At 47.4% G+C, this 57671-nt stretch carries 52 protein-coding genes (1 of these 52 running past the window's edge); 31 read left to right on the plus strand and 21 right to left on the minus strand.

What is annotated here, in order from left to right; all coding sequences use genetic code 11:
- Positions 1 to 421: 421 nt before the first annotated feature.
- Entirely contained in the window at positions 422 to 1429 is a 1008-nt protein-coding gene (gene glpX / locus OH458_RS11815) for a class II fructose-bisphosphatase (protein ID WP_038141173.1), read from the minus strand.
- A gap of 293 nt (positions 1430 to 1722) precedes the next feature.
- Between glpX and zapB the strand changes: the two genes are divergently transcribed.
- Complete coding sequence (gene zapB, locus OH458_RS11820) at positions 1723 to 1965, plus strand: cell division protein ZapB (protein WP_269978500.1); 243 nt, start codon at positions 1723 to 1725, stop codon at positions 1963 to 1965.
- A 68-nt stretch (positions 1966 to 2033) separates the two neighbouring features.
- On the opposite strand, the gene metF is transcribed toward zapB, so the two are convergent.
- The 3 genes from metF to OH458_RS11835 form a co-directional block, all read right to left on the minus strand.
- Complete coding sequence (gene metF / locus OH458_RS11825) at positions 2034 to 2927, minus strand: methylenetetrahydrofolate reductase (RefSeq protein WP_038141175.1); 894 nt, start codon at positions 2925 to 2927, stop codon at positions 2034 to 2036.
- A 242-nt stretch (positions 2928 to 3169) separates the two neighbouring features.
- Positions 3170 to 5581 (minus strand): bifunctional aspartate kinase/homoserine dehydrogenase II, encoded by a 2412-nt coding sequence (locus tag OH458_RS11830; protein WP_269978501.1) that lies wholly within the window; start codon positions 5579 to 5581, stop codon positions 3170 to 3172.
- The gene (locus OH458_RS11835) at positions 5581 to 6747 is read right to left on the minus strand and encodes an O-succinylhomoserine (thiol)-lyase (RefSeq protein ID WP_269978502.1); all 1167 of its coding nucleotides are present in this window, start codon (positions 6745 to 6747) and stop codon (positions 5581 to 5583) included. Before OH458_RS11835 ends, OH458_RS11830 begins: the two co-directional genes overlap by 1 nt.
- Positions 6748 to 6965: 218 nt before the next feature.
- Here OH458_RS11835 and metJ point away from each other — a divergent pair, with 218 nt between their 5' ends.
- Positions 6966 to 7286, plus strand: coding sequence for a met regulon transcriptional regulator MetJ (gene metJ / locus OH458_RS11840; RefSeq protein WP_038141179.1), 321 nt, complete (start codon positions 6966 to 6968; stop codon positions 7284 to 7286).
- Positions 7287 to 7414: 128 nt separating this feature from the next.
- Here the strand turns inward: metJ and OH458_RS11845 are convergent, their stop codons facing one another.
- Entirely contained in the window at positions 7415 to 8692 is a 1278-nt protein-coding gene (locus OH458_RS11845; protein ID WP_039627101.1) for a malic enzyme-like NAD(P)-binding protein, read from the minus strand.
- A gap of 256 nt (positions 8693 to 8948) precedes the next feature.
- A complete protein-coding gene (gene rpmE / locus OH458_RS11850) occupies positions 8949 to 9167 on the minus strand; it encodes a 50S ribosomal protein L31 (RefSeq protein WP_004743259.1) in 219 nt (72 codons plus the stop codon).
- A gap of 308 nt (positions 9168 to 9475) precedes the next feature.
- Between rpmE and priA the strand changes: the two genes are divergently transcribed.
- From priA to OH458_RS11880, 6 genes are all read left to right on the plus strand, one after another.
- Positions 9476 to 11677, plus strand: coding sequence for a primosomal protein N' (priA, locus tag OH458_RS11855; protein ID WP_269978503.1), 2202 nt, complete (start codon positions 9476 to 9478; stop codon positions 11675 to 11677).
- Positions 11678 to 12030: 353 nt separating this feature from the next.
- Positions 12031 to 13038 carry a DNA-binding transcriptional regulator CytR gene (cytR, locus tag OH458_RS11860; RefSeq protein ID WP_269978630.1) on the plus strand — a complete coding sequence of 336 codons (1008 nt, stop codon included), beginning with the start codon at positions 12031 to 12033 and terminating at the stop codon, positions 13036 to 13038.
- A 112-nt stretch (positions 13039 to 13150) separates the two neighbouring features.
- Positions 13151 to 13696, plus strand: a complete 546-nt coding sequence (ftsN, locus tag OH458_RS11865) for a cell division protein FtsN (RefSeq protein WP_038186689.1) — start codon at positions 13151 to 13153, stop codon at positions 13694 to 13696.
- Positions 13697 to 13824: 128 nt separating this feature from the next.
- Complete coding sequence (gene hslV / locus OH458_RS11870; RefSeq protein ID WP_269978504.1) at positions 13825 to 14370, plus strand: ATP-dependent protease subunit HslV; 546 nt, start codon at positions 13825 to 13827, stop codon at positions 14368 to 14370.
- Positions 14371 to 14407: 37 nt separating this feature from the next.
- The gene (gene hslU, locus OH458_RS11875; protein WP_269978505.1) at positions 14408 to 15742 is read left to right on the plus strand and encodes an HslU--HslV peptidase ATPase subunit; all 1335 of its coding nucleotides are present in this window, start codon (positions 14408 to 14410) and stop codon (positions 15740 to 15742) included.
- Between the two features lie 225 nt (positions 15743 to 15967).
- Entirely contained in the window at positions 15968 to 17371 is a 1404-nt protein-coding gene (locus tag OH458_RS11880) for an SPFH domain-containing protein (protein WP_038141186.1), read from the plus strand.
- Between the two features lie 85 nt (positions 17372 to 17456).
- On the opposite strand, the gene frdD is transcribed toward OH458_RS11880, so the two are convergent.
- From frdD to frdA, 4 genes are read right to left on the minus strand one after another with little or no spacing between them, the layout of a single operon-like run.
- The gene (frdD, locus tag OH458_RS11885; RefSeq protein ID WP_269978506.1) at positions 17457 to 17834 is read right to left on the minus strand and encodes a fumarate reductase subunit FrdD; all 378 of its coding nucleotides are present in this window, start codon (positions 17832 to 17834) and stop codon (positions 17457 to 17459) included.
- Between the two features lie 12 nt (positions 17835 to 17846).
- Complete coding sequence (gene frdC / locus OH458_RS11890) at positions 17847 to 18230, minus strand: fumarate reductase subunit FrdC (RefSeq protein WP_269978507.1); 384 nt, start codon at positions 18228 to 18230, stop codon at positions 17847 to 17849.
- Position 18231: 1 nt separating this feature from the next.
- On the minus strand, positions 18232 to 18996 hold the full coding sequence (locus OH458_RS11895; protein WP_005474233.1) for a succinate dehydrogenase/fumarate reductase iron-sulfur subunit: 765 nt from the start codon (positions 18994 to 18996) through the stop codon (positions 18232 to 18234).
- The gene (frdA, locus tag OH458_RS11900; protein ID WP_005474210.1) at positions 18996 to 20813 is read right to left on the minus strand and encodes a fumarate reductase (quinol) flavoprotein subunit; all 1818 of its coding nucleotides are present in this window, start codon (positions 20811 to 20813) and stop codon (positions 18996 to 18998) included. The genes OH458_RS11895 and frdA overlap by 1 nt, the downstream gene beginning before the upstream one ends.
- A 427-nt stretch (positions 20814 to 21240) precedes the next feature.
- Between frdA and epmA the strand changes: the two genes are divergently transcribed.
- From epmA to cysE, 5 genes are all read left to right on the plus strand, one after another.
- Complete coding sequence (gene epmA / locus OH458_RS11905) at positions 21241 to 22212, plus strand: elongation factor P--(R)-beta-lysine ligase (RefSeq protein WP_269978508.1); 972 nt, start codon at positions 21241 to 21243, stop codon at positions 22210 to 22212.
- A 146-nt stretch (positions 22213 to 22358) separates the two neighbouring features.
- Complete coding sequence (locus OH458_RS11910; RefSeq protein WP_038141193.1) at positions 22359 to 22793, plus strand: rhodanese-like domain-containing protein; 435 nt, start codon at positions 22359 to 22361, stop codon at positions 22791 to 22793.
- A gap of 157 nt (positions 22794 to 22950) precedes the next feature.
- Positions 22951 to 23418: a protein-export chaperone SecB gene (gene secB, locus OH458_RS11915; RefSeq protein ID WP_005474178.1), complete on the plus strand. Its 468-nt coding sequence runs from the start codon at positions 22951 to 22953 to the stop codon at positions 23416 to 23418.
- Between the two features lie 163 nt (positions 23419 to 23581).
- Positions 23582 to 24616: an NAD(P)H-dependent glycerol-3-phosphate dehydrogenase gene (gene gpsA, locus OH458_RS11920; protein ID WP_269978509.1), complete on the plus strand. Its 1035-nt coding sequence runs from the start codon at positions 23582 to 23584 to the stop codon at positions 24614 to 24616.
- Positions 24617 to 24679: 63 nt separating this feature from the next.
- A complete protein-coding gene (gene cysE, locus OH458_RS11925) occupies positions 24680 to 25501 on the plus strand; it encodes a serine O-acetyltransferase (protein ID WP_005474152.1) in 822 nt (273 codons plus the stop codon).
- Between the two features lie 56 nt (positions 25502 to 25557).
- Here the strand turns inward: cysE and OH458_RS11930 are convergent, their stop codons facing one another.
- The 4 genes from OH458_RS11930 to argE form a co-directional block, all read right to left on the minus strand.
- The gene (locus OH458_RS11930) at positions 25558 to 26370 is read right to left on the minus strand and encodes a C13 family peptidase (protein WP_269978510.1); all 813 of its coding nucleotides are present in this window, start codon (positions 26368 to 26370) and stop codon (positions 25558 to 25560) included.
- Positions 26371 to 26523: 153 nt separating this feature from the next.
- The gene (locus OH458_RS11935) at positions 26524 to 27063 is read right to left on the minus strand and encodes a PadR family transcriptional regulator (protein WP_038186710.1); all 540 of its coding nucleotides are present in this window, start codon (positions 27061 to 27063) and stop codon (positions 26524 to 26526) included.
- A 445-nt stretch (positions 27064 to 27508) separates the two neighbouring features.
- A complete protein-coding gene (gene ppc / locus OH458_RS11940) occupies positions 27509 to 30145 on the minus strand; it encodes a phosphoenolpyruvate carboxylase (RefSeq protein WP_269978511.1) in 2637 nt (878 codons plus the stop codon).
- Between the two features lie 219 nt (positions 30146 to 30364).
- Positions 30365 to 31504 carry an acetylornithine deacetylase gene (gene argE / locus OH458_RS11945; protein WP_269978512.1) on the minus strand — a complete coding sequence of 380 codons (1140 nt, stop codon included), beginning with the start codon at positions 31502 to 31504 and terminating at the stop codon, positions 30365 to 30367.
- A gap of 154 nt (positions 31505 to 31658) precedes the next feature.
- On the opposite strand from argE, the gene argC reads away from it, so the two are divergent.
- From argC to argH, 4 genes are all read left to right on the plus strand, one after another.
- On the plus strand, positions 31659 to 32663 hold the full coding sequence (gene argC, locus OH458_RS11950) for an N-acetyl-gamma-glutamyl-phosphate reductase (protein ID WP_269978513.1): 1005 nt from the start codon (positions 31659 to 31661) through the stop codon (positions 32661 to 32663).
- Positions 32664 to 32699: 36 nt separating this feature from the next.
- On the plus strand, positions 32700 to 33494 hold the full coding sequence (gene argB, locus OH458_RS11955) for an acetylglutamate kinase (protein WP_269978514.1): 795 nt from the start codon (positions 32700 to 32702) through the stop codon (positions 33492 to 33494).
- 108 nt (positions 33495 to 33602) lie between these two features.
- A complete protein-coding gene (locus OH458_RS11960) occupies positions 33603 to 34814 on the plus strand; it encodes an argininosuccinate synthase (protein ID WP_005474198.1) in 1212 nt (403 codons plus the stop codon).
- 234 nt (positions 34815 to 35048) lie between these two features.
- Positions 35049 to 36923: an argininosuccinate lyase gene (gene argH / locus OH458_RS11965; protein WP_038217604.1), complete on the plus strand. Its 1875-nt coding sequence runs from the start codon at positions 35049 to 35051 to the stop codon at positions 36921 to 36923.
- A gap of 173 nt (positions 36924 to 37096) precedes the next feature.
- On the opposite strand, the gene OH458_RS11970 is transcribed toward argH, so the two are convergent.
- On the minus strand, positions 37097 to 37351 hold the full coding sequence (locus OH458_RS11970) for a DUF3624 domain-containing protein (RefSeq protein WP_038186727.1): 255 nt from the start codon (positions 37349 to 37351) through the stop codon (positions 37097 to 37099).
- Positions 37352 to 37418: 67 nt separating this feature from the next.
- Between OH458_RS11970 and OH458_RS11975 the strand changes: the two genes are divergently transcribed.
- Positions 37419 to 37766 (plus strand): RidA family protein, encoded by a 348-nt coding sequence (locus OH458_RS11975; RefSeq protein ID WP_038141263.1) that lies wholly within the window; start codon positions 37419 to 37421, stop codon positions 37764 to 37766.
- Between the two features lie 60 nt (positions 37767 to 37826).
- On the opposite strand, the gene OH458_RS11980 is transcribed toward OH458_RS11975, so the two are convergent.
- Both OH458_RS11980 and OH458_RS11985 read right to left on the minus strand, forming a co-directional pair.
- On the minus strand, positions 37827 to 39284 hold the full coding sequence (locus OH458_RS11980; protein ID WP_269978515.1) for a dihydrolipoyl dehydrogenase: 1458 nt from the start codon (positions 39282 to 39284) through the stop codon (positions 37827 to 37829).
- A 167-nt stretch (positions 39285 to 39451) separates the two neighbouring features.
- Complete coding sequence (locus tag OH458_RS11985) at positions 39452 to 40180, minus strand: redoxin family protein (RefSeq protein ID WP_005474181.1); 729 nt, start codon at positions 40178 to 40180, stop codon at positions 39452 to 39454.
- A gap of 167 nt (positions 40181 to 40347) precedes the next feature.
- On the opposite strand from OH458_RS11985, the gene oxyR reads away from it, so the two are divergent.
- The gene (oxyR, locus tag OH458_RS11990) at positions 40348 to 41247 is read left to right on the plus strand and encodes a DNA-binding transcriptional regulator OxyR (protein WP_005474154.1); all 900 of its coding nucleotides are present in this window, start codon (positions 40348 to 40350) and stop codon (positions 41245 to 41247) included.
- A 113-nt stretch (positions 41248 to 41360) separates the two neighbouring features.
- On the opposite strand, the gene OH458_RS11995 is transcribed toward oxyR, so the two are convergent.
- Complete coding sequence (locus tag OH458_RS11995; protein WP_269978516.1) at positions 41361 to 43904, minus strand: penicillin-binding protein 1A; 2544 nt, start codon at positions 43902 to 43904, stop codon at positions 41361 to 41363.
- 138 nt (positions 43905 to 44042) lie between these two features.
- On the opposite strand from OH458_RS11995, the gene pilM reads away from it, so the two are divergent.
- From pilM to trpS, 12 genes are all read left to right on the plus strand, one after another.
- Positions 44043 to 45038 (plus strand): type IV pilus assembly protein PilM, encoded by a 996-nt coding sequence (pilM, locus tag OH458_RS12000; RefSeq protein WP_269978517.1) that lies wholly within the window; start codon positions 44043 to 44045, stop codon positions 45036 to 45038.
- Positions 45028 to 45615, plus strand: a complete 588-nt coding sequence (locus tag OH458_RS12005; protein WP_269978518.1) for a PilN domain-containing protein — start codon at positions 45028 to 45030, stop codon at positions 45613 to 45615. Before pilM ends, OH458_RS12005 begins: the two co-directional genes overlap by 11 nt.
- Complete coding sequence (locus tag OH458_RS12010; protein WP_269978519.1) at positions 45608 to 46198, plus strand: type 4a pilus biogenesis protein PilO; 591 nt, start codon at positions 45608 to 45610, stop codon at positions 46196 to 46198. The genes OH458_RS12005 and OH458_RS12010 overlap by 8 nt, the downstream gene beginning before the upstream one ends.
- Complete coding sequence (locus OH458_RS12015; RefSeq protein WP_269978520.1) at positions 46188 to 46700, plus strand: pilus assembly protein PilP; 513 nt, start codon at positions 46188 to 46190, stop codon at positions 46698 to 46700. The genes OH458_RS12010 and OH458_RS12015 overlap by 11 nt, the downstream gene beginning before the upstream one ends.
- Positions 46701 to 46760: 60 nt before the next feature.
- A complete protein-coding gene (locus OH458_RS12020; protein ID WP_269978631.1) occupies positions 46761 to 48422 on the plus strand; it encodes a type IV pilus secretin PilQ in 1662 nt (553 codons plus the stop codon).
- Between the two features lie 176 nt (positions 48423 to 48598).
- The gene (gene aroK / locus OH458_RS12025; protein WP_005474150.1) at positions 48599 to 49117 is read left to right on the plus strand and encodes a shikimate kinase AroK; all 519 of its coding nucleotides are present in this window, start codon (positions 48599 to 48601) and stop codon (positions 49115 to 49117) included.
- A gap of 25 nt (positions 49118 to 49142) precedes the next feature.
- Positions 49143 to 50231 (plus strand): 3-dehydroquinate synthase, encoded by a 1089-nt coding sequence (gene aroB, locus OH458_RS12030; RefSeq protein WP_005474138.1) that lies wholly within the window; start codon positions 49143 to 49145, stop codon positions 50229 to 50231.
- A 97-nt stretch (positions 50232 to 50328) separates the two neighbouring features.
- Positions 50329 to 51813 (plus strand): SPOR domain-containing protein, encoded by a 1485-nt coding sequence (locus tag OH458_RS12035; RefSeq protein WP_269978521.1) that lies wholly within the window; start codon positions 50329 to 50331, stop codon positions 51811 to 51813.
- A 67-nt stretch (positions 51814 to 51880) separates the two neighbouring features.
- Positions 51881 to 52708: a Dam family site-specific DNA-(adenine-N6)-methyltransferase gene (locus OH458_RS12040; protein WP_005474179.1), complete on the plus strand. Its 828-nt coding sequence runs from the start codon at positions 51881 to 51883 to the stop codon at positions 52706 to 52708.
- 105 nt (positions 52709 to 52813) lie between these two features.
- On the plus strand, positions 52814 to 53485 hold the full coding sequence (gene rpe / locus OH458_RS12045; protein ID WP_038141224.1) for a ribulose-phosphate 3-epimerase: 672 nt from the start codon (positions 52814 to 52816) through the stop codon (positions 53483 to 53485).
- Between the two features lie 4 nt (positions 53486 to 53489).
- Positions 53490 to 54170, plus strand: a complete 681-nt coding sequence (locus OH458_RS12050; RefSeq protein ID WP_269978522.1) for a phosphoglycolate phosphatase — start codon at positions 53490 to 53492, stop codon at positions 54168 to 54170.
- 128 nt (positions 54171 to 54298) lie between these two features.
- The gene (gene trpS / locus OH458_RS12055) at positions 54299 to 55336 is read left to right on the plus strand and encodes a tryptophan--tRNA ligase (RefSeq protein WP_269978523.1); all 1038 of its coding nucleotides are present in this window, start codon (positions 54299 to 54301) and stop codon (positions 55334 to 55336) included.
- A gap of 62 nt (positions 55337 to 55398) precedes the next feature.
- On the opposite strand, the gene trmL is transcribed toward trpS, so the two are convergent.
- The 3 genes from trmL to cpxA form a co-directional block, all read right to left on the minus strand.
- Positions 55399 to 55875 carry a tRNA (uridine(34)/cytosine(34)/5-carboxymethylaminomethyluridine(34)-2'-O)-methyltransferase TrmL gene (gene trmL, locus OH458_RS12060; RefSeq protein WP_006881329.1) on the minus strand — a complete coding sequence of 159 codons (477 nt, stop codon included), beginning with the start codon at positions 55873 to 55875 and terminating at the stop codon, positions 55399 to 55401.
- Positions 55876 to 55971: 96 nt separating this feature from the next.
- Positions 55972 to 56589 (minus strand): superoxide dismutase, encoded by a 618-nt coding sequence (locus OH458_RS12065; protein ID WP_269978524.1) that lies wholly within the window; start codon positions 56587 to 56589, stop codon positions 55972 to 55974.
- 73 nt (positions 56590 to 56662) lie between these two features.
- Positions 56663 to 57671, minus strand: partial view of an envelope stress sensor histidine kinase CpxA gene (gene cpxA / locus OH458_RS12070; RefSeq protein WP_269978525.1) — the 3' portion only. 377 nt of this gene lie beyond the right edge of the window; only the last 1009 of its 1386 coding nucleotides appear in the window; the start codon falls outside the window, past its right edge; its stop codon occupies positions 56663 to 56665.

Here is a 57671-nt window from a genome sequence, read left to right on the forward strand (position 1 = left end):
CTTATACTAAGCCCTAGTCGAAAGACTAGGGCTTTTTTACGTTTCAGATTTCCGAAAATACTGCGTACTTTTTCACGTGCCGGAATATCGAACCATCGAGCCCGTGCGTTCACCCATGGAATCGAGTATCAATTCAATCACTTTGCTACTTATTTGAAAGCCTAGTCATTCTGAACCGCCAGTCTAAAGACGTCTTTGACCTGTAACTTTCCTGCCACTGAATCTATAACAATAAGCTTCGTTTCATGCTTGCATACTAATCATTAGAAGAAAGTTTAGGTTGAGGCTTTTATTACTTGTTGAGGGCTCTGGAAGGGATACAACGATGTTAAATGCAGGCGCATTCTTTCAATTCCCAAATTGTTCCGGATACAAAAAAGGCCAGCAGAAGCTGGCCTTAACTCATAATATTCGATAAGAGTTAGAGAATAATATCTCTGACTTCTGGGTCTTTACGTTCAAGGTAGTGAATTGATTTGATACGGCGAATCGTACGGCAACGGCCGCGAATCAATAGAGTTTCTGTTGTTGCGATATTGCCTTGGCGTGTAATACCTTCTAATAGGTCCCCTTTAGTGATGCCCGTAGCTGAAAAAACAACATTATCACTGCGCGCCATGTCTTCCATCTTCAAGACTACATTCGCTTCAACACCCATCTCTTCACAGCGTTTTAGCTCTGCGGCGCCGTAGATGCGGTTTTCTTCGCTATCCCCTTTCACTTCATGTCGAGGGAGTAGTCGTCCATTCATATCACCGTCTAGTGCACGGATGACTGCGGCGGAGACGACGCCTTCTGGAGCGCCACCTACACAGTACATCGCATCAACTTCACTGTCTGGCATACAAGTCAGGATCGACGCTGCTACGTCGCCATCAGGCACGGCAAAGACTCTGACACCCATTGATTGCATTTCAGCAATGACATCATCATGACGTGGCTTTGCGAGTGTTATGACGACCAAGGTATCGAGTGTCTTGTTCAGTGCCTGAGCAATATTCTCTAGGTTCTCTTTTAGTGGCTTATGGAGATCGATACAGCCTTTTGCGCCAGGACCAACAACGAGTTTCTCCATGTACATATCTGGCGCTTTCAGGAAGCTTCCTTTCTCTCCCGCAGCAAGAACGGCTAAAGCGTTAGACTGCCCCATTGCGGTCATACGCGTCCCTTCAATAGGATCGACTGCAATATCAACCTCATCGCCCCCGATACCGACATTTTCTCCGATATACAGCATTGGCGCGTCATCGATCTCACCCTCACCGATCACAATTTCACCACTGATCTCTGTTTTGTTGAGCAGTGAGCGCATCACCTCAACAGCGGCCCCATCGGCGGCGTTTTTGTCGCCTCGGCCAAGCCATTTATAGCCTGCTAATGCAGCGCCTTCTGTTACTCGAGAAAATGCCATTGCTAAATCGCGTTTCATGATAGCTCCAAAGTAAGGGGGAATGAGAAAATCGGCAGGATTCTAACACAATGACAGGAAAACGTTTGCTATTTCGTGTAATTTGAATTGAACTCGATCAAAGCAGCGTCGAAATTCCTCGGGTTCGCACTTTGAATCTCTTTCAGTCAGGGGATTGTCAAGCTGTGCTGTTTTTTTGACCGAATGGCACAAAATATCGAATATAGGGCGTGTTTATCATTCTCGGGCTGAGTAGAATGAAGGTATTGAGTGGAGAGCCCTTCACATAAACGAATAACTAAAGGTAGGCTAAGATGTCTTTTGAAGTACTAGAACAACTAGAAGCGAAAATCCAAACAGCAGTCGACACTATTTCTTTGCTACAGATGGAAGTTGAAGAGCTGAAAGAAGAGAAAGAAAAGCTTGCTCTTGAGGCAAATGAGCTACGTTCTAGCCGCGAAGAATTGGAGAAAAAGGCTCAACAGATGCAACAAGAACATGCTGCATGGCAAGATCGCATCCGTAACCTTCTAGGTAAAATGGATGAAGTCGAGTAAGTTGAACACTTATCTGTGACTGAATTGAAAAAAGGTTGGCGAATGCCAACCTTTTTGCGTTTTATCGATTATAAAGCGGAAGGTCGAACACCTAGCGTATGACACAGAGCGTATGTCATTTCCGCACGATTTAGCGTATAGAAATGGAAATCTTTCACACCTTCACGGCTCAGTACTCGAATCATGTCAATCGCTTGGCTTGCACCAACTAGCTGGCGAGTTGTCGGATCATCATCCAGACCTTCAAACTGTTTAGCCATCCAACTTGGTACTTTTACGTTATTCTGTGCAGCAAAGCGTGAGGCCTGCTTAAAGTTTGAGACTGGAAGAATACCAGGAACGATTTCAACATCGATACCTGCTGCAACACAACGGTCACGAAATCGTAAGTAGCTCTCTACATCAAAAAAGAACTGGGTGATGGCACGGTTTGCTCCAGCGTCGACTTTGCGTTTTAGGTTCAGAAGATCAGCTTGCGCACTTTTCGCCTCAGGGTGGACTTCAGGGAAAGCGGCAACCGAGATATCAAAGTCATGACGTTCTTTTAATAATGTTACAAGATCGGAGGCGTACATCTCGGGCTTACCACCACCCGGAGGGATATCGCCACGCAGTGCAACAATGCTTTGAATGCCGTTATTCCAATAGTCATCAGCGATTTGAATTAGTTCTTCACGGTTCGCATCAATACAGGTTAAGTGTGGTGCTGCGACCAAGCCAGTTTCAGCTTTGATTTCTTTGATGATTGAGTGGGTACGGTCACGTTCGCCTGAGTTAGCTCCATAGGTCACAGAAACAAACTTCGGCTTTAGTGTTTTTAGGCGGTGCACAGAGTTCCAAAGCGTCTCTTCCATTTTCTCGCTACTTGGCGGAAAAAATTCAAATGACACATTGATGTTGTCAGAAAGTTCAGCGATATTCTGGTTTAAGGCGTCAATATGACCTGCGTGTGTGTATCCCATCTTACTCTCCCTGTGGCAACTCTGCCCGCTCAAATTCAAATCCTTAAATTGACGTTTAGACGTCTATATGTCCACAGAATGTCTTGGATACCATTTAATGTCAATAATCTAATTATGAATTTTATTCAACTTGAACATGAGCGATATTGAAGTTCACTTTACTGGAGTTCTCTGTCTATGATTTTAGACAGAGTTTGCGAGTCAGGATGAAAAAGGGCTGTATAAGACAGCCCTAGGTAGGTTTAAAGGAAGCTAGAGAGTAGATTGAGATCCGATTGAATCGCGCCAGAGGTCACTTCTCTTCCTGCGCCTGGTCCACGGATAACGAGTGGATTGTCTTTGTACCATTTGCTCTCAATCGCGAAAATGTTGTCACATGGCAGTAGATTAGCCAGTGCATGTTCTTTGCTTAATGCTTCGACGCCGACGCTCGCTTGGCCATTTTTCTCGAGACGGGCAACGTAACGAAGCACTTTGTCTTCACGCTGGGCTTTCTTGAGTCGTTCCGCAAGTAGTTCACTGAGCAATTGGCTCTTGTCTAGAAAGTCATCGAGTGAGAGCGCTGCCAACTCTTCAGGAACTAGACTTTCGACCTTGACGGCTTCTGGCTCTATGGCTAATCCTGCTTCGCGGGCAAGGATAACCAGTTTGCGCATAACATCCGAACCATCAAGGTCGTTGCGTGGATCGGGCTCGGTAAGGCCTTGTTGCCAGGCTAAATCAACTAACTCGGCAAAAGGTACCGAACCATCATACTGCTGGAAAAGCCATGAGAGCGTTCCAGAGAAGATTCCTGACAGTGCTTGGATATCATCCCCACTTTCTCGTAAATCACGCACTGTGTGGTTGATAGGAAGTCCTGCACCGACAGTTGCGTTGTATAGCCAATGGCGATTTATCTTTGCGAAGGCATCTTGGACTTGATGATAATATTTGCTTGAAGCCGAACCCGCGACTTTGTTCGCCGATACTAGATGCATACCTTGCTCTGCAATTTTCAAATATTGGCTTGCCAGCTCTTTGCTTGCGGTGACATCCAAAACGACGACATCATCGTAACCTTGAATCGCACCAAGCTTGGTAATCCACTCTCCAGGTTGATACTCGGTGGCTTCATCGTCAAAGTGGGCACTCACAGTTGCGGCATCAATACCTTGCGGGTCGAACCAATATGTTTGGCTGTCGATGACAGCAACTAACTCAAAGTTCATACCGCGGCGCTTTTCTAGTTCGGTTTTTTGTTCAGCAAATAGGGTTAGCCAACTTGACCCTATATTCCCTTTGCCACACAGGGCTATGCCCACGCGTTTTTGAGCTTGGAACAACTGGCTGTGAATAGCTTTTACCAACGGAGTGGTGTCGGCTTTGCGTAAAACGGCGACTAAGCTCAAGCCAGATTGAGATTCAGAAACAAATTCAACAGGCGATGATTTCAGCTTTTGATAGAAACCATAGCAGTGGTTGGCGTTTTTGGTCACTCCCGCACCTACTGCTGCAACCAATGAGTAGCCTTCCTTTAATTTAATTTCCGCTTCGATTGCGGCATCTTGCAGGTGTTCTAGCGCACCGCCGGCAATTTCTGCGGTGTAAGCAAGACGCAGGGTATGCTGATCGTGTTGAACTTCATAGGTCAATGGCTCAAGCTGAGCGCGTTTCAGGCTTGAAAGGACTTCTTTTTCGAGTCGAGAAAAATCATGACCCGCAGAAAAATTGAGTTGGATAAGCAGTACTTCACTGAGTGAGGAAATGATTTTTGCTCCTCGACCAGAAGCCAATACACGCTCTATGCGAGTCGACCCCGACTCTGGCTCGTAGCTACAGCGAAGATGCAGATCCATTGCGCTTTGAGCGACAGGTTGTAACGTTCTGCTATGCAAGACAGGGGCAGCGAGACGAGCGAGTTCACTGGCTTCATCCAGTCTGAGTAATGGCAGTAAACATGCATCACTCACGATACGTGGATCCGCGCTGTATACCCCAGCAACATCACTCCAGATAGTCACGCGGCTGACTTCAGCCAGTGCCCCGATGACGGTGGCGGAGTAATCGGAGCCATTTCGACCAAGCAGCACGGTTTGGCCGTGGTTATCTTGCGCCATAAAGCCAGTAATCACCACTCGGTGATGAGCATGCTGTACCAACACTTCCTTTAATAGCGGGTATGACGCACCTCTGTCGACTTCTGGTTGAGTCCCGACCTCTGCTCGTAAGAAGGCGCGAGCATCTTGTGCAACGGCGTTTAGGTCGCTTTGGTTAAGGAGCGCCGCTAGGAGACGAGATGACCATACTTCACCGTGGCCAAGTACCGCCGCTTTCTCCGCTTCAGTGAGTGGTGCGGTCAATTCGCCTAATGTTGAAAACTCATCATGAAGTATTGCCAACAAGGCATCTTGTTCGTCTGATGTGATCAGCTCTTCAATCAAGGAAGTTTGGAATTGGCGGAGGTTTTGTAGCACTTCATGCGCTAGTCGACCATCTTTATTGAGGGATTCAAGAAACTCGATCAGTCGATTGGTGGTTTTTCCTGCTGCAGAGACGACAATCAGGTCTTCGCTGTTGGAGTACTCTTTTAAGATGGTGACTACGCGGCGGTAACATTCGGGATCGGCGAGGCTACTGCCGCCAAATTTGTGCAGCTGACGAGAAGCAGTCATTAGCATGCCTCCTTGGTTTGATTAAAGGCGCGGTCTAAGTCTGCAATTAGGTCATCGGCATCTTCCAAACCGACTGACAAGCGGAGCAACTGATGAGTGACTCCCGCTTCTGCAAGCGCCTCTTCACCCATCGCTCTGTGCGTCATCGAAGCTGGGTGACAGATCAAACTCTCTACGCCACCCAAAGACTCGGCTAGTGAGAAGAGTTCGAGCTGGCCAACGAAGTGTTTGAGCTGCTCAAAGCTTCCTGCAAACTCAAAGCTGAGCATAGAGCCAAAGCCAGACTGCTGTCGTTTAGCTATTTCGTGTCCTGGATGATCCGGAAGACTCGGATGATAAATGGTTCCAACAAGGTCTTGGTTTTTGAGGTACTCAAGGATTTGCGCCGAGCTTTCTTCATGCACCTTCATGCGAGCCCCTAAGGTGCGTATGCCACGTAGGGTCATATAACTGTCAAATGGAGTACCTGTCGCGCCGATACAGTTGCCCCACCAAGCAAGCTCCTCTGCATGTTGCTCGGTTTTAGTCACGACCACGCCACCAATGACATCTGAGTGGCCATTAATGTACTTGGTGGTTGAGTGAATAACGAAGTCTGCGCCTAATTCGAGAGGCTTTTGGAACACTGGTGTTAAAAAGGTATTGTCGACACCGACGAGTGCACCAACCTGTTTTGCTTTGGCGCATACTTTTGCGATATCGACTACGCGCACTAAAGGGTTGGAAGGGGTTTCAATCAGGATGAGTTTCGGCTTTAGCGCAATGGCGGCATTGAGCGCTTGTTCGTCCGATTGATCAACAAACTGCACTTGGAAGTCACCTTTCTGTGAGCGCGTGTTGAATAAACGGTATGTGCCACCGTAGCAGTCATGAGGCGCGATGATGAGGTCATCTGGGCCCAAAAATGCAGACACCCATAAGTTGAGCGCAGAGGTGCCACAATTTGTCACTACCGCGCCTTTGCCTGACTCTAACTCAAACAATGCGGTTTCAAGCAAGCCGCGGTTTGGGTTGCCTGAGCGGGTATAGTCATACTGAGGAACTTCACCAAATGCTGGAAAGCCATAGTTTGTCGAGAGGTAAATAGGGGGAACAACAGCGTGGTGTTGAGTGTCTGATTCAATACCAGTACGTACGGCAATGGTGGCTGGCTTATGGGCGCTCATAAGTGTTTCCTTTCGAACAGTGGTGACAACTTGTAGGGAATACGATATACCTGATGGATGTTAGATATATGTTATTCCATCTCCATATCTCACCACTTTACTTCTCATTTTTAGAGACGTCAACACTTCTAGACGTCTATATGTCTTTGCTTGTGGCTATAAATACCGCTAAAATTGCGCTTTACTCAACTAAACATAAAAATGAATTAAGGTGCGCAATGGCAGACTGGAATGGCGAATACATAAGCCCATACGCTGAGCATGGAAAGAAAAGCGAACAAGTAAAGAAGATCACGGTTTCTATTCCATTGAAAGTATTGAAGGTATTAACGGATGAGCGTACTCGTCGTCAGATTAATAACCTACGCCATGCAACAAACAGTGAGCTATTGTGTGAAGCATTTTTGCATGCCTATACCGGTCAGCCACTACCAACGGATGAAGATTTAAGAAAAGATCGTCCAGATGATATCCCTGCAGAAGTGAAAAAACTGATGGAAGAAATGGGGATCGAGTACGAAGCGTTTGACGAAGAATAAAAACACGCCTTGGTTAGTCCATAATTGGTAACAAACGCACCTCTTAATTTGCTGTCGTCGATTTGTTTCAGATACTAAAAAGCCGCTGACTTTAGGTTAGCGGCTTTTGGTTTTCAGAGGCGTGACGATTACGCTTCCATGTAACCTTCAGGCATATCGATACGCGCAACACCAGAGTCAACGGCCGCTTGTGCCACAGCTTTAGCAACGCGAGGTAGTAGGCGAGCATCCATTGGTTTTGGAATGATGTAGCTTGGTCCAAATTCTAAGTGCTCTGCGCCCGCAGCTTTAAGGACTTCCGCCGGCACTTCTTCTTTCGCCAGTTGACGAATCGCATCAACCGCTGCCAGCTTCATTTCATCATTGATTTCACTTGCGCGAACATCCAACGCACCTCGGAAGATGAATGGGAAGCAAAGAACGTTGTTCACTTGGTTTGGATAGTCAGAGCGGCCTGTACCCATGATGAGGTCATCACGCACTTCATGCGCCAGTTCCGGTTTGATCTCTGGATCAGGGTTAGAACAAGCAAACACAACAGGTTTGTCGGCCATCAGCTTTAGAGCCTCAGCCGGAAGTAGGTTAGGACCAGATACACCTAAGAACAGGTCCGCGCCTTCGATCACATCTTCAAGCGTGCGTTTATCTGTATTGTTGGCGAATAGCTGCTTGTACTCATTTAGGTCGTCACGACGAGTATGAATGACCCCCTTACGGTCAAGCATATAAATCTTTTCACGCATCGCGCCACATTTGATCAGTAGCTCCATACAAGCTACAGCGGCAGCACCTGCGCCCAAACAAACGATCGTCGCCTCTTCTAGCTTTTTACCTTGTAGCTCGATCGCGTTAAGCATGCCCGCCGCAGTAACAATTGCAGTACCATGTTGGTCGTCGTGGAAAACAGGAACATCACAACGTTCAATCAGTTGCTTTTCAATTTCGAAGCAATCCGGTGCTTTGATGTCTTCTAGGTTAATACCACCAAAGGTGTCAGCAATGTTGGCGACGGTATCAACGAACTCTTCAATAGTGCGGTGTTTGACTTCAATATCAATCGAGTCCAAACCAGCGAAGCGTTTAAATAGCAGTGATTTACCTTCCATAACTGGTTTTGAGGCCAGCGGACCTAAGTTACCTAGACCAAGAATCGCAGTACCGTTTGAAATAACCGCAACCATGTTGCCTTTAGACGTATATTTGTAAACATTGTCTGGGTTTTGCGCGATCTCACGAACGGGCTCCGCTACACCTGGGCTATATGCTAACGCGAGGTCAGTTGCGGTCTCCGCAGGTTTGGTTAGTTCAACAGAGATCTTACCGGCTGTTGGGTAAGCATGGTAATCCAACGCCTGTTGACGGAATTGTTCTTCAGGGGATAGTTCTTGGTGATTGTCAGATGACATAGGTGTAGGTACTCGTTATTAATGTTTGGAAAGGGGGAATCCATTCTAGAGTAACTAAGTCAAGCTGCAAAGGTCAGAATGCGACCTGTAACGCCAAAAGGTGTCAATTCACTGGAGATTAGACCAGATGAATAGAGATGTCGCTAGGAATTCTCAATATTGATGAAGCAATACACTGTGTTAATAAAGACTTTTCTGAACGTGAAAAACAAAAAAGGACGCCAGAGCGTCCTTTTTAGATTCGGTTAAGAAGTAATTACTTCTTGCTTGATAGAGCACCGAAACGCTTGTTGAAGCGATCAACACGGCCGCCTGTATCAACGATACGTTGCTTACCAGTGTAGAACGGGTGACATTTGTCACATACGTCTAGGTGGATTGACTCTTTAGCTAGAGTTGAGTTGAACTCAAAAGAGTTGCCACAAGAACATGTTGCTTTAACAGCTTTGTACTCTGGGTGGATACCAGCTTTCATGGGAGAACCTCTAATATAGGCCGTGTCGCTATCCGAATCTTAGCCGGACACCACACGTAGTTAAAAAATAGCTTGGATACCGCTGCCATTGGCGAGCCATATCTCTAAGGCGCGCTATAGTAATGAATCCATCTCTCTGAATCAACCCGTTTACAGAGAAAAGTGCTACTTTTTTAGCCGAATATGGCAAAGGTGCTTGTTGGTATTCTCTCAAGCTAAGTTTTGGTCAACAAATCCCGTCTCTTTCTACTTTTGACCTTTTCCCTTACACTGGTTTGGTCTCACTTTACACTTCTTTAATGGCTATTATGCGACCAACGATTGCGCGAGTGGCGTTACCTGTTCCACTGGACAAACAGTTTGATTATCAGATCCCTTCACATGCTTTTCCGATTATCGGCGGGCGAGTGTCGGTGCCGTTTGGTCGACAAACTCTGGTTGGTGTGGTTACCGCATTGGTGAATGAGTCGGAATTTGGTGTTGATAAGCTCAAACCGATCAAACAAGTACTTGATAGCCAACCTGTATGGCCAGATACGCTTTACTCTTTGTTGTATTGGTGTAGCCAGTTCTATCAGTACCCGCTGGGCGATACCTTACTTAATGCTATGCCGAGTGCCTTAAGAAAGGGCAAGCCTGCCGATTTTGCTGCGCTGGTGGAGTGGCAACTGACGTCGCTGGGGCGTGACCAATTCATGCAGGGGTTCGGTCGAGCAGTACAACAGGCGAAAGTGATGCACATGCTCGAGCTTGGATCGGTTCCTCACCAGGCGTTTATTGATCAAGACATCAGTTCTAGCGTTCTAAAAACGTTAAGTGAGAAAGGGTGGATAGAATCGATTGAGCGCAAACCCGTCATTCGAGATTGGAGCCAAGACGTTGAAGCGCCTGTTGAAAAGCCGAAGCTCAACACCGAACAAGCGGTGGCGATTGCGACCGTCAATAGTACCGATGGTTTTGGGTGCTTTTTGCTGGAAGGGGTGACGGGGTCAGGTAAAACCGAAGTGTATCTCAACTTGATAAAACCTGTACTTGAGAAAGGAAAGCAGGCGTTAGTCCTGGTTCCGGAAATTGGCCTTACTCCTCAAACCATCAATCGATTCAAAAAGCGTTTCACGGTTCCTGTTGAAGTAATTCACTCTGGATTGAATGATAGCGAAAGATTGAACGCGTGGCTGTCGGCTCGAGACAACGCGGCGGGGATTGTTATTGGTACTCGGTCAGCATTGCTCACGCCGTTTCACAACTTGGGCATTATCATCGTTGATGAAGAGCATGACGCTTCGTATAAACAGCAAGACAGTCTCCGCTACCATGCTCGGGATGTTGCGGTTATGAGAGCGAACAAAGAGCAGATTCCCATTGTGCTTGGCTCTGCGACCCCTGCGCTGGAAACGCTCCACAACGCACTGCAAGGCAAGTATCACCATTTGATCCTCTCTAAGCGTGCGGGTAATGCGACGCCAACCACCAACAAAGTACTAGATATCAAAGGATTGTACTTAGAGAGTGGTCTCTCTGCGCCTTTGATTGCCGAAATGCGTAAGCACTTACAGGCTGGCAATCAAGTGATGCTGTTTCTTAACCGACGTGGCTTCTCTCCGGCTCTTATGTGCCATGAATGCGGTTGGATTGCAGAATGTAAACGCTGTGATGCCTACTATACCTACCACCAGTACAGTAATGAGATTCGTTGCCACCACTGCGGGTCTCAGCAACCCATTATTCATCAGTGTCAAGGATGCGGCTCGACACACTTGGTGACGGTTGGTGTCGGAACTGAGCAATTAGAAGCACAACTCGCGCAGCTATTTCCAGATTACAAAGCGATACGGATTGACAGAGACAGCACTCGCAGAAAAGGGAGCCTTGAGTCGGCGCTCTCTGCGATCCGAAATGGTGAGTATCAGATCCTTATTGGAACCCAGATGCTTGCTAAAGGGCATCACTTCCCCGATGTCACGTTAGTCGGTCTGTTGGATGTCGACGGCTCTCTCTACAGCAGTGATTTTCGCGCTTCTGAACGTTTAGCTCAGCTATTCATTCAAGTTGCTGGCCGGGCAGGGCGCGCGAGTAAACCTGGGGAAGTTGTGCTGCAAACTCACCACCCAGAGCATAGCTTGTTGCAGGCGCTATTAACTAAGAGTTATCGTCATTTTGCAGAGACCGCGCTTCAAGAGCGTAAACTGGCGATGCTACCGCCGTATACATTCCTTACCTTGTTTCGAGCTGAGGCCAATCAAAGCCCATTGGTTGAAGAGTTTTTGCGTCAAGTCCGTCACACCCTAGAGGCTCATCCGCTGTTTGATGATGGCTGCCAAGTGTTAGGACCGACGCCCGCTCCCTTGGCCAAGCGTGCAGGTAAATACCGTTGGCACTTACTACTGCAAACCCAGCAACGCTCTACGATGCAAAAATTACTGTCGAGCGCCAAGCCTGTCATTCAAATGCTGCCTAGCGCGAAAAAAGTGCGTTGGACTTTGGATATTGAACCGCAAGATCTCAGCTAGTCCTTTTGGGAGATTCATTCGTTTGCGTTATCAATGTTGGATTAATTAGTTGCTGCAAGATTAATGATTTGCATGTTTTTCATTTATTTGTGATTGAGATCTTGTTTGAGCTGCTCGTTTTGTTAAATCTCCCGTAACTTTGAATGACGAAATGAATAAACTAGACCAAGTATTAATTGACTATGCCCACGATATCGCGGCAAGTTAATCGTTTGCTTCGCGCAAATGAACCATAAGAATGAGCTTTAGCTCATCATCGTCACTCCCGACAATCAGAACGAGAGGATGTGACTCAACAAGGTTTAGGTGGCACCGCGCTACCAATGTTGGAAATTGAAGAGGGTAAAATTTTTATGGCGACAATGAAGGATGTTGCCCAGCTAGCAGGCGTTTCGACAGCGACGGTTTCTCGTGCGTTGATGAATCCCGAAAAAGTGTCTTCTGCCACCAGGAAACGAGTAGAAGATGCAGTGCTAGAAGCTGGATACTCACCGAACTCTTTAGCGCGTAATTTGCGTCGCAATGAGTCCAAAACTATCATTGCTATCATTCCAGACATCTGTGATCCCTATTACACAGAAATCATCCGTGGAATCGAAGACGCAGCAATGGAACATGGCTACATCGTTTTACTTGGCGACAGCGGCCAACAGAAAAAACGTGAAAGCTCATTTGTGAATCTCGTCTTTACCAAGCAGGCAGATGGCATGTTGCTACTTGGTACCGACCTTCCTTTTGATGTCAGTAAGCCAGAGCAAAAAAACCTGCCTCCGATGGTGATGGCATGTGAATTTGCACCTGAGCTAGAGCTTCCTACAGTTCATATCGACAACTTAACATCGGCGTTTGAGGCGGTGAACTATCTGACGCAAATGGGGCACAAGCGCGTAGCACAGATTTCGGGTCCAGAATCCGCGGTTTTGTGTCAGTTCCGTAATCAAGGTTATCAACAAGCGCTGCGCCGTGCGGGCATCACCATGAACGCCAACTACTGCACTAATGGAGACTTTACCTTTGAAGCTGGTGCAAAGGCGGTTCGTCAACTACTTGCGCTCAAAGAGCCGCCTACCGCGGTATTCTGTCACAATGATGCGATGGCCATTGGCGCGATCCAAGAAGCGAAGAAGTTAGGGCTACGGGTCCCACAAGATTTGTCTGTCGTTGGCTTCGATGACATTCAGTTCGCCCAGTATTGCGATCCGCCGCTAACCACGATTTCTCAGCCACGGTATGAGATTGGACGCCAAGCCATGTTGATGATGCTTGAGCTGCTTCGAGGGCATGATGTACGTGCTGGTTCAAGGCTGCTCGAGACGAGTCTTGTGGTGAGAGAGAGCGCGGCGCCACCAAGAGTACTGTAACGACAACCAAAAGCGGTGCATTTTGCTGCGCCGCTTCCATTTCCCCTCTGTCATCGTTTGGCAATCTGCATTACCATATCGGCAGTGGCTCACCTATGATTGATGTACAACAGTGGCAAACAAAGATTATGTAAAACGTGGCCGAGGCAGCAGTGGGCGTAAACCTACACGCAAACAAGCGGCTCCTCGTCGAAAACCCTGGCGTAGTGGACTTATCGCCATTCTATTGGTGTCTGTCTTTGGTTATGGCTTGTATACTCTAAGCACAGACCCTGAACCGCCAGCACCTGTTGTCGAAACAAAACCTAAACCAAAGCCGAAACCAAAAGCGACGTTACCTCCTCCTCCTGAAGAGAAATGGGATTACGTTGAAAGTTTGCCAAACCGCGAAGTGGAAGTGCAAGCGAAGGAGCAAGTGGTTTCCGAAATCCCTTACATCATGCAGTGTGGTGCGTACAAAAACGCTCAACAAGCGGAAGCACGTAAACTGGATATCGCATTTCAGGGTATCAATAGCAAAATCCGCAAAAAAGAGGGCAGCAGTTGGTATCGCGTGGTACTAGGGCCTTACAAATTTAAGCGTGATGCAGAGCGAGATAAGCACAAACTTCAACGCGCTAAGATCGAGCCTTGCGCGATTTGGAAAGAAGCACAGTAAAACACAAAAAACGAACCTCCCGGGGTTCGTTTTTCATTTCTATCTCAAGGTTGTTCCCTTGAATTCCTCTTTGGGTAGCCTCATATAATCTTTAACACTGAGATTAAAACAACTATGAGGCCCTACTCGTGACTACCATTGTATCTGTACGTCGTAATAACAAAGTCGTCATCGCTGGTGATGGACAAGTATCTCTAGGTAACACAGTAATGAAGGGCAATGCGCGCAAAGTGCGTCGCCTCTATAACAACAAAGTTCTAGCGGGCTTTGCTGGTGGCACGGCTGATGCTTTCACGCTGTTTGAAAAGTTTGAAAGTAAGCTGCAGATGCATCAAGGTCATTTGACCAAAGCAGCAGTGGAGCTGGCAAAAGATTGGCGTAGCGATCGCGCACTTCGTAAGTTAGAAGCTCTGCTAGCGGTGGCTGACGAAACAGCATCACTTATCATTACGGGTAACGGTGATGTCGTTCAGCCTGAAAACGATCTGATTGCGATTGGTTCAGGGGGCAACTTTGCTCAAGCCGCGGCAACGGCACTGCTTGAGAATACTGAATTAGATGCGCGTGAAATCGCAGAGAAATCACTGAAAATTGCCGGTGATATCTGTGTATTCACTAACCATCACCACACTATTGAAGAACTAGAAATTCCAGTTGAGAAAATCGCTGAATAACCAAAGATAGTGGCAAACAAATTTAAGGAAACTGATTATGTCTGAAATGACTCCTCGCGAAATTGTTCATGAACTAAACCGCCATATCATTGGTCAAGAAAACGCGAAACGCTCAGTTGCGATTGCGCTGCGTAACCGCTGGCGTCGTATGCAATTGGAAGAAAGCTTGCGTGTAGAAGTGACACCGAAGAACATCCTAATGATTGGTCCAACCGGTGTAGGCAAAACAGAAATCGCTCGTCGTCTGGCGAAACTGGCCAATGCGCCTTTCATCAAGGTTGAAGCGACGAAGTTTACCGAAGTTGGCTACGTAGGTAAGGAAGTGGAAACCATCATCCGCGATCTGACAGACGTAGCAATCAAAATGACGCACCAGCAAGCGATGGAAAAAGTAAAATTCCGTGCTGAAGAACAAGCCGAAGAGCGTATTCTTGACGCGCTACTGCCGCCAGCGCGTGATGCTTGGGGTCAGAATGAGCAGCAAGATGAAAGCTCATCAAACACTCGTCAAATCTTCCGTAAGAAGCTACGTGAAGGCAAGCTCGACGACAAAGAGATTGAAATTGATGTGGCTGCGCCGCAAATGGGTGTGGAAATCATGGCACCTCCGGGCATGGAAGAGATGACGAATCAGCTTCAAGGCATGTTCCAAAACCTCGCGGGTGACACTAAGAAGAAGCGCAAGCTTAAAATCAAAGATGCATTCAAAGCTTTGACGGAAGAAGAAGCGGCAAAACTGGTCAACCAGGAAGAGCTAAAAGAGCAGGCAATCTTTAACGTTGAGAACAATGGCATCGTCTTCATTGATGAAATCGACAAGATCTGTAAGCACGGTGAAAGCTCAGGCCCTGACGTATCTCGTGAAGGTGTACAGCGTGACTTACTGCCTCTAATCGAAGGTAGCACAGTGTCAACCAAGCACGGCATGGTCAAAACAGACCACATTCTGTTTGTGGCTTCAGGTGCATTCCAAGTGGCGAAACCATCGGATTTGATTCCAGAGCTGCAAGGTCGTCTGCCTATTCGTGTTGAACTTGAAGCGCTTTCAAGCAACGACTTCAAACGTATTTTGACGGAGCCTAAAGCGTCTCTGACAGAGCAATACGTTGCGCTAATGAAGACCGAAGATGTTGATATCGAGTTCACTGAAGACGGCATCACGCAAATCGCTGAAGCGGCGTGGACGGTTAACGAAACCACGGAAAACATTGGCGCTCGTCGCTTGCACACTGTGATGGAACGCTTGATGGATGAGATCTCGTTTGAAGCGACAGATAAATCAGGCTCTAAGCTAACCATTGATGCCGACTACGTGAAAGCTAAACTGGGCGATACCATTGAAGATGAAGATCTAAGCCGCTTTATTCTTTAATCACTGAAGTATTGAAAGCGCCGACCTTTGGGTCGGCGTTTTTGTATCTGCGGCTCATAAATAAGATTTGCGTATATTTCGGAAAAAACATGTAATTAATGTGAATCTTTCGATTATTCCTTAGTTAAATGTTTTGTTACATTTAACGCCGTTGAAGCGAGTCTCTATAACATTCTGTTTTTGTTTGGTTTTAAGAGAACTCATTCAACGTATAGGAGAATTAGAATGAACGATATTGGCTTAGGACAGACAACGAAAGTCGAACAGCGTCGCCAGATGCTACACCGAGGAATAAAAGCCGCGGTATTTGGTGTGCCGCTACTCGCATTGGGTTTAACGATTAATAGCTCTGTTTTGATGACTGACGCGGGTTACAGTTACGTGCATCAAAACAACATCACCGGTGAACTGGATGTATTCACCGAGCCTGGGATTCACTTCAGAATGCCGTTTCTTTCCAAAATCACTCAGTATGATCAGGTGATTACGGTTTCATTCGGCAACAGTAAAGGGGAAGACTTTTATCAACGTCTTGATCCCGTGCAAGTACGTTTTGCCGATACTTATATTGGTCAAATCCCGGTGACATTTCGCTTCAAACTGAGTAATGATCCAGAAGCGGTGAAGAAAATGCACCGAGAATTTCGCAACAACAGCAACTTAATTGATGCGTTGCTGGTGAAGAATGCGCGTAACGTGACGGTGATTACCGCGACTCAATACACAGGCGAAGAGTTCTTCCAAGGTGGGCTGAACCAGTTTAAATCTAAGCTTGGCGATCAACTGCGTGATGGTATCTACACCACAGAGCGTCGTCAGGTTGAAGTCGAACAGCTAGATCTTGCACCTGTAGGGGTGGATCAATCGAATGCTAATCAGTTGCAACGCACCAACCAACTGGTCTGGAAAACCGTGCCTGTTGTGGATTCAAGTGGTCAACCGATTCGTCAAGATAACCCTCTGCAGCAGTATGGCATCCAAGTGACTCAGGTAACCATTGGCGATCCTCAGCCAGAGAAGCAGCTTGATCAGCTATTAGCGGACAAAAAGCGTTTGGTTGCCGACCGCATCCGTGCCATTCAGGAGCAAGAGACGTCGAAAGCTCAAGCGGAAACTGAGCAGTTGCGAAAAGAGATCCAGCGAACTCGTGAAGTACAAGACGCTCAGCGTCAGAAGGAACTGGCGATCATTTCTCAGCAGAAAGAAGTTGAAGTCGCGAGGCAAATTGCAGAGCGTGAGATCGTTGAAGTTGAAAAAACCAAACGTCTTGCTGAAGTCGAAAAAGAGAAAGAGCTCGCGATAGCAGAAGCCAACCTAGCCATCCAAAAAGCGAATGCGCTATCGGCAGAATTTGAGGCCAAAGCGATACTTGAAAAAGGTCGAGCGGAAGCAGAAGTCCTAAAAGCGAAGTACGCCGCACTGGGCGCTAACCGTGAAGTGTACCTAGCGGAGCTAAATCGCGATGTGGCGAACTCGTTGTACAGTAATCTGCAGAACTTCCAAGTTCAGATGCCGCAAAACTACATCGGTGGTAGTGATGAAACAGGCTTAAAAACCAACTTGGATGTAATCACTGGCTTTGGCGCTCTGGGGCTTATGGACCAAACGAAGAAGGTGACCCAGCAATAGGTACATGGGTAACCTAAAGCTCGAGCAGGTATGAAAAAAGAGGCTGATAGTATCTATCAGCCTCTTTTTGATTTTAGCTTGTCTCTTAAATCATAAAGATAAAGATTACCGCTAGGGCAGAAATTAAACCTGCGAACGCGTAACACGCCACTTTGCCAACGACACCAGTGTGGAACTTAAGGTCGTGCATACCGTGGTGTACACGGTGCATGGCATGCCACATTGGCAGTGCGAGTGTACCGATAATGAACAGGGCACCAATGATGCTGGTGGCAAACTCAGACACGCGCTCATAACTCAGTACATCAGCATTGATGACGCCTAAAGGTACCAAAATACCCAGCACTAAAATCGTAACAGGTGTAATCATTGCAAACCAAGTACCACCTGCGCCAAATAGGCCCCACCAGATTGGCTCATCTGAACGCCTTGGTGCTCTATCTACTGAAAAATTTGGTTTCATTGTTAAAGCTCCTTACACGATGACCAAGACGACAAGTGAGATGAAAGCGACAGCAGCCCATTGAGTCAGAACAATGATCTTCTTATCGACAGGCTTTCCTTTCAAGCGAATCGGCATTACCTGAGGCATCATGCTAAAGAAGGTTTGTGCGTGCAGGAGGCTACCTAACAGAGCCACGATGTTAATCGCAATTACCACAGGGTTAGCCATAAAGCTGAGCCAGGTTTGCCATGCTTCTGGGCCTTTTACTAGTGCGCCAAGACCAAATGTCAGGAACAAAGTAAATAGCACCAAAGGCAGTACGGTTGCTTCACGCAGCATGTAGAAGCGGTAAAACGGATGATCTTTCCACCATGTACGTTTTACTTCACGAACGTAAGGTTTACGGTTACTCATCTTACGCCTCCTCTGCTGTTTTTGTTGGAGTGCCATCAGGCTTGAACATGGAGATAACGAAGTCCATTGAAGACTCCACTTTACCTTGGTTTACCGCTGCTGCTGGGTCTACGTTTTTCGGACACACTTCAGAACAGTAACCGACGAAGGTACAGCCCCAGGCACCATTCTCACCATTGATTAACGCCATGCGCTCATCTTTACCGTTGTCACGGCTGTCTAGGTTGTAACGGTGTGCCAGAGTTAGGGCAGCAGGACCGATGAACTCAGGGTTCAAACCGAACTGAGGACAGGCTGCGTAGCACAGACCACAGTTAATACAGCCAGCAAACTGCTTGTACTTCGCCATTTGCTCAGGTGTTTGTAGATTCGTGCCGTCTTCTGGTTTGCGGTCGTTACCAATGATGTAAGGTTTGATGGCTTCTAGGCGCTCAATGAATGGCGTCATATCAACGATCAAATCTTTCTCAATTGGGAAGTTTGCTAGTGGTTCAATTTTAACGCCATTTGGGTAATCGCGTAGGAAGCTCTTACACGCAAGTTTAGGCACGCCGTTGACCATAATGCCGCAGGAACCACAGATCGCCATACGACAAGACCAGCGGTAAGACAGATCTTTGTCTAGGTTATCTTTGATGTAGCCAAGTGCATCAAGCGTTGACATGGTTTCATCAAATGGCACTTCAAAGGTTTGAAAATGCGGTTCTGCGTCTTTCTCTGGGTCATAACGCAGAACTTCTACTTTTTGGATGCGATTTGCTGACATTATGCTTGCTCCTCTGCCTGCTTCTCTGCCGCTTGCGCTGCTTCTTCTGCAGCGGCTTTCTCTGCTGCTTCACCGTATAGACGTGCTTTTGGTTGTGACTTAGTAATCGTCACGTTGCTGTAGTCGATACTTGGTGCAGAGTCTTCTTTGAAGAATGCGAGAGAGTGTTTCAGGAAGTTCACGTCATCACGCTCTGTACAACCATCGTCTAGACGCTGGTGCGCACCACGTGACTCTTTACGCAAGATTGCTGAGTGAACCATCGCTTCCGCAACTTCTAGGCCGTAGCCGACTTCGATAGCGTAAAGCAGGTCTGTGTTGAACACCTTGCCTTTGTCTTTGATGCTAATGCGCTTGTAACGCTCTTTCAGCTCAGTGATTTTCTCGATGGTTGCTTGCATCAAGTCTTCTTGGCGGTAGATACCACAACCTGCTTCCATGGTGTGACCCATTTCAGTACGGATGGTTGCCCAGTTTTCATCACCTTCTTGGTTCATCAGTGCTGCGATGCGTTCTTCAACTGCTTTCACTTGAGCTGCAATTGACTCTTCGTTCCAGCCTTTAAACTCTGCTGCACGTTTTACTGCTTGCTCACCCGCAACGCGGCCGAATACCACGAACTCAGCCAGTGAGTTAGAACCAAGACGGTTAGCGCCGTGAAGACCCACAGAGGCACATTCACCGACCGCGAATAGACCTTTGATGCGAGTTTCACATTCGCCGTTGGTTTCAATACCACCCATGGTGTAGTGAACCGTTGGGCGAATTGGAATTGGCTCTTTTGCAGGGTCAACGTTCACGTAAGCTTTCGCTAACTCACAGATAAACGGGAGACGCTCTTGCAGATACTCTTCACCTAGGTGGCGAAGGTCTAGGTGTACGACATCACCAAGAGGGTGTTTGATGGTGTTACCTTTCTGTTGTTCGTGCCAGAAAGCTTGCGAAACTTTGTCACGTGGACCTAGTTCCATGTATTTGTTTTTAGGTTGACCCACTGGAGTTTCAGGGCCCATGCCGTAGTCTTGTAGGTAACGATAGCCATCTTTGTTAACGATGATACCGCCTTCACCACGACAACCTTCAGTCATCAGGATACCTGTGCCAGGAAGACCTGTTGGGTGGTACTGAACGAATTCCATATCACGTAGAGGAACACCGTGGCGGTAAGCCATCGCCATGCCGTCGCCCGTTACGATGCCGCCGTTGGTGTTACAGTGGTAAACGCGACCTGCGCCACCTGTTGCCAATACAACGGATTTTGCTTTGATGGTCACTAATTCACCCTCTGACATGTGAATCGCGATCAGGCCTTGAACCTCACCTTCATCAACAAGCAGATCCACAACAAAATACTCATCAAAACGTTTGATGTTGTCGTACTTCATTGATGTCTGGAATAGGGTGTGAAGCATGTGGAAGCCAGTTTTGTCGGCAGCGAACCAAGTACGTTCGACTTTCATGCCACCGAAACGGCGTACGTTCACTTCACCGTTTTCTTTACGGCTCCATGGACAGCCCCACTGTTCCATTTGAATCATTTCACGAGTTGCATTCTTTACGAAGTACTCAACGACATCCTGTTCACAAAGCCAGTCACCACCGCCAACGGTATCGTTGAAATGGTTGTCTAAGCTGTCTTCATCCTTGATAACTGCGGCTGAGCCACCTTCTGCAGCGACCGTGTGAGAACGCATCGGGTATACTTTAGAAATCAGAGCAACTTCTAAGTCAGGGTTTGCTTCAGCTGCTGCAATAGCAGTGCGAAGACCAGCGCCGCCTGCGCCGATCACTGCGATATCTGTGGTGATAGTTTGCACAGTTATCCTCCAGTGTGAAATTGCGGAAATATCCGCTTGTTATAATAAAATGGGGTTACTCCCCAAAAGTGGTAGGGTTAGTGTAGAAGAGCTTTTTTTCAGAAAAATTGATGTAATCAGGTTTTTGCTCCACTAATGCATGTAAGAGCATAAATTTTGCAGGTTATGTGACTGCAATCACGGCAAAGGATTTTATGACTTTTTGGCTTGCGAGGAACTTTGTTAAACGGCTGTTGCGTGACATTACAGGCATGGATAGTTCGTGTTGCGACGGATGTTTTTTGAGCTGTAATACGCGAAATGCTTGCTTCATACTCGCCCATTTTAAAGCTGCTTTGAAGCGTCTAAGTCGGTAAAATGGCACTCACTAGGCAAAGAAGAGCAAAATTGATACTTTGCCGCCATCAAACATCTAAAGAGAGTTCCTATGAACCAAAATTGGCAGCCCACCGCTTCGGTAGAACAATTGCGTCAACGTGCGCATTTGTTGAACCAGATCCGTCAGTTTTTCCTAGAGCGTGATGTATTGGAAGTTGATACACCCGCAATGAGCCATGCGACGGTGACCGATGTTCACTTACACACGTTCCAAACGGAGTTTGTTGGTCCAGGTTACGCCGACGGCAGTAAGCTCTATTTTATGACGAGCCCTGAGTTCCATATGAAGCGTCTCTTGGCGGCGGGTAGTGGTTGTATCTATCAGATCAATAAAGCATTTCGTAATGAGGAGAATGGTCGTTACCACAACCCTGAATTCACTATGCTCGAGTGGTACCGAGTTGGCTTTGATCATCACCAGTTAATGGATGAGATGGACGACCTACTGCAACTAGTATTGAAGTGTGGCGCTGCTGAGCGTATGACTTACCAGCAAGCTTTCATGGACGTACTTGGTGTGTGCCCGTTAGAAGGTTCGATGCAGGAACTCAAAGTGGTGGCGGCAAAGCTGGGACTGAGTGATATTGCTGAGCCTGAAGACGATCGCGATACCCTACTGCAATTGCTATTTAGCATCGGCGTCGAAGCTAAGATAGGCCAAAAGACTCCGGCATTTGTTTATGATTTCCCAGCCTCCCAAGCCGCTTTGGCGAAAATAAATCGACAGGATCCAAGAGTCGCCGATCGTTTTGAGGTCTACTTTAAAGGGATTGAACTGGCAAACGGCTTCCATGAGCTGGATAACCCCAAAGAGCAGTTGAAACGTTTTGAGCAAGACAACGCTAAGCGCGTTGAGATGGGGCTGGAGCCTCAACCGATTGATCATCACCTGATCGTTGCTTTGGAGTCAGGGCTTCCAGAGTGCGCGGGCGTCGCACTGGGCGTTGATCGCTTGATTATGCTGGCGATCGGCTGTGATCACATTGATCAGGTGACTGCTTTCCCATTCCCAAGAGCGTGACGAAATACGCAACAGATGGGGATTGTGCGTGCATTTGGCTCGCTTAGGCACCTTAACCTCGCTATACTCCCAATCTGAATTTTAGTCTAGAGCTGCTATCGCCTTCATATTTGAAGTGGCAGCTCTATCATCGAAGAGCACAGGACATGCAAGAGTACATCGCATTTTTTCAAGAGAACATGATTCTATCTCTGGTATGGGTAGGTCTTTTGGTCGCCCTTATCATGAACATCGTTAAGTCTGCGACAGCAGCCTACAAAGAAATCACTGCCAACGAAGTGACCACCCTGATGAACCGTGAGAATGGTGTTGTGGTTGATATTCGTGCGAAAGATGAGTTCCGCAAAGGTCATATTACCGATGCAGTTCACATTTTGCCGTCTGATATTAAAGCAGGTAACTTTGGTAGCCTTGAAAACCGCAAAGGTGACCCAATCATCGTAGTATGCAAGACAGGTCAAACGGCGCAAGAGAGCGCTAACCTTCTAGCGAAAGCAGGCTTTGAAAAAGTGAACTTGCTTAAGAATGGTCTTATTGCTTGGAATGAAGCAAACCTACCTTTGGTTAAAGGTAAGAAGTAATTTACACAACGAATGCTTGGAGCGTTGATTGAAAAGTCAGCGTTTATCGCTGAGAGATGTGAAGACTCCCACGAAATAGCGTGGAAACCTAGTCAGCGTAAGCACTCTCAGTTAGTCTCGAAACAGACTCGTAATTCAAGATTAAAGGATTTTTATAATGGCTGAAGCAGCACCGCAACAAGAAGCTCAAAACTTCGCAATTCAACGTATCTTCCTAAAAGACGTTTCTTTCGAAGCGCCAAATTCACCAGACATGTTCCAAAAAGAGTGGAACCCAGATGTGAAGCTGGATCTAGACACGCAAAGCCGTGAACTGGGTGAGGGTGTTTACGAAGTTGTGCTTCGTTTGACTGTTACTGTGAAAAATGCAGAAGAGACAGCGTTCCTATGTGAAGTACAGCAAGGCGGTATTTTCACAGCAGAGAAAATGGAAGCGGGTCAACTAGCTCACTGTCTAGGTGCGTTCTGTCCAAACATTCTATTCCCATACGCTCGTGAAACGATTTCTAGCCTAGTTGTTAAAGGTACGTTCCCACAACTAAACCTTGCACCAGTTAACTTTGATGCACTGTTTATGAACTACCTACAGCAACAAGCTCAGGCGGAAGGCCAAGCGGAAGCTTAATTGACTGACTCTGTTTTTACAGAGCGGGAATCAAATGCACAGAGTATCTTCATGTTGATGCGCTGTGCATTTTTTCTTTAAGTAGAGTGGAGTTTTCAGCGTCTTACTCATCAAGGCGATGACAACTGGATTCTAGTCACTTACACGACAATCAGGCGGAACAATGACAGATAAAAATACCAACAATGCCTACGGTAAAGAGATTTCAATGGTGGTTCTTGGAGCGGGGTCATACGGCACTTCGCTCGCGATCTCGTTGGCTCGCAACGGTGCGAACATCGTAATCTGGGGGCACGAGCCAGAACACATGGCGCGTTTGGAAGCCGATCGCGCTAACCATGAGTTTCTACCTGGTATTGATTTTCCAGAGAGTTTAATCGTTGAGTCTGATCTAGAAAAAGCGGTTCAGTCTAGCCGTGACCTTTTGGTTGTCGTACCGAGCCATGTGTTTGGTATTGTATTGAACAGCGTGAAGCCTTTCCTGCGCGAAGATACGCGCATCTGCTGGGCAACGAAAGGGTTGGAGCCAGAAACGGGTCGTTTGTTAAAAGATGTGGCTTTCGACGCGCTAGGGGAAGGCTACTCACTGGCAGTGTTATCTGGCCCGACGTTTGCGAAAGAGTTAGCGATGGGGATGCCAACGGCTATCTCAGTAGCTTCACCAGATGCCGAGTTTGTTGCCGATCTTCAAGAAAAGATTCATTGCAGTAAAACATTCCGAGTGTACGCAAACAGTGACTTTACTGGCATGCAGTTGGGCGGCGCGGTGAAGAACGTGATTGCAATTGGCGCGGGTATGTCAGATGGCATTGGTTTTGGCGCGAACGCTCGTACCGCATTAATTACCCGTGGCCTAGCGGAAATGAGCCGCTTGGGAGCTGCTCTTGGTGCACAAGCGGAAACGTTTATGGGCATGGCGGGTCTGGGCGATCTGGTACTGACTTGTACAGATAACCAATCACGTAACCGCCGCTTTGGTTTGGCTTTAGGTCAAGGCAAGGATGTGGATACGGCACAGACGGAAATTGGTCAGGTGGTTGAAGGCTATCGCAATACCAAAGAAGTGTTTTTGTTGGCTGAACGCATGGGTGTTGAGATGCCAATTGTTGATCAAATCTATCAAGTATTGTATCAAGGAAAGGATGCGCGACTCGCTGCGAAGGATCTCCTTGCTCGCGATAAGAAGGCAGAGGCATAAGGCTACCCAGCCACTAGGGGAAAGATCGTATCTAGCAACAAGGATTGGATACTAGGAAAGCACATGAAACATTGCGAAAAAAAGAACGTCTGGCAAGCGATTGTTCGTGAAGCAAGAGAGCTCTCGGAGCAAGAGCCTATGCTCGCGAGCTTTTATCATGCCACGATCATTAAACACGACAGCTTAGCGTCGGCGTTGAGCTACATTCTTGCCAACAAGCTCAATACTGCTTCAATGCCGGCTATGGCGGTACGTGAAGTCGTTGAAGAGGCGTTTAATGCCGATCCAAAGATTACCGAAGCCGCAGCGTGTGACATTTGCGCGACGGTAAACCGAGATCCAGCGGTCGCAATGTACTCAATGCCATTACTCTATTTGAAAGGGTATCACGCGCTGCAAGGGTATCGCGTTGCTAACTGGCTTTGGAAGCAAGGTCGAGTCGCTCTTGCGACGTATCTTCAAAACCAAATCTCTGTGGCTTGTCAGGTGGATATTCACCCAGCTGCCCGCATTGGCCGTGGCATCATGTTAGACCATGCAACGGGTATTGTGATTGGTGAAACCGCGGTGGTGGAGAATGATGTCTCCATCCTTCAAGATGTGACACTTGGCGGTACAGGTAAAGAGTGCGGGGATCGTCACCCGAAAATTCGTGAAGGCGTGATGATTGGTGCTGGGGCGAAAATTCTCGGCAACATCGAAGTCGGCGAAGGTGCTAAGATTGGCTCTTGCTCCGTAGTGTTGCAACCCGTGCCTGCTCATACGACCGTGGCGGGGGTGCCTGCCAAGATTGTCGGTAGACCGAAAACCGATAAGCCGTCATTGGATATGGACCAACAATTCAATGGTAAATCCCAAAGCTTTATTGGTGGCGACGGGATATAGCCCTTCGAAAATGATCATCTAAGAAGCCAGCTAGTTATCTAGCTGGCTTTTTTGTTTCATAGGTCCATTAAAGACAGCTGGTCATCGATTGGTTTAGCACTTCGGTACATTGGGTTCGAGTTATCGAAACCGAGCTTGCTTTCTCTCAGTGTGACTTCTTCTTTGGCCGCGAGAAAAGCCTGGAAAAATGAGTGTGTTCTTGTCAGATTATTTTTGAAGAAGGCTTCACCAAAGAAGGTGAATTCTGCGGTATTGGTGCATCCAAACGACGGGTGGTTAGGATCGGAGGCGCTAATGACTAGGGTGTTTAAGTCGGCAAGCTGACTCACGAAGTTGCCAGAGAAGCAGGCTGAAATCACGACCACTCGCCATTTTATCCCTGAGTTGTCTAGCATCGTCTTGAGCTCTTTAGGCGAAATGGTTTCGTTGTGATTTGGCCCAAAACTCACATTCAAGCCAAAGCGAAATTCACCATGCCCAGAGAGGTAAAGAAACAGAATATCGTTGTCGACATCCATTTGCTGGCCAATAGCGGTGAGGGTTGCGGATAAGTTGTCTGATGTCGCCATCGGGTAATCATTTTGAGTCTGGCGATTGTTGACCAATAGTAGCGAGCGCCCTTCGGTTTCAAACCGTTGATCAAATAGCTGCTGGACATAACTGACTTCTTTCATGAATACGTTCTGGGAAGAGTCCGCAGCGAAACCCACAAAATACATCTCAACCTTATCAGGGGACTGTGGGGTGAGATTCGTGCTTTGCGCTGTGACCAATGCTGGCTGCGCATCCAGCAGCGCTTGGTTAACGCATCCACTGAGTATCAGACAAAGAAATAGGTTCGCAATGAGCTTGGAGGTTGGTCTCGTCATCAGGGCAAGTGTCCTTTAGTCACATAGAAGGCATATAGTGACGTGGTTTTGCACTCAATTCCTTTTGCTTTTATAAAGTTACGACGGAACTCAAAATGGCAGGCACTAAAAAGCCGAATCCGTGGATTCGGCTTGTATGGGATAGCGCGGTAATTAGCCTAGCTCTGCAAGCTCGCTGAGTACTTCGTCTGCCCACTCAATCCAAGCTTGGCGAACCAGAAGATTGCGGCGCAATGTTAAGCGCTCTAGACGTTGCTGCTTATCCAAAGTGGATGGTGTTGAGTAGTACGCACTTTCAATTTCTTGGTAATGCGCAACGAGTTTGCGAGACTCCTCAACCAGCTCTGCTAGCTGAACTCGGTATGGTGCCGATGGTTGAACGGCACACGCCATGAGTTTTGCTGAGAACTCATCACGCACTGTTGGGTGCGCAGTTGGTTGGTCGAACCATTCACCAAGCGCTGTGCGACCCGCGTCTGTGATGGAGTAAACCTTACGATCAGGTTTGCCTTCTTGAGGTTCTAATACGCAAGTTACCAGCTCGTTTTGAGCCATTTTGTTAAGCTCACGATAGACTTGCTGGTGGCTAGCTTTCCAGAAGTAGCCGATGGTTGCTGAAAATTCTTTGGTGATATCGTAGCCAGTAGCATCGCGTGTGCTCAGCACTGTCAGAATAACGTGTGGTAATGACATGTCTTCAATCCAAATGGTCAATAAACTCAAATACGACTGCTTAGCTACTGTTGTGCTTCTATGGCACTTAATAATCAGTGGAATACCGTATAAGGTAGTCTTTAAGCAGCGCCAACATATGTTGGCCATGTCACCTTAAAAAAGCCGTTTATCACCTAGATCGAATCACGAAGGAGTCGAAGAAACTGCATGTTAAGAATTGTTATATACATACAGAGGACGAGTAGTATATCTAAATAATAAGCATAAAGTAGAATAGAAGGACAAAATATACCAAAAAACTGATAATTTTCTCAATAATTGAAAAATTCGGTTTATAATTCTTTTTATTGGTTATAAAAGTCTTATTTTGTTGGTGTTTTTGCTGTTTATCTATTAACCAATAGCGAAGAATAAAAAAGGGCTAGCCTTTCAGCTAACCCTTTGCATAGAGTGGAAATGGGCACTAACCAGTGTTACGCATGCCCGCAGCAATACCCGCAATGGTGACCATTAGCGCTTCTTCAAGCTCTTCTGTCGATGCTTCTTCACTCTGACGAGTGCGGTACAGTAGCTCTGCTTGAAGCATGTTCAAAGGCTCAACATAGATATTACGTAGGCGAATCGACTCTTGTCCCCACGGATCGCTTTGCATCAAGTTTTCGTTGTTCTCTACGTTAAGCACCGCTTTGATGTCTTTCTTAAGCTGGTCACGTAGACGATCACCCAGAGGCTGAAGTTTAGGATCGACGAGACGCTCATCGTAGTAGCGAGAGATCTCGATGTTACACTTGGTGTACACCATCTCTAACATGCCTAGACGAGTTGAGAAGAACGGCCACTCACGACACATCTCCTCAAGCAGCGCTTGGTGACCTTTGTCGACCGAGTACTGAATAGCTTCACCCGCGCCCAACCATGCAGGAAGCACCAGACGGTTTTGACTCCACGAGAAGATCCACGGAATCGCTCGCAGGCTTTCTACGCCGCCTTTAGGGTTACGTTTTGCCGGGCGAGAGCCAAGCGGTAGTTTGCCTAACTCGAGCTCTGGAGTTGCTTGACGGAAGTATGGAACAAAGTCTGGCTCGCCACGTACAACGCTGCGGTATGCTTCACAGCTGACTTCAGACAGTACATCCATCAGATCACGCCATTCTTGTTTTGGCTCTGGTGGCGGTAGCAGGTTCGCCTCTAAAATAGCGCTGGCGTACAGGTTGAAACTGTTTACCGCAACATCGGGTAGGCCCAGCTTAAAGCGGATCATTTCACCTTGCTCAGTAACACGAAGACCGCCTTTTAGGCTCTTCGGTGGCTGAGACAGTAACGCGGCATGAGCAGGTGCGCCACCGCGGCCAATCGTACCGCCACGACCGTGGAAGAGAGTAAGCTCCACGCCTTCTTCTTCAGCCACTTTCACTAATGAATCCATCGCGTGGTACTGAGCCCAGCCTGCCGACATTACACCAGCGTCTTTTGCTGAATCAGAGTAGCCAATCATTACCATCTGGTGGTTTTGGATAAATCCGCGGTAGAGGTCAATCCCCATCAGTTGCTTGATTACAGATTCCGCATTGTTCAAATCGTCTAGTGTTTCAAACAATGGGCAAACGTCCATGCGATATGGGCAACCGGACTCTTGAAGGAGCAGGTGAACGGCCAGTACGTCAGAGGCTGTACGTGCCATTGAGATAACGTAAGCACCGAAAGCTTCACGCGGCTGAGCGGCGACAATCTTACAGGTATCTAGGACTTCTTTGACTACCTCTGATGGCTCCCAATCACGGGGAAGAAGCGGGCGTTTCGATGCCAATTCGTTGGTCAAGAAGGCAATCTTATCTTGTTCGCTCCACTGATCGTAGTCACCAATGCCCAAGTAGCGAGTCAGCTCAGATAGCACATCTGAGTGGCGAGTGCTTTCTTGGCGAATATCTAGGCGAACGAGGTGAACTCCGAACGCTTTAATGCGACGAAGAGTATCTAGCAGCGAGCCATCAGCGATGATGCCCATGCCACATTCATGCAGTGATTGGTAACACGCGTATAGTGGCTCCCAAAGTTGTTCGATACGCTGCAGAGGTGCCTTGACCGCCAGTTTTTGGCCGTGGACTTTCGCATCAAGAATCTCTTTGGTTTCGTTTAGCAGGTTACGTAACTCTTTTAGAACCGCACGATAAGGTTCGTGCTCGTCTTCTCCGGCAAGTGTGCGAATGGTGTCGTTACATTGGGTCATCGACAGTTCGCTCACAAGTTCATTGACATCGTTGAGGTAAAGATCGGCCGCTTTCCAGCGAGAGAGAAGCATCACTTCACGAGTGACGGTATGAGTGACGAATGGGTTCCCATCGCGGTCACCGCCCATCCAAGAGGAGAAGTGTACAGGGCGAGCATCAATCGGCAGCCCTTCACCAAGGTAATCTTTTAGGCGGCCATCCATCTCACGCAAGAAATCTGGTACTGCTTCCCACAGAGAGTTTTCGACAACGGCAAAGCCCCATTTTGCTTCATCAAGAGGCGTTGGGCGCTGCTTACGAATGGTATCGGAATGCCAGCTCTGAGCGATTAATTGCTCAAGGCGACGTTCTGTTTTTGCTCGTTCTTTGACTGATAGGTCACCGAGCTCAAGCTTAGATAGACACTCATTGATCTTAACAAGCTTGTTGATCATGGTGCGACGCGTGATCTCTGTTGGGTGAGCGGTCAGGACAAGTTCAATATTCAGTTCACGAACCGCTTGAGCCGTGTCTAACTTGCTGATGTCGTTTTGGCTCAACTTAGAAAAAAGCGTATTGAGGGCGTCTGGTTCACAAACGTGTGCGTCACAATGACGAGAGATAGTGTGGTACTGCTCTGCCATGTTGGTCAGATTGAGGAATTGGTTGAATGCATGGGCAACAGGGGTCAGCTGCTCATTTGGAAGGTTTTTGATTTCCTCGATCAAGCTGCCTCTGTCAGCCTGATTACCAGCTAGGGCGGACTTGGAAAGTTTACGAATCGTTTCTACTTTCTCTAGAAGTTCCTCACCATGTGCATCCTTGATGGTGTTACCGAGCAAGTGTCCTAGCATGCTCACATTGCTTCGCAGAGCAGAGTATTTCTCGTTCATTGTCATCCTGCCTTGTAAAAAAATTACATCCAATGTTCTTTTGTTAAGCAAACAATCTAGCGAAAAATGTCGTGCGGAGTCAATTATCGCATGCAAAGTTTGCAAATATTATGAAAAGGAATGTAACCCAAGTAAGCAGCAGATTGATGTGAAGTATGCTGAAAATTTATTACAAAAAAGGGCTAGCTACATTCAAGCTAGCCCTGTTGTCATTTGGATCTAGTCAAAGCAATAACGGTACATCGCTTTAGATAGGACATCGATGGTCGGGTCAATAAATTCGAATGCCAAGAATTCATCTGGCTGATGCGCTTGATCAATGGAGCCCGGCCCTAAGACGAGTGTTGGGCAAAGCTGCTGCAAGAAAGGCGCCTCGGTGCAGTAGTTGACGGTTTCTGAGCTCATCCCACAGATCTCTTCGACACCACCAATAAAGGGATGGTCGTGCTGACATTCGTAACCAGGGATAGGCTCATGCAGTGGGGTGATGTCAATTCGCCCTGGCCATTTGGCTTTGACCTCTTTGAGTGCGCCGCGCAGCATATTGTCTAAGCCATCCAAACTGATTCCAGGTAAAGGGCGGACATCATAATGCAGCTCGCAACAGCCACAGATGCGGTTGGCGCTATCCCCACCGTGAATATGGCCCAAGTTGAGCGTTGGACTAGGAATGGCAAAACCTGGGTGATGATATTCCTTGATCAGCTTGTCTCGCAGCTGCATTAATGCAAACAAGACTTCATGCATGATCTCAATGGCGTTCACTCCCAAAGCGGGGTCAGATGAATGGCCGGATTTGCCAGTGACGCGCACGGCATTAGCAACATGGCCTTTATGGCCGCGAATCGGTACTAAGCTGGTGGGCTCACCAATAATGCAGTAATCCGGTTTAAACGGAGCATTATCAGTAAAGTGGCGTGCTCCGAGCATCGTCGTCTCTTCATCGCAGGTGGCTAAGATGTACAGCGGCTTTGTCTGTTTGCTCCAATCCACTTTCTTGACCGCCTCAATAATAAAAGCGAAGTAGCCTTTCATATCGGCAGTGCCTAGCCCGTAAAAGCGATTGTTTGCTTCGGTCAACGCGTGCGGGTCAAAGTTCCATCGCCCTTCGTCAAAGGGGACGGTATCACTGTGACCGGCGAGTAGTAGCCCTCCCTCACCTACACCTTTTTTAGCGATGAGGTTGTACTTCCCTGATTCCACTTCCGTCAGTTCGACTTGGAATCCAACGTCTTTCAACCATCCTGCAAGTTTCTCAATGACTTGCGCATTACCTTCATCCCAACTCGGGTCGGTCGAGCTAATAGAAGAGGTAGAAATAAGGCCCTGATAGACCTCTTTGAAACTCGGCAATTGCATATTTAGTTTGCTTTCCCTGTTGACATAAATCAATTTAGAAGGTAAAACACATAATAAATCACTTTTAATGAATAAAAAACCGATAAAAGCGATGTTTTTGTAAATTTGTAGTCACTCTGTTGAGTGGTGTTTTTTTGAAAAAATGGATGTCGAAATGCTGAAAACCACAATCATTGGCGCAAGCGGTTACACCGGTGCAGAGTTGGCGCTCATGGTGCACAAACACCCTCGACTTACGCTATCAGGTTTATATGTGTCCGCCAATAGTGTGGATGCTGGTAAGAGCATTTCACAGTTGCATCCAAAATTGGCTGGCGTTATCAGTGAGCCTGTGCAGCCGCTTAAAGATGTGACAGCTGCAGCGAAGGCTTGTGATGTGGTGTTCTTAGCGACTGCACATGAAGTGAGTCACGATTTGGCTTTCCAGTTTTTAGATCAAGGTTGTCAGGTTTTTGACCTCTCGGGTGCGTTTCGCGTGAAAAGAGAGGGCTTCTATAGCGAGTTTTATGGCTTTGAACATCAGTATGAGCACTTGCTTGATAAGGCATCGTACGGATTGGCAGAGTGGAACGCGCAAGAGATTAAACAAGCACAGCTCGTTGCCGTTCCAGGTTGTTACCCGACGGCATCTCAACTGGCTATCAAACCACTTATCGAAGCACAACTGCTTGATACGGTCCAATGGCCAATTATTAACGCCACGAGTGGTGTTTCAGGTGCAGGGAGAAAGGCGACATTAACCAACAGCTTCTGCGAAGTGAGTTTAAAGCCCTACGGCGTGTTCAATCATCGCCATCAGCCAGAAATCGCAAGCCACTTGGGTCGCGACGTAATTTTTACGCCACATTTGGGCAATTTTAAACGCGGCATTTTGGCCACGGTCACAATGAAGTTGGCCAGTGGTGCAACGGAACAACAGGTTGCGACTGCATTTGCAAAAGCATACGAGGGTAAACCTGCAGTACGTCTTCTCGAATCGACACTGCCCTCAATCCAAAATGTAGAGAATTCACCTTTCTGCGATATCGGCTGGAAGGTTCAGGGTGAGCACGTCATCGTTGTTTCAGCGATAGACAACTTACTCAAAGGCGCATCGAGTCAAGCGATGCAATGTTTAAACATCCACTACGGATTTCCAGAGTTAACTGCCCTTATTTAGGCATAAAGCTTAAGCAAGTAGGTAAAGGGACGAGTAATGACAGATAACAAACAAACTCCATTAGTGATCAAATTAGGCGGTGCTGCACTGTCTTGTACTGAGACTCTTAGCCAGGTATTTGGTGCTATAGCCAATTATCAAAAGCAGGCTCAGCGACGAATTGTGATCGTCCACGGAGGAGGTTATCTGGTGGACGATCTAATGGCTCAACTGCAACTAAAGACCTTGAAGAAAGAGGGGCTGCGCGTGACACCGTATGAGCAGATCCCAGTTATCGCAGGCGCTTTGGCCGGTACCGCAAACAAAATGCTACAGGGTCAAGCGATCAAAGATGGGTTGAACGCAGTAGGCTTAAGCCTCGCAGATGGCGGCTTGTGCAAAGTAGAAGAGTTGGACCCTGAGTTGGGTGCGGTGGGCAAAGCGACACCGGGCGACTCATCAGTACTGCAAGCTGTATTAGAAACAGGGGCATTGCCGATCATTAGCTCAATTGGCCTGACGGCGCAGGGGCAAATGATGAATGTGAATGCTGACCAAGCGGCTGTCGCGGTGGCTGGTGCGTTGGATGCAGAGTTGGTGCTGCTATCGGATGTGAGCGGTGTGCTCGACGGTAAAGGCCACTTGATTAAGAGTTTAAACGCGCAAGAAGCGCAAAGCTTGATTCAGGGGCACGTCATTACTGACGGGATGATCGTTAAGGTAAACGCTGCGCTAGAAGCCGCCAATGACTTAGGTCGCCCAATTGAAGTCGCCACTTGGCGCTACCCTGAAAAATTGGTCGAGCTGTTTGCAGGCCAAAGTATTGGAACTCAGTTTCTGCCAAAGCAGTAACGAGAATGAATTAGCCTTAACGTAAATGCGGTAAGGCAAACAGAATAACTAGGAAGTAACCCGTAGCACTGACCGCCAAGCGCAGCGCCGGGATTTGGAGAAAAGAAAATGAGCAAAGTTCAAGTTAATAAAGTTGTTGTCGCATACTCTGGCGGTCTGGATACATCAGTGATCATCCCTTGGCTGAAAGAGAACTACGATTGTGAAGTAGTAGCCTTTGTTGCTGATGTTGGTCAGGGCGAAGAAGAGCTTGCTGGCATTGAAGAAAAAGCGAAAGCGTCTGGTGCCTCTGAATGTTACATCGCGGACCTAAAAGAAGAGATGGTCGCGGATTACATTTATCCAACATTGAAAACAGGCGCCTATTACGAAGGGAAATACCTGCTTGGTACCTCTATGGCTCGTCCAATCATCGCTAAAGCTCAGGTTGAAGTTGCACGCAAAGTGGGCGCTGATGCCCTATGTCATGGCTGTACGGGTAAAGGTAACGACCAAGTCCGTTTCGAAGGCGCTTTTGCGGCACTTGCACCAGATCTACATGTTATCGCACCGTGGCGTGAATGGGACTTAGTGAGCCGTGAAGAGTGTCTCGACTATTTGGCTGAGCGTAATATCCCTTGTACCGCATCGTTAACGAAAATTTATTCACGTGATGCAAACGCATGGCATATCTCTACAGAAGGTGGCGTACTAGAAGATACATGGAATGCACCAAACGAAGATTGCTGGGCTTGGACTGTGGATCCAGAACAAGCTCCCAACGAAGCTGAATACGTATCGCTAAAAGTAGAAAAAGGTGAAGTCGTTGGAGTGGATGGTGAGCAGATGACGCCATACAACGCACTGGTTTACTTAAACGAGAAAGGGGCGAAACACGGTATTGGCCGTATTGATATCGTTGAAAACCGTTTAGTGGGGATGAAATCTCGCGGCTGTTATGAAACGCCAGGAGGCACCATCATGATGGAAGCCCTACGTGCCGTTGAACAGCTTGTTTTGGATAAAACGTCCTTTGAGTTCCGTGAAGAGTTGGGCGTGAAAGCTTCTCATCTTGTTTATGATGGTCGTTGGTTCACGCCACTGTGCAAATCTATCCTAGCGGCATCAGAAGAGCTGGCGCAAGATGTGAACGGTGAAGTGGTTGTGAAGCTATACAAAGGCCAAGCAACTGTGACTCAGAAGCGTTCTGACAACAGCTTGTACTGTGAAGAGTTTGCTACCTTTGGTGAAGATGAAGTGTATGACCAAAGTCACGCAGAAGGCTTCATCCGCCTCTACTCGCTCTCGAGCCGTATCAGAGCTCTGAAAAATCAGAAGTAACGCTTACCACTGATTGATACAAGCCCACTTGGACGCCAAGTGGGCTTTTTCTTTCTCTGGATATTAATTAAGTTGCCATGAATAAATATGTAAAAATAATGAATTAATACTTTATTTTTAGTTTGATTTGCCGTAACTTTGAACCATCATAAAATACTGAAGATAATTCAGAGTCTTTTTAAGCATTATAGCTACTAGCACAAATAGTGAGCACTGGTAATCAGGAGAAACGCGATGGCATTATGGGGCGGAAGATTTACCCAAGCAGCAGATACGAGATTTAAAGATTTTAATGACTCATTGCGCTTTGATTACCGACTAGCTGAGCAAGATATTGTCGGCTCTATTGCTTGGTCCAAGGCTTTGCTTTCCGTTAACGTCTTAACAGAAGAAGAGCAGCAGAAGCTTGAGTTAGCTTTGAATGAACTCAAGCTTGAAGTGATGGAAGATCCGAATCAGATCCTTCGCTCAGATGCGGAAGATATTCACTCTTGGGTTGAACAGCAATTGATCAGCAAAGTGGGTGATTTAGGTAAAAAACTCCACACAGGGCGTTCGCGTAATGATCAAGTGGCGACCGATCTCAAGCTCTGGTGTCGTCAGCAAGGTCAGCAATTGCTTATGGCGCTTGATCGTTTGCAATCGCAAATGGTATCCGTGGCGAAAGTACACCAAGACACGGTGTTGCCTGGCTATACGCACTTGCAACGTGCTCAACCGGTCACTTTTGCGCATTGGTGTTTAGCTTATGTTGAGATGTTTGAGCGTGATTACTCTCGTCTAAATGATGCCATTCATCGTCTTGACACTTGCCCACTTGGTTCTGGCGCATTGGCTGGTACCGCATACCCAATGGATCGTGAAGAGCTTGCCCATAGTTTAGGCTTCCGCCGTGCGACACGTAACTCGCTTGATTCAGTCTCGGACCGTGATCATGTGATGGAACTGATGTCGATTGCGTCGATCTCCATGCTGCACCTTTCGCGTCTCGCCGAAGATATGATTTTCTATAACTCGGGTGAGTCGAACTTCATCGAACTGGCTGATACCGTCACATCTGGTTCGTCATTGATGCCACAGAAGAAAAACCCAGATGCCCTTGAGCTGATTCGTGGTAAGACCGGTCGCGTCTACGGAGCCCTAGCTGGAATGATGATGACAGTGAAGGCGCTGCCGCTCGCATACAACAAAGATATGCAGGAAGACAAAGAGGGCTTATTTGACGCACTCGATACATGGAATGACTGTATGGAAATGGCTGCGCTCTGTTTTGATGGTATTAAAGTCAATGGTGAGCGTACGCTAGAGGCGGCGAAACAAGGTTACGCGAACGCGACTGAACTGGCTGACTACCTTGTGGCGAAAGGAATTCCATTCCGTGAGGCACACCATATTGTTGGGGTTGCGGTTGTCGGAGCGATTGCTAAAGGCTGCGCACTAGAAGAGCTCTCCATTGCTGAGTTGAAAGAGTTTTCAGATGTGATTGAAGAAGATGTGTACGACATCTTAACCATTGAATCTTGTCTCGAGAAGCGCAGTGCATTGGGAGGGGTCTCTCCAAAACAAGTCGCGCATGCGGTTGAGCAAGCGGAATCGCGCTTAACTCAACGTGACACTTCGACAGTCAAAGTACGCCCTGCGCGTTTAACCGACATTGAAGCGCTTGAAGGCATGGTGACGCATTGGGCGAACATGGGAGAAAACTTGCCACGCTCTCGTAATGAGTTGGTGCGCGACATTGGTTCATTTGCGGTTGCGGAGCATCACGGTGAAGTGACAGGTTGTGCCTCTTTGTATGTGTACGATTCAGGCTTAGCCGAAGTGCGTTCACTGGGGGTCGAAGCGGGCTGGCAAGGTCAGGGACAAGGCAGTGCTATTGTGCAGTATTTGGTGGAGAAAGCGCGTCAGATGGCGATCAAAAAAGTCTTTGTGCTGACTCGTACGCCAGAATTCTTTATGAAGCAAAACTTCCTACCGACCTCGAAGTCACTATTGCCTGAAAAAGTGCTCAAAGATTGCGAGCAATGTCCACGTCAACATGCGTGTGATGAAGTCGCATTAGAAGTTAACTTAGTTGAGAAGTCCATTGCTCGTGCCAATGTAGCATAAGAGTATGAATTGGAAGGTTTTTGAAGAAAGATCCAAAAAGATCGATCAATTTGGGAACCTTTTATAAAAAGCTGGGTCTATTAAAGTACCACTGCTTTTTCTTAGACGAATCTAAGAGAGCCCCAAGGACACATTGTCCTTGGGGCTTTTTTTATCCGATCTCAAATTCGTCTCTACCGTTTGTTTTTGTTGCGCTCTTGCCAAGGAATGATCACAAAGCGCATCCATAGGTGAAGGGCGAGAAGTGCATTGAATGCAAAGCCCGCCATAAGTAGCGCGATGGACTCAATACTTTTTGGGTTGTCTTTGAACAAAAACCACCAGACGATCCAGCATAAAACAGATAGCACGGTAAGTTGATCCATGCAGCGTTTACAGCGGCCAATCTTTTGCCAGAACCAGTTATCTTTGCAGTAAGGGCATGTCATGAGGATACGAATTTAGGTAACATAGCGTGTTACTAGAATATCGTAAATGAATGAGAAAGTGAGAAAAATGATCGAGCGCCAACACACGAAACAACGTATGAGCCGAATTGTGAAGCACAATGGCACCATCTATCTATGTGGTCAGGTGTGCGCTGATGCAACACAAGGTATTACCGAGCAAACGCAGACTATGCTTGATAAAGTCGAACAACTATTGATTGAAGCGGGCAGCGATAAAGAACACATGTTGTCGGCGACCATCTACCTCAAAGACATGCAAGATTTCCAAGCGATGAATGCTGTTTGGGATGCATGGGTACCAGAGGGGCATGCACCAGCACGAGCTTGTGTGACGGGTGATATGGCGCGTGAGGCTTTATTGGTTGAGATCTCAGTGATTGCCGCAGAAAAATAATTTCTTCTTACGCTAAAGATAAAAACGAGCCACTTGGCTCGTTTTTTCTTTTTAGTCGGATTAACAACCAGGACCACAATCTAGGCAGTGTTTGATCATCTCTGGGCCAAGATGCAGTTTCGCGTTGAGATCGCGTAAGGCTGTTCGAACGCCTTCTTCGATAACAGGGTGATAGAAAGGCATATCCAACATTTCAGACACCGTCATTCGGTTTTGATGCGCCCAAGCAAGCAAGTGAGCGAGATGCTCGGCATTGGGTCCTATCATTTCTGCGCCAAGGAAACGTCCGGTACCTTGTTCGCCATAGACATGCAAGATACCTTTGTTGCGTAGCATGACTCGCGAGCGGCCTTGGTTTTCAAAAGAAACTTCACCCGTCGCAAAACAGCCACAATTGCCTAAACGTGTTGTTAACTGCTTATAGGTTTCACCGACCATCGCAATTTGTGGATCAGAGAAGACCGCTGAAATCGGAGAGCGACGCAGTCCCGCTCGAATATCAGGAAAACGACCTGCATTGTCGCCCGCGATGCGACCTTGATCTGCGGCTTCGTGAAGCAATGGAATTTGGTTACTCGCGTCACCTGCGATAAAAATGCTTTCTACTGACGTTTGAAGCGTGTAGTGATCAGCGGTCGGCACACCGCGTTCATCTAACTCAATGTTGGTGTTTTCAATCGCTAGCTTATCGACATTCGGTCTACGTCCAGTGGCAGCCAAGACGTAATCGACGATAAAACTCTCAAGTTCACCATCGTGATTGATAAACTGAATTTCAACTTTGTCTTCGCCTTCAATGCGTTTCATGCTCTCGACTTTCACGTCCGCATCTAAGTAGAACTCTTGTTTGAATGCTTGATCGGCGTACGCCATAACCTCTGGGTCCGTGAGCGGGCCTACTTGACCTCCCAAGCCAAATAACTTCACGTTGACTCCCAAGCGGTGCAGCGCTTGACCAAGCTCAAGGCCAATAACACCTGGGCCAAATACCGCCACTGATTCAGGTAGGTCATCCCAGTCAAACACATCATCATTGATCACAAGTCGATCGCCCAGTTCGTTCCACACAGCTGGATATGCGGGTCGAGAACCCGTCGCAATCACGATTCGCTTAGCGTTAACCTGAGTGTGGTCATCCACCATGATCGTATTGTCATCGAGGAAAGTCGCGTAGCCTTTGAGCTTATCTTGAGCGGGTATTTCATCAACGCCTTCAATAACAAAGCCAACGAAGCGGTCACGTTCGCGTTTCACACGATCCATTACTTCACGTCCGTTGATGGTGATATCACCTTGTGGATAAACGCCAAAGCCTGGAGCTTTTTCGATTTGGTGAACACTTTCCGCTGCTGCGATAAGCAACTTTGAAGGCATACAACCCACGCGAGCACATGTGGTGCCATATGGACCACCTTCAATCATCACAACACTGTCCGTGTGTGCTTTGGCCGCGCGGTATGCACCAAGACCTGCTGTACCACCACCAATAATGGCAACATCAACGTTTAACTGTTTCATAACGGTTCTCGCTTTTCTAGCCAAGCCAGTGTAGGGCTTGGGAAGGTAATTGGGGTCAATCCTGATACGTTGTTGGACGGGTTTAAGACAACCAAGTATCAAGACTCAAGGAAGTGAGTAGGGTGTCCCCCGAGCCAGATTGGCATCGGGAGACTGAGGGCATTGAGTTAGCCTAGGAACGCTTCTAGTTCTTCACTACCACCGATGTGTTTACCACCGATGAAGACTTGAGGAACGGTTGAGCGACCTGTTACAGCACGTAAGCTCACTGTGGTTGCATCTTTGCCAAGAATCACTTCTTCATATTGAAGACCGTGATCAATCAGATTTTGTTTCGCTTTCATACAGAAAGGACAACCTGGCTTAGTAAATACCGTAATGGACTCTTGCGTTTTGTAATCTGGAGCGATGTAGTTCAGCATGGTATCGGCATCGGATACTTTGAACGGGTCGCCCGGCTCGTTTGGCTCGATAAACATTTTTTCAACCACGCCATTTTTCACGAGCATGCTGTAGCGCCATGAGCGTTTACCAAAACCCAAATCATTTTTGTCGACTAGCATGCCCATACCCTCGGTAAAATCGCCGTTGCCATCAGGAATGAAAGTGATGTTTTCGGCTTCTTGATCGGCTTTCCACGCATTCATCACGAAGGTGTCATTCACCGACAGACATAAGATCTCATCCACGCCGTGCTCCTTAAAAACAGGGAACAACTCGTTGTAACGCGGCAGGTGGCTTGAAGAACACGTTGGTGTAAAAGCACCGGGTAAACTAAACACAATAACGGTTTTGTCTTTGAACAGATCATCTGTTGTCACGTTAACCCATGCGTCACCTTGACGAGTTGGGAAAGTAACTTGTGGAACGCTTTGACCTTCTTTCGATACGAACATATGAGTTTCCTTGATGATTTATGTAAATTTTCAGTGAGTCTTATCAGTGTGTTCACTGTGCTCTGTTTCGATGGAGTTATTATTAAAGAAATTCTTTGATAGCTCTAATCGTTTAATGCTATGGTTTTGATAGATTCTTTCTATCTACCTTGTGGGGGCAACCAACAATGAATATTCGCGACTTTGAGTACTTAGTAGCTTTAGCTGAACACAAACACTTCCGCAAGGCAGCTGAAGCGTGTTTTGTGAGTCAGCCAACGTTGAGTGGTCAAATTCGAAAACTCGAAGATGAGTTGGGGACCGCATTGTTAGAACGGAGCAGTCGCCGTGTTCTATTTACTGATGCAGGGTTGCAATTGGTCGACCAAGCTAAGCGTATTCTATCGGAAGTGAAAACGTTTAAAGACATGGCCAGTGGGCAAGCGGGTGAAATGGTGGGCCCTATGCACATCGGATTTATTCCGACGGTTGGACCTTATTTGTTGCCAAGAATTGTCCCTATGATGAAAGAGCAGTTTCCACAGCTTGAACTGTTTCTTCATGAAGCGCAGACGCACCAGCTAGTTAGGCAGCTAGAAGATGGAAAACTGGATTGCCTTGTGCTGGCCTCTGTTGCAGAAACGGCACCCTTTAAAGAAATCGAAGTCTTTAATGAAGCAATGAGTGTTGCGGTGCCTTGCGATCATGAATGGGCGGCATTGGATGAAGTCGATATGCTTGAGCTTAATGGGCGCACGGTGTTAGCGCTGGGAGATGGTCACTGCTTGCGTGATCAGGCTTTGGGGTTCTGTTTTGCTGCTGGGGCAAAAGATGATGAGCGCTTTAAAGCGACGAGCCTAGAGACCTTACGCAATATGGTTGCAGCGGGGGCGGGGATTACGTTGTTGCCCGAGCTCTCTTTGCCGAAAGAGAAACAAAAGGATGGTGTCTGCTACGTTCGTGCCATTAATCCTGTGCCGTCACGCAGTATTGTTCTGGTGTATCGACCGGGCTCACCGCTTCGAACTCGTTTTGAGCAACTAGCGAACGCAATCAAAGAGCAACTGGCGAGTATTGAGTCAAATTAGTCTGTGTCGCGGAGATTTAGATTGCGGTTGGTCACCTTAGGCTGCGCCGTATGACAGTATTAAGGCAATAAAAAAGAGGCTGATGGATTACATCAGCCTCTTTGGTTCATCACTTAGAAGAGCTCTTCACTGCCATCGTCTGACGTATAAATACTGTCTGTGATTTGGTTTGTCACATACTCTGTTGGTTCAGTGCCTTCCAAAAAGTATTCAAACATCGCGCTACCATCAAACTTGTTGGTCAGCATGCCTGTGTCGCGATCAATACGCACGCGAACAATGTTTGGTGGAATGGATTTGTTGACTTGAGGTACTCCGTCAAGCGCATCGTGCATGAAATCTACCCAAGCAGGTTGCGCTGTTTTTGCGCCCGCTTCTGCACCAGATGTTTGGTTTTTACCAAGGTTACTGTTAGGGGTTGTGCGACCCAGTTTTCGGTTATGGTTATCAAATCCGACCCAGGCTACGGCAACCATGCCAGGCCCGTAACCGTTGTACCAAGCATCTTTGGAATCGTTGGTGGTACCGGTTTTACCGCCGATGTCTCGGCGTTTCAGCTTCTGAGCTCGCCAGCCTGTACCATTCCAACCTGTCCCTTCACGCCAATTACCTCCACCCCAAACATTGCTGTACATCATCTCTCGTACTAGGAATGCGGTCTGCTCCGAGATGACTTGAGGTGCGTACTGAGGCTCAGTGTTCTGGTTAAGCGTCGTATTTTCGAGGGCAACATCTTGCTCTTGAAACTCGTTTTGCTCAGTGAGAGTCTCTTCGGTGTCGCAATTATCGCGACAGATGGTTTTTGGTGTCGCTTCAAACTCTAAATCGCCAAATGGGCCTTCTACACGACTGATGTAGAAAGGTTCAACGTAGTAGCCGCCATTGGCAAATACTGAATAACCTTGCGCCATCTTCATCGGTGTTAAGCTACCCGCTCCGAGAGCAATCGTTTCTGAGCGTGGCACCTGATCGATATCGAAGCCAAAACGTGTCAAGTATTGGCGAGTTTCATCCAATCCTACTTCACGCAGTACACGAACCGCCATCACGTTCTTTGACTGGGCAAGGCCGATGCGAAGGCGTGTTGGACCAACGTAAGTCGGAGGCGAGTTCTTAGGGCGCCAAGCGGTACCTTGGCTTTGATCCCACTGGTTGATTGGCGCATCGTTAATCAAGGTTGCCAGTGTTAATCCTTTATCAATCGCTGCCGAATAGATGAAAGGTTTGATACTTGAGCCTACTTGACGTACCGATTGAGTTGCGCGGTTGAATTTGTTATGGATAAAGTTAAATCCCCCGACCAACGCAAGCACGGCCCCATTTTCTGGGTTCATTGCTGTAAACGCAGTATTCGCATTTGGTACTTGGCTTAGTTGCCAAGTTGAGGTTGGTTGCTCGCTTTCGTCCACTGCTGCTACTTGGCGCACCCAAATCTGTTCACCCACGGCCAAAACGTCGGCTGCGGATTTTGGTGCTGCTCCTTGGCGATCATCGGTTAGAAACTTGCGCGCCCACTTAATGCCATCCCAGTTAAGCGTTTGACTACCTTCATTCTTAATCACAACAGTTGCTTGCTTACCATTTATCTTAGTGACTACCGCAGGAGTGATGCCACCATAGCTTGGAACACTACGCAGAGTTTTGTTGATCTTGTCTTCATCAAAAGCAGGTTGCTCCGGATTCCACAACACTTTTTCAGCGCCGCGGTAGCCATGACGCATGTCATAGTCAATCAGGTTATTGATTGCGGCTTTGTTCGCCGCAGCCTGGAGCTTGGAATCTACAGTGGTGTAGATGTTCATCCCAGACGTATACGCTTCTTCTTCACCGTAGCGAGCCACCATCCATGCGCGAGCGAGTTCAGCCACGTAAGGGGCACTCAGCTCGATTTCTGCGCCGTGATAACGGGAAACAATCTCTTCAGCGCGAGCTTGGTCGTACTCTTCTTGGGTAATGTACTTCTCATCGAGCATACGCAGTAAAACCACGTTACGACGGTTGGTAGCGCGATCAACAGAATAAATAGGGTTCATGGTTGACGGTGCTTTTGGCATGCCAGCCAGAGTGGCAATTTCACTCAGCGTTAAATCTTTAAGATCTTTACCAAAATACGTTTGTGCAGCGGCGCCAAAGCCGTAGGAACGGTAACCCAAGAAGATCTTGTTGACGTAAAGCTCCATGATCTCTTGCTTGCTCAGCAACTGTTCAATATGGATGGCGATAAAGATTTCTTTAATTTTGCGCATGATCTTCTTCTCATTGGAGAGGAAGAAGTTTCGCGCAAGCTGCTGGGTTATGGTACTCGCCCCTTGCTTTGCCGACCCCGACATTGCAACGACAACTGCTGCACGCGTGATGCCAATTGGGTCGATCCCTGGGTGATCATAAAAGCGGCTATCTTCCGTCGCGATTAGGGCTTCGATTAGGTGTTGAGGAATCTCATCATAGCTAACTGGTATGCGACGTTTTTCACCAAACTGAGAGATCAGTTTGCCGTCTTGACTGAACACCTGCATGGGCGTTTGCAGCTTTACGTCTTTTAAAGTCGCTACATCGGGTAGCTCTGGTTTGACATAGAAATAGAAGCCGAAAATTGTACCGACTCCAAGAATCATGCAAACCAGTGAAAAAATGAACAATCGCTTTATGAACTTCACCGGAGAATCCCTGATTAATTAGGTTCACTATATGCAAACCATTGTACTTTAAGCTAAAACCTTAGCTCGTCTGGTTAGTGTGCGGTAAGAAACCATCAATTTACGAACATAGAGCTAAGCAACAGCATGGAGCAAAGCATGGGTAAATCTCTAGTCATCGGCGTTGATATCGGCCACCACAGTATAAAAGCGGTAGCTCTCAAGCCCTCAAAAGGCACGTTTACACTCGTGAGTTACCAAGAGTTGCCAATCGAAGCCGACATTTTCACTGATAACCACATGTTAAATTATCAGAAAATTGTAAAGAAACTCAAAGAACTAAGGAAGTCCCTACCGCTATTTAGTCGCAAAGTTGCGCTGGCAATACCAGACAATGCTGTAATAAGTAAGGTTTTACAGATAGATAGCGCATTAGACGCGCAGGAAAGAGAGTACGCGATTTTCCAAGCGTTTGCTCATCAGTCGCCATTTCCTATCGAAGAGCTCAACCTTGACTTCGTTGAAGTGAACCGAGCGAGCGCATCGCAAGCCTTAGCCAGTTATCAAGTGTATGCCACCAAACGTGATGTCGCTGAAAGCCGAGTTCAGGCCGCGACAAAAGCGGGCTATCAACCCGTATTGCTCGATGTGCAAACGCACAGCCTGGTTCACATTTGGCAAATGGCATCAAGAATGCAGCACAAGTTTGATTGGTTGCTGGTGGACGTTGGCTTGAGCCAAACCTCGGTGTGTATGGACTTGCAAGATAAGGCGCCTTTTTGCAAAGAGATTGCTTTAGGAACGCAACTGATTGAAAACGATCATCAATTGGAGCACCTGGTCCATGGGAGTACAGAGCGCTTTATTTTTGCTCTGGTCGATAAGTTGCAGCGCAACATTCAAATGCTCACTTCGGTTCATGGCGTTTCGGTGCAAGGAATTTGGCTTGCGGGCGGAGGCGCCGTCACGCCTATGTTGGCTGAAGAAATCGCTAGGCGGCTGAATACCGAGTGTGAGCTGTTCAACCCGTTGGCGCTATTTGAGCGGCAAAACAACAAGAAATCCGCCAGTTATTCGACAGGCCATGCTTACGCAACAGCTGCAGGTTTGGCATTAAGAGGACTGGATTGGTTGGAGCAAGAGCATGCTGCATAGTGTCAATTTAATCCCATGGCGTGATCAACTACGCGACCGCCACAAACACCGATTCGTTGGCTTGCTGTTAATTGGCGTCCTGGTTGCCGTAGCCGCTCAGTGGGGGGCGGCCAGCTACCTTCAACGCCAAACCCAAGCGCAGCAGTCTCGCTTGAATTACCTCAACGCCTACATTTCCCAACTCGATAAGCAGATTGACGCCTTAAAAGAAGTAGAGCAGGAGCATAAGGCGTTGTTAACGCGACTTGCAGTGGTCGAGAAGCTACAAAATCAGCGTAATAAAACCACCAACTTTATGAATACATTGCCGCAACTCATCCCTGAAGGCGTCTATGTCGACAAGGTGAAAATGAATGGTTTGCAGGTGCGTTTATCAGGGATCAGCGATACCACTTCTCGCTTGGCAACTATGCTCGATAACTTAGAGAGCTCCACACACATTCGAAACGTAGAGATGCACTCCATCGTGCATGACACCCCGCGGTTCAATAAGAAATTTCAAAGCTTTAATGTCTCTTTCTCCTTTGTGGCTAGTGCAGCAAATAAACAGAATGTAGAGGTAAGCAGCAATGGCTAGTTACAACGAATTAGACATAGAAGAGTTGGCAGAATGGCCCTTGCTCCCTCAACTGGTTGTCATATTCCTAATTGCGGGTTTGATTCAGGCGGCAGGATATTGGTTTTATCTGCAACCGCAAATGGAGCAGATAGAACAACTTCGCCAACAAGAGGTGACCTTAAAATCCACGGCGACCATCAAAGCCAATAAAGTCGCCACTCTGCCCAAGCTTCAAACTCAGTTAGATGAGCTGTCGGAGCGTTACGATTATCTATCACGTCAGTTGCCAGTCCAAAAAGAACTCGCTTCCATGTTGGCATCGGTTAACGAAGAAGGGTTAAGAAACTCGCTCACATTTACGCGAATTGATTGGGGGCAAAAACAGAATCAAGAGTTCCTTTATCGCTTGCCTCTCAACATAGAACTTACTGGCCACTACCACAGTATCGGGGACTTCAGTCAAGCGATCGCCGAACTGCCGCGCATCATCAATTTTGACGATATTGATTGGCAGCGCGTCAGTCAGGAGAGCAGTACGCTGCATTTTCGCGTTCGAGCTTACACCTATCAATTTAAGCCGGAGGTAGAAGATGAAAAATAAGTTGGCGCTATTAGGCTTATCCCTGTTTTTGCTTGGCTGCCAAGCGAATGAGGAGTCTCTCGACGAGTTTGTCGCGCAAGTTGAGCGTAAAGCAAGACAAGATGTGGTGGACTTAAAGCCCGTGTTCGATTTTCAAATCTCCGCCTATCAATCACATAACCTGCGTGAGCCTTTTGTGTTGCCTCAAGCGGCGCTTGTCCTCAACCAACCTCTAGCAAAGACAGACTGTTGGCAACCTGCAAAGCGGAGAAAAACCGGACAGCTTGAACGTTTCCCGCTTAGCAAACTGCGCCTTAAAGGCGTTATGGGCAGTGGAGGGAGAGTCTCGGCTTTGGTTCAAACCCCTGAAGGCAATGTAGTAAAAGTGAGCTCTGGGCAATACATCGGATTGAACAATGGCAAAGTCACACACGTGGCAGACGACTATCTAAAAATAAATGAGACCCTTCCGGATGGATTAGGTTGTTGGAATAAACGTAGCGTAAAGTTGGCGCTCAAGTAGGAATTACGGTTAGAGATGAAAGGATTAAGAAACCCATTAAGTTACCTCCTTCAGGGCGCTATGGTTATTTGTGCACTGGTGCTATTGCCGACCAGTTATGCTCAGCAGGCTATGAATCAATTAAATTCGATAGACTTTCGGGTTGATTCGCAGCAAAACGGCAAAATAGTGGTCGAACTAGCCACGCCTCACATCGCTGTCGATATTCATAAAGCGCAAGAAGGTCTGAGTATTGAACTGATGGACACGAGCGTTTCCGACGACAAGCTTTACGTATTGGATGTGAAAGACTTCGCTACCAATGTGTCGTCGATAGAGGTGTTTCGTAAAGAAGACCGTGTCATTTTGCTCACCAGTGTCGATGGTGATTATGGCTACGATTACCATTTGACGGGTAACTATCTCGAAGTGGTCGTCACTCGGCCCAAGGTAGAAACAAAGCCTCAAGAGAAAAGTATTCTTGAAAAAAGTGGCAAAAAAATATCGATCAACTTTCAAGATATCCCAGTTCGTAACGTGCTCCAGCTTATCGCGGACTACAACGACTTTAACTTAGTCGTATCAGATTCGGTTCAAGGCAGTTTAACGCTTCGCCTTGATGGTGTGCCTTGGCAACAAGTGCTGGATATTATCCTTCAGGTGAAAGGCTTAGATAAGCGTATCGACGGCAATGTGGTTCTGGTTGCACCAAAGGCCGAGCTAGATTTGCGTGAACAGCAGATGCTGGAAAAGTCGCGCCTAGAAGAAGAGTTGGGTGATTTGAGTTCAGAAATTATCAAGATTAAATTTGCCAAAGCTTCGGAAATTGCAGAAATGATCGGCGGACAGGGAGCTGCCAGTATGCTCTCTGAGCGCGGCTCTTTAACTGTGGATGAACGCACTAATGCGCTTTTGATTCGTGATTTGAAAGAGAATATTGATGTTATTCGCGACATTATCGACACCCTCGACATTCCTGTAAAACAGGTTCAAATCGAAGCGCGCATTGTCAGTGTCAACGAAGGTAACTTAGACGAGCTAGGTGTCCGTTGGGGCTTTACCTCTACGAACGGAAACAACACGGTTGGCGGCTCTATTGAGAGTAACCTGTTCCAAGCTGGATTGCTTGAAGGTGACAACTTGCCAGTGGATGACTTCTTAAATGTAAACCTGGGCGCTACGTCAGCGACTGCGTCTTCGATAGCGTTTCAAGTGGCAAAACTAGGCTCAGATCTGTTGTTAGACTTGGAGCTCTCAGCCTTGCAACGTGAGTCAAAAGCCGAAGTGATCTCAAGTCCGCGCCTGATTACCACAAACAAAAAGCCTGCCTACATTGAACAGGGTACAGAAATTCCCTATTTGGAGTCTTCGTCAAGCGGTGCGACTACGGTGACATTTAAGAAAGCGGTGCTCAGTTTAAAAGTTACGCCGCAGATCACCCCTGACAACCGTCTGGTTCTGGATTTAAATGTTACTCAAGATAGGCCTGGTGACGTAGTCAAAACCGGAACGGGTGAAGCGGTGGCGATCAATACCCAGCGCATTGGTACCCAAGTGTTGGTAGAGAATGGCGAAACCGTCGTACTTGGGGGCATTTTTCAGCACAGTGTTACCGATACGGTGGACAAGGTGCCTCTGCTTGGTGATTTGCCGCTTTTGGGGGCGTTGTTTAGACGTTCTTATCAACAAATGGGCAAAAGTGAGCTGCTTATTTTTGTTACTCCGAAAGTCGTGATTCAGTAAGAAATGGTGACTTTGAAAAAATAAATTTGCATTAGTGGCACCATATCTAGATAATTTCGGGTCTTATCACGAATTATCTGTGAGGAATCGGTGCCACAAGCATCTTCATCGCTAGTTATAGACTGGCATTTCTTGTGGCGATGTCATTGAATTAACGTTGTAAATTACTGCTAAACATGGCTGAGAAACGCAATATTTTCCTTGTTGGCCCAATGGGTGCCGGCAAAAGCACAATCGGTAGACACCTAGCTCAACAACTTCATATGGAGTTTGTTGATTCTGATACCGTTATTGAAGAACGTACAGGCGCAGATATCGCTTGGGTATTTGACGTAGAAGGTGAAGAAGGCTTCCGTGATCGCGAGGAAAAAGTGATTAACGACCTTACCGAAGAGCAAGGCATTGTTCTTGCGACAGGTGGTGGTTCAATCAAGAGCAAAGAAAACCGCAATCGTCTTTCTGCTCGCGGGATCGTGGTTTACCTAGAAACAACGATTGAAAAACAGCTTGCTCGCACTAACCGCGACAAGAAGCGCCCATTATTACAAACTGATAATCCACGTGAAGTGTTGGAAGCCCTAGCAGGTGAACGTAACCCACTTTACGAAGAAATTGCGGATTACACAGTACGTACAGACGATCAAAGTGCAAAAGTGGTAGCCAACCAGATCGTAAAAATGCTAGAAGAACGTTAAGACTTTTAGCAATTGGAGAATACCCATGGAACGGATTACGGTCAGCTTAGGCGAACGTAGCTATCCAATCTCAATTGGTGCCGGATTGTTTAATAATCCGGCCCACCTTTCTTTCTTAGCACAGAAACAAAAAGTGGTGGTGATTTCTAATGTCACTGTAGCGCCACTTTATGCCGACAAAATCCTCTCTTTACTTGACCAACTTGGTTGTGAATCCTCGCTATTGGAACTGCCAGACGGTGAGCAATACAAATCACTCGAGACCTTCAATACCGTAATGAGTTACTTGCTAGAAGGGAACTTCGCTCGTGATGTGGTTGTGATTGCGTTAGGTGGCGGTGTGATTGGCGATTTAGTCGGATTTTCAGCCGCTTGTTACCAGCGTGGCGTTGATTTTATCCAGATCCCAACCACGCTTCTGTCACAAGTGGACTCCTCGGTTGGCGGAAAAACCGCAGTCAACCACCCGCTGGGTAAAAACATGATTGGTGCTTTTTACCAACCTAAAGCGGTGGTGATCGACACCGATTGTTTGAAAACACTCCCTGAACGTGAGTTTGCGGCGGGTATCGCTGAAGTCATCAAGTACGGCATTATCTACGATCAGGACTTTTTTGTTTGGTTAGAAGAAAATCTAGACAAGCTGTACGCTCTCGATGAAACCGCACTGACTTACGCAATCGCACGCTGTTGTGAGATTAAGGCAGAGGTTGTGGCTCAAGACGAAAAAGAGTCAGGCATTCGTGCATTGCTGAACTTAGGGCATACCTTTGGCCACGCGATTGAGGCAGAACTCGGGTACGGCAACTGGCTTCATGGCGAGGCGGTCTCATCTGGCACTGTCATGGCGGCAAAAACGGCCCAGCTTCATGGGCTTATCTCTGAAGCGCAAGTTGAGCGAATTGTCTCTATACTTAAAAAAGCAAAACTTCCTGTACACACTCCAGAGCAGATGACGTTTGACGATTTTATGCGTCACATGATGCGCGATAAAAAAGTGTTGGCGGGTGAGCTTCGATTGGTGTTACCAACAAGCATTGGTACCGCAGACGTTGTAAAAGGTGTACCTGAAGCCATTATCAAGCAAGCAATTGATTTTGGCCGCGATATTTAATCTTACCTTGGTGTGATACCAGCCCAGAAAACAGCTCAACAATTCGTTGTATAAGCTGCTGAGTTGGTATCTTTGAGTATTATCTTTAGGGTGGCGGATGAACATGGCGCATGACTCGCATGTGTTGGAGTTAGACTCTCAAGTAGAATTGCTTGAGAGACTGCAGTTGTTGACTAACTTTGGTTCTAACTTAGTGACGATCGCTGGTGACAACGGCGCGGGTAAAACTTGGCTCGCTCAGCGTTATCTTGAAGCGTGGGCATTGGAGAAGAATCAAGCCTTGCTGCTGTGTTTTCCGAATCAAGATGATGAACAACGTCGCATGACGGTATTGTCGCAGTTGGTGTCGGAGCCGCTTTTTAATCCCTCAGACTCTTTGGTGGAATCTTTCGTCAGAATGATGGAAGGGGAAGCGTGTGACATTGTTATCACCATTGATGATGCGCATTTGCTCAGTGAGTCGTTTATTTCAGAGCTGTGGATGTTGGTTCTGGAATCTCAGCAAAACCCACTTTGGACCGTTAATGTCTTGTTGTTTGCACAGTCAAACACACTGGATGCATTGCTCACGCGTCTAAGTTATGGGCAAGAACACAAACCCATTGATCTCGAAATTGACGTCCTTTCCGAGTCGGAAGCGGATCGATTTTTTGAGCAATTGGTGGTTAGATATGTTGAAGATGACATGGAGAAGCGAGTACGCAATGCGTATCGCACAGTGGCTCGCCGCCCTGGCGAAATAATGGCATTAGGGGATCACAAAGTGGAAAAAAGGATCATTATCCGTTCGATTATCGGCTCGCCCATCAATATCGCCTTAGTGGTGGTGACTCTTCTGCTACTTGTTGGGGCTGGCTACTGGTGGATGATGTCTCAGCCTTCACCAAACGATAAGATGCAGCAGATCACTCAGTCTGTTGAACAAACCGTGATACCGACGCTACCCGATGCTACTTCTAGCGCCGAATCAACTGAATCTAACCCATCAATCATTACCCCAGATCCCGTGGTTGACCCTATGCTGGCAAGCGCCGAAGATGACTCGCAATCTTTGCCGCCAGCCGTGACGAGCGAAGTGACGAGTGTCGGCAGCAGTGATGATGGGCATCAACGCGTGGTGATTACCTCAGAAGTGGTTGACGCCCTGCTCGATGATAAACCAGAAACGGTGGATACTTCCGCGATTGACCAAGTGGTTGAGGCGTCGATTCCTGAAGATGAAACACCAGAGCCTGAAAGTGGATCTGAGCCAGAAGTCGCACCGCAACCTGTAGTGAACTTTTCTTTCACCAAAGAGGAGCTGAAAGCATTTTCACCACGCAGCTACACCTTGCAATTGGCTGCGGTGACTGATTTAGCTGATGTACAAGCATTCCTCGACACCTATCAACTCAAACAGAACGTTTATATCTACCCAACTGTTCGCAATGATGTGGAATGGTTCATTATCACCTACGATAACTTCCCGACCATCCAAGTCGCTCGAGACGGCGTGGCAGAACTCTCCGATGAGTTACAACAGCTTGAACCTTGGGCAAAATCACTGAGTCAGGTTCATAGAGAGATTGAACGCGGAAAATAGTCTGAGATTCGACGCAAAATATGTTACATTCCGCAGCCTCAATTTTGGTTGATAGATAGAGCAGTAGATGAAGAAGCAACGTGCCTTCCTGAAATGGGCGGGTGGAAAATACGGACTTGTCGAAGATATCCAGCGTCACTTGCCAGAGGCACGTAAGTTGGTGGAGCCGTTCGTTGGTGCTGGTTCTGTATTCCTAAACACGGACTATGAACAATATCTGCTGGCGGATATCAATCCAGATTTGATCAACTTATACAACCTGCTCAAAGACGACCCGCAGACGTATATCTCTGAAGCCAAGCGTTGGTTTTGTCCAGAGAACAACCGAAAAGAGGCGTATCTGCATATTCGTGAGCAGTTTAACGCGACAGATGACGTGATGTATCGCTCGCTCGCCTTCTTGTACATGAACCGTTTTGGTTTTAATGGTTTGTGCCGTTACAACAAAAAGGGCGGCTTTAATGTCCCATTCGGTTCTTACAAAAAGCCTTATTTCCCAGAAGCGGAACTCGAATTTTTTGCTGAGAAAGCTAAGAAAGCGACGTTCGTATGCGAAGGCTATCATGACACCTTCAAACGAGCCCGCAAAGGCAGCGTGGTCTATTGCGATCCACCGTATGCCCCCCTTTCGACAACTGCAAACTTTACCTCTTACGCAGGCAATGGTTTTACCCTTGATGATCAAGCCGCATTGGCGGATGTCGCGGAGCGCGCAGCCACAGAGCGCAGTATTCCTGTTCTAATTTCCAACCACGATACAACGTTAACCCGACGCCTCTATCATGGTGCGGAGCTGAATGTGGTTAAAGTGAAACGTACCATCAGTCGCAATGGCGCGGGGCGCAACAAGGTCGACGAGCTTCTTGCTTTATTCCGCCCTGTTTCAGGCAAATAATCACATTTCATTACGCTTCCCTATCTTCTGACCTTTAGCTTAGGTAGAATTGCGCGCAAAGTTTCTTCAGTGTGCAATGATGCCAATTACTACTAGAGGTCAGGTATGAAAGATTTCCTTATCGCTCCATCAATTTTGTCTGCGGATATGGCTCGTCTTGGTGAAGACGTAGAGAAAGTGCTCGCAGCTGGTGCTGATGTGGTTCACTTTGACGTAATGGATAACCACTACGTACCTAACTTGACTTTTGGTGCCCCGATTTGTCAGGCACTGCGTGATTATGGGATTACCGCACCTATCGATGTGCATCTTATGGTGAAGCCAGTTGATCGCATTATCCCTGATTTTGCGAAAGCAGGCGCGTCAATGATCACCTTCCATATCGAAGCGTCTGAGCATGTTGATCGCACGCTTCAGTTGATCAAAGAGCACGGCTGTAAAGCGGGTGTGGTTCTAAACCCAGCAACACCACTTTCTCATCTTGAGTACATTATCGATAAAGTCGACATGATTTTGTTGATGTCGGTGAACCCAGGTTTTGGCGGCCAATCTTTCATTCCTAAAACACTCGATAAGCTGCGTGCCGTTCGTAAGATGATTGACGAATCGGGTCGTGATATTCGCCTTGAAATCGATGGTGGTGTGAAGGTAGAAAACATCAAAGAGATCGCGGAAGCGGGCGCAGATATGTTTGTTGCAGGCTCTGCAATCTTCAACCAGCCAGACTACAAAGAAGTGATTGACCAGATGCGCGCTGAGCTAGCAAAGGTTAACTAATTCAATGAGCAACATAAAATTAATCGCATTCGATTTGGACGGAACGCTGCTTGATAGCGTTCCAGATCTGGCCGTCGCGGCAGACCAAGCGGTACAAGCGCTGGGTTACCCAGCAGTAACGGAAGCGCAAGTCCGTGACTACGTGGGCAATGGTGCGGATGTACTTATTGGTCGTTCGTTAAGTCGTAGCCTAACGGTATCACCTGATTTGTCTTCTGAGCTATTGGCTAAGGCTCGAGTGTTATTTGATGACTACTACGAAAAGAGCGGGCACAAACTGAGCCATCTCTACCCAGCAGTAAAAGAGACCTTAGCCGAGCTGCACAAAGCAGGCTTCACCATGGCGCTTGTAACCAACAAGCCATCGAAGTTTGTCCCTGAAGTATTAGCCAAGCATGGTATTGATAAGTACTTTGTCGATGTGATTGGTGGTGATACCTTCCCTGAGAAGAAGCCAAACCCAATGGCGTTGAACTGGTTGCTTGAGAAACACAATTGTCAGCCGCAAGAGATGCTGATGGTGGGCGACTCTAGTAACGACATCAAAGCGGCGAAAAATGCGGGCTGTCACTCATTTGGTTTGACATACGGTTATAACCACGGTGAACCTATCGCGGCATCGAATCCAGATTTTGTCGCCGACACCATCGCAGATTTGGTCGAAGCGGTCGCTGTTTCTGCGTAACGGCGACAAAAGATCTTCCAAAATACTCATCAATGAGTACACTGAGTAAACCGTGTCACTGGGTGGTAGACCCTGAATAGACACGGTTTTTCATTTATTTAGATTAAGAAGTCAAAGGAACTATTCCCATGAGCAAACCCATTGTATTGAGTGGTGTTCAACCATCAGGTGAACTAAGTATCGGTAACTACTTGGGTGCTCTACGTCAATGGCAGCAAATGCAAGACGATTACGATTGCCAATACTGTGTGGTAGACCTTCATGCAATTACGGTTCGCCAAGACCCGAAAGCGCTGCATGAAGCGACCCTCGACGCATTAGCAATCTGTCTCGCCGTTGGTGTTGATCCGCAAAAGAGCACGCTATTTGTTCAGTCACATGTACCAGAGCATGCTCAACTTGGTTGGCTTCTTAACTGTTATACCCAGATGGGTGAGCTGAGCCGCATGACTCAGTTTAAAGACAAGTCAGCACGTTACTCGAAAGACTCTTCTAGCCAGTTTGGTGATGTGAACGTTGGTCTGTTTGATTACCCTGTGTTGATGGCGGCTGACATTCTGCTTTATGGCGCACACCAAGTTCCAGTTGGCAGTGACCAGAAGCAGCACTTAGAGCTAGCACGTGATGTTGCGAACCGTTTCAACAACATCTACTCGCCTGAGCAGCCAATCTTCCAAGTGCCAGAGCCGTACATTCCAACCGTGAATGCGCGTGTCATGAGTTTGCAGGATGCGACGAAGAAGATGTCTAAGTCGGATGATAATCGTAAGAACGTGATTACGCTTTTGGAAGAGCCGAAGTCGATTCTTAAGAAGATCAACAAGGCGCAAACCGACACAGAAACGCCACCGCGTATTGCTCACGATTGGGACAACAAAGCGGGTATTTCGAACCTAATGGGCCTATACTCTGCGGCGACAGGTATGAGCTTTGAAGACATTGAAGCGAAGTACCAAGGCGTTGAAATGTACGGCCCATTTAAGAAAGACGTAGGTGAAGCTCTGGTTGCGATGCTTGAGCCGATTCAAGCTGAATACCACCGTATTCGTGCCGACCGTGCTTACATGGATCAAGTGATGAAGCAGGGTGCAGAGAAAGCATCTGCTCGCGCTGCAGAAACGTTGAAGAAAGCGTATGAAGCGGTGGGTTTTGTGGCTCGTCCATAATCCGCGAATTCAGCCGATATAAAAACGGACTCCAAGGAGTCCGTTTTTTGTCTTTGATGATTCTATTGAGCGCCTTCAAAGCCCATTTGTCGCCACGCTTCAAAAGCAATAATTGCGACTGCGTTGGAGAGGTTTAGGCTCCGAGCGTCTGGCATCATCGGAATACGAATACGCTGTTCCATTGGCATGCTTTCAATGAGCTCTGCAGGTAAACCACGCGTCTCTGGGCCAAACAACAATACGTCACCTTTTTGAAAGTTTGCATCGACGTGATGACCCGTTGTTTTCGTAGTACAAGCAAAGATTCGATAGTCACCACGCTCTTTTTCAAGGTACTCGACAAAGGCTTGATAATCTTTATGGCGAGTGACTCGCGCGAGATCGTGGTAGTCCAATCCTGCGCGGCGCACCTTCTTCTCCTCTAAATCAAAACCTAATGGCTCGATCAGGTGAAGGTTAGCACCACAATTGGCACATAAGCGGATAATGTTGCCCGTATTTGGGGCGATCTCTGGCTCATAAAGGGCGATATCAAACATGTTGTTATTCTTGCACTATGGAATTTAGGTCAGAAAGTATAAGGTCACAACGAATGACCGCCAAGCCTGACATTGTGAGTATTCGTGTTTTCTCGCTTATTTACCTTGAGCAAGGGCGGCAGAATAGTTTTCGCTCACCGCATCCCAGTTCACCACATTCCACCACGCATCAATGTACTCTGGGCGGCGGTTTTGATAACTGATGTAGTAGGCGTGCTCCCATACATCTAAAGCAAGGATAGGTTCACCCTGAATATCGGCAACATCCATAAGTGGGTTATCTTGATTGGTGGTTGAGGTGACATGAAGTTCGCCCTCTTTGACGATCAACCAGGCAAAACCAGAGCCGAAAGTATTAATCGCCGCCTCAGTGAACAATTGCTGAAATTGAGCAAAGCTACCAAACTGAGCGATGATCGCATCAAGCAACTGACCGTTTGGTGCGCCGCCACCATTTGGTTTCATGCAGTTCCAATAAAGAATATGGTTGTAGTAACCCCCACCATTATTGCGAATCGCAGGTGGGTGATTGGAGATTGTCGCGAAAATCTCGCGAAGGCTTGTGGACTCGAGTTCGCTGCCTTTGATCGCTGCGGAAAACTTGTCAAAGTAAGTGCGGTGATGCTTGCTGTAATGCACTTCCATGGTTTTAGCATCAATATAGGGTTCTAGTGCATCGTAAGCATAAGGCAGTTCTGGAAAGGTGTGAGACATAGTAAATCCTCCATAATTGAAGGATTTACTATAAATGATAATGAGATCCATTATCAACTAAGTGTTTGTAGGGTTATTCACCGATGCTTAAAGGGAGAGTGATTTCCACGCGAAGCCCGCCGAGTGGACTGCGTGTAGCAACGATGTGACCACTATGCTGGCGAATGGCACTTTCAGTTATTGTAAGACCAAGTCCTGTGCCGCCGCTGTGCCTATCTCGAGCGGTGGAGACGCGGTAAAACGGTCTGAAAATCGCTTCCAGTTCATGGTCAGGTACTCCCTCCCCATTGTCATCCACGGTAATAGTGACCTGCTGCTCTGACTCGGTAAATTGGATGTCGATACGATCCTGACCGTAATAGATAGCATTACGGACAATGTTGTCGAGGGCACTCATCAATAGCTTAGGTGTCCCAGAGATGATTCGGTCAGGGATTGGGGTGAAGGTGAGGCTTTTCCCCATTTGCTCCGCTTCAAACTGGGCATCCGCCAAGATGGCTTCCCATAGACTGCTCAATGGCTGCTTTTCTCGTGTTAGATGGCTATCTGCTTGCATGCGCGACAGTTCCAATAGCTCACCAATCATCTGCTCAAGCCGCTGAGCTTCGGTATCAATTCGTGCCAGTTCTGGGCTCTCTCCTTGTTTTCTGGTTGCAAGCGCGCTGGCCATCCTTAGCCGAGTCAGTGGTGAACGCAGTTCATGTGAAATGTCAGACAGCAGGCGTTGTTGGCCTGAAATCATTTGATTCACCGCTTCGACCATTTGGTTAAAGCTCGCGCCTGCTTGGCGAAACTCACTGGTGCCTTTTTCCAGTTCTGGATCGACAATGAACTCACCTTTTGCTACCCGTTGGGCGGCTCGCTCCAACTTGCGCGCTGGCTGGCTCAATGCCCACGCTAACCAAAGCAGTAAAGGTGTGCTGACCAGCATAACGGCAAACAGCAGTTGGAAAGGCTTATCAAACATGCGCAGTAAAAATGGTGGTGGTTCATTCCACTTCACGCCGATGTAGAGCAGTAAGTCTTGTTTCGCCAGAGTGACGGGCAGCGGACCGGCAACCATATAGTGGCCATACAATTTT

It is taken from the genome of Vibrio sp. MarTm2, from assembly GCF_027587055.1.
Lineage (GTDB): Bacteria > Pseudomonadota > Gammaproteobacteria > Enterobacterales > Vibrionaceae > Vibrio > Vibrio sinaloensis_D.

What these genes read in the sequence shown, in the direction of transcription:
- glpX (WP_038141173.1), bottom strand. Translation starts at nt 1,429, where the DNA reads ATGAAACGCGATTTAGCAATGGCATTTTCTCGAGTAACAGAAGGCGCT.
- zapB (WP_269978500.1), top strand. Translation starts at nt 1,723, where the DNA reads ATGTCTTTTGAAGTACTAGAACAACTAGAAGCGAAAATCCAAACAGCA.
- metF (WP_038141175.1), bottom strand. Translation starts at nt 2,927, where the DNA reads ATGGGATACACACACGCAGGTCATATTGACGCCTTAAACCAGAATATC.
- OH458_RS11830 (WP_269978501.1), bottom strand. Translation starts at nt 5,581, where the DNA reads ATGACTGCTTCTCGTCAGCTGCACAAATTTGGCGGCAGTAGCCTCGCC.
- OH458_RS11835 (WP_269978502.1), bottom strand. Translation starts at nt 6,747, where the DNA reads ATGAGCGCCCATAAGCCAGCCACCATTGCCGTACGTACTGGTATTGAA.
- metJ (WP_038141179.1), top strand. Translation starts at nt 6,966, where the DNA reads ATGGCAGACTGGAATGGCGAATACATAAGCCCATACGCTGAGCATGGA.
- OH458_RS11845 (WP_039627101.1), bottom strand. Translation starts at nt 8,692, where the DNA reads ATGTCATCTGACAATCACCAAGAACTATCCCCTGAAGAACAATTCCGT.
- rpmE (WP_004743259.1), bottom strand. Translation starts at nt 9,167, where the DNA reads ATGAAAGCTGGTATCCACCCAGAGTACAAAGCTGTTAAAGCAACATGT.
- priA (WP_269978503.1), top strand. Translation starts at nt 9,476, where the DNA reads ATGCGACCAACGATTGCGCGAGTGGCGTTACCTGTTCCACTGGACAAA.
- cytR (WP_269978630.1), top strand. Translation starts at nt 12,031, where the DNA reads ATGGCGACAATGAAGGATGTTGCCCAGCTAGCAGGCGTTTCGACAGCG.
- hslU (WP_269978505.1), top strand. Translation starts at nt 14,408, where the DNA reads ATGTCTGAAATGACTCCTCGCGAAATTGTTCATGAACTAAACCGCCAT.
- OH458_RS11880 (WP_038141186.1), top strand. Translation starts at nt 15,968, where the DNA reads ATGAACGATATTGGCTTAGGACAGACAACGAAAGTCGAACAGCGTCGC.
- frdD (WP_269978506.1), bottom strand. Translation starts at nt 17,834, where the DNA reads ATGAAACCAAATTTTTCAGTAGATAGAGCACCAAGGCGTTCAGATGAG.
- frdC (WP_269978507.1), bottom strand. Translation starts at nt 18,230, where the DNA reads ATGAGTAACCGTAAACCTTACGTTCGTGAAGTAAAACGTACATGGTGG.
- OH458_RS11895 (WP_005474233.1), bottom strand. Translation starts at nt 18,996, where the DNA reads ATGTCAGCAAATCGCATCCAAAAAGTAGAAGTTCTGCGTTATGACCCA.
- epmA (WP_269978508.1), top strand. Translation starts at nt 21,241, where the DNA reads ATGAACCAAAATTGGCAGCCCACCGCTTCGGTAGAACAATTGCGTCAA.
- OH458_RS11910 (WP_038141193.1), top strand. Translation starts at nt 22,359, where the DNA reads ATGCAAGAGTACATCGCATTTTTTCAAGAGAACATGATTCTATCTCTG.
- secB (WP_005474178.1), top strand. Translation starts at nt 22,951, where the DNA reads ATGGCTGAAGCAGCACCGCAACAAGAAGCTCAAAACTTCGCAATTCAA.
- gpsA (WP_269978509.1), top strand. Translation starts at nt 23,582, where the DNA reads ATGACAGATAAAAATACCAACAATGCCTACGGTAAAGAGATTTCAATG.
- cysE (WP_005474152.1), top strand. Translation starts at nt 24,680, where the DNA reads ATGAAACATTGCGAAAAAAAGAACGTCTGGCAAGCGATTGTTCGTGAA.
- OH458_RS11930 (WP_269978510.1), bottom strand. Translation starts at nt 26,370, where the DNA reads ATGACGAGACCAACCTCCAAGCTCATTGCGAACCTATTTCTTTGTCTG.
- OH458_RS11935 (WP_038186710.1), bottom strand. Translation starts at nt 27,063, where the DNA reads ATGTCATTACCACACGTTATTCTGACAGTGCTGAGCACACGCGATGCT.
- ppc (WP_269978511.1), bottom strand. Translation starts at nt 30,145, where the DNA reads ATGAACGAGAAATACTCTGCTCTGCGAAGCAATGTGAGCATGCTAGGA.
- argE (WP_269978512.1), bottom strand. Translation starts at nt 31,504, where the DNA reads ATGCAATTGCCGAGTTTCAAAGAGGTCTATCAGGGCCTTATTTCTACC.
- argC (WP_269978513.1), top strand. Translation starts at nt 31,659, where the DNA reads ATGCTGAAAACCACAATCATTGGCGCAAGCGGTTACACCGGTGCAGAG.
- argB (WP_269978514.1), top strand. Translation starts at nt 32,700, where the DNA reads ATGACAGATAACAAACAAACTCCATTAGTGATCAAATTAGGCGGTGCT.
- OH458_RS11960 (WP_005474198.1), top strand. Translation starts at nt 33,603, where the DNA reads ATGAGCAAAGTTCAAGTTAATAAAGTTGTTGTCGCATACTCTGGCGGT.
- argH (WP_038217604.1), top strand. Translation starts at nt 35,049, where the DNA reads ATGGCATTATGGGGCGGAAGATTTACCCAAGCAGCAGATACGAGATTT.
- OH458_RS11970 (WP_038186727.1), bottom strand. Translation starts at nt 37,351, where the DNA reads ATGACATGCCCTTACTGCAAAGATAACTGGTTCTGGCAAAAGATTGGC.
- OH458_RS11975 (WP_038141263.1), top strand. Translation starts at nt 37,419, where the DNA reads ATGATCGAGCGCCAACACACGAAACAACGTATGAGCCGAATTGTGAAG.
- OH458_RS11980 (WP_269978515.1), bottom strand. Translation starts at nt 39,284, where the DNA reads ATGAAACAGTTAAACGTTGATGTTGCCATTATTGGTGGTGGTACAGCA.
- OH458_RS11985 (WP_005474181.1), bottom strand. Translation starts at nt 40,180, where the DNA reads ATGTTCGTATCGAAAGAAGGTCAAAGCGTTCCACAAGTTACTTTCCCA.
- oxyR (WP_005474154.1), top strand. Translation starts at nt 40,348, where the DNA reads ATGAATATTCGCGACTTTGAGTACTTAGTAGCTTTAGCTGAACACAAA.
- pilM (WP_269978517.1), top strand. Translation starts at nt 44,043, where the DNA reads ATGGGTAAATCTCTAGTCATCGGCGTTGATATCGGCCACCACAGTATA.
- OH458_RS12005 (WP_269978518.1), top strand. Translation starts at nt 45,028, where the DNA reads ATGCTGCATAGTGTCAATTTAATCCCATGGCGTGATCAACTACGCGAC.
- OH458_RS12010 (WP_269978519.1), top strand. Translation starts at nt 45,608, where the DNA reads ATGGCTAGTTACAACGAATTAGACATAGAAGAGTTGGCAGAATGGCCC.
- OH458_RS12015 (WP_269978520.1), top strand. Translation starts at nt 46,188, where the DNA reads ATGAAAAATAAGTTGGCGCTATTAGGCTTATCCCTGTTTTTGCTTGGC.
- OH458_RS12020 (WP_269978631.1), top strand. Translation starts at nt 46,761, where the DNA reads ATGGTTATTTGTGCACTGGTGCTATTGCCGACCAGTTATGCTCAGCAG.
- aroK (WP_005474150.1), top strand. Translation starts at nt 48,599, where the DNA reads ATGGCTGAGAAACGCAATATTTTCCTTGTTGGCCCAATGGGTGCCGGC.
- aroB (WP_005474138.1), top strand. Translation starts at nt 49,143, where the DNA reads ATGGAACGGATTACGGTCAGCTTAGGCGAACGTAGCTATCCAATCTCA.
- OH458_RS12035 (WP_269978521.1), top strand. Translation starts at nt 50,329, where the DNA reads ATGAACATGGCGCATGACTCGCATGTGTTGGAGTTAGACTCTCAAGTA.
- OH458_RS12040 (WP_005474179.1), top strand. Translation starts at nt 51,881, where the DNA reads ATGAAGAAGCAACGTGCCTTCCTGAAATGGGCGGGTGGAAAATACGGA.
- rpe (WP_038141224.1), top strand. Translation starts at nt 52,814, where the DNA reads ATGAAAGATTTCCTTATCGCTCCATCAATTTTGTCTGCGGATATGGCT.
- OH458_RS12050 (WP_269978522.1), top strand. Translation starts at nt 53,490, where the DNA reads ATGAGCAACATAAAATTAATCGCATTCGATTTGGACGGAACGCTGCTT.
- trpS (WP_269978523.1), top strand. Translation starts at nt 54,299, where the DNA reads ATGAGCAAACCCATTGTATTGAGTGGTGTTCAACCATCAGGTGAACTA.
- trmL (WP_006881329.1), bottom strand. Translation starts at nt 55,875, where the DNA reads ATGTTTGATATCGCCCTTTATGAGCCAGAGATCGCCCCAAATACGGGC.
- OH458_RS12065 (WP_269978524.1), bottom strand. Translation starts at nt 56,589, where the DNA reads ATGTCTCACACCTTTCCAGAACTGCCTTATGCTTACGATGCACTAGAA.